Genomic DNA, 55369 nt, shown 5'->3' with positions numbered 1-55369 from the left:
CCAGGGTGTGCGACAGGTAGTAGCCGGTCCCCGCGCCAACCTCGAGGATCGCCGGGTGGTCTTCCTCAGGCGCGCTGAGGTCAAGCACGTGTTCTACGTGCTCCGTCATCGCTTCAACGAACGGGGCGAAGTGCCCCTGCGACAAAAATGACTCGCGGGAGAGGACCATCTCCAACGAGTCACCGACATGTTGCAGACCTTTTCCGCTCGCCAGCGTAACGTAGCCCTGCTTCGCCACATCGTACGAGTGGCCACTTTCGGAAACGAGGCGTGAAAACTCCTCTTCACCACAAAGAGGAGTAAGGTCTATAGGATCTGCCAGCACATCAATTATGTCTTTGAGCATGCTGGATATATTACCTTAAGTTTAGAGAATTCTTATCCTACGGCTTCAATCAGCAGATTTCCGAGCTCAGTTGCCTCTTCCTTGCTCATCTCGATGACCAGGCGGCCGCCCCCGTCGGACGGAATTCTCATGACAATCTTCCGGCTTTCTTCTGCGGCTTCCATTGGTCCATTACCGGTGCGCGGCTTCATTGCTGCCATCTGTCGCTTCTCCTTCAGTCAAAACGTTTGTATCCAATACTACGCTGTTTTCGGTTAGCTGACTGATAGTCGGAGCAAAGCCGTACTTTTCACCGAGTGCGGTAAGCAGGTCATCGACCTGGTCCATCCGGTAGCCACGGTGCACCACTTCAAGGTGCACGTCTCCAATGTTGCCCTCCTCAACTGCGAGCCGGTTCGCGGACTTGACGTCCTCGGTCTCCATCATGGGTGGCAGCTGTTCGCCGCGCCCAAACAGCTGGCTAAAGAGCAAGAAACCAAGCACGCAAAAAACGGCAATGGCGATAATCAGGATGATCCAAGAAAGCATGTCATCATACTAGCGTTCAGCGCTCAGAATTTCGCACCAGGGCGGCCGTTGCCTCGTCTTCTGTTCGGAACCTAGCTGTCCGGATACCAACGCCCTGTCGAGAATTGTCGACGCCACCACGTCCGCCATCGGCCCCAGCTCCTCAAGCGGGCGGTTGCGGTGTACGCGAGTTCCAAGATCCGCTTCCGCAATAGCATTGCGTCCATACCTGGCGAAGGTGTCGATGAGCAGCCCCGACTCAACGCCGTATCCCGCCACGAACGGCAGGCGCAGCGCTGTATCTCGCCGTATTGCATATTCGCCGGCCAGTGGCTGACCAATATCACTCAATGCTGGGAAAAACCGTCGTAGCAAAGGCTTTGCAGTCAGTTCCGTGACACGCCCGCCGCCAGAAGGCCGCCCGTCCAGGGATCTTTTGTAACGAGCTTTCACAAGGTGGATCTCCGGGGTCTTGAAGGGCTCGATGAGTGCATCAATCCACCACGGCTCGAGGGAGGTGACGTCGGCGTCGATAAACACGACGAACTCTCCGCGCGCGGCCTTCACACCGCGCCACAGTGCTTCGCCCTTGCCTTCCTGCGGTTCAATCGCGCTGACCTCGCGCCAGTTCACCACACGAGCCCCCGCCCTGGCGGCAAGCGTCGCGGTGTCGTCGTGTGAATCCGAGTCGATGACCAGTACTTCCCCATCGCGCCGAACTGCATCTGCAACGCAGCAGCGTCGCACAACGTGTCCGACGGTTGCGGCCTCGTTCAGCGCCGGGATGACCACACTGACGCGCACTACGCAAGCCCCCGCACGGTATTGATCGGTGGCATATGTCCCTGGATGGCGGCGGTCATTCGGATCACGTCGAGGGTTTCGGCGACTTCGTGGACGCGAAAGGCTGCGACACCGCGTGCGGCGGACCACGCTGTCGCTGCGAGCGTCCCTGCGACTCGCTCGCCAACTGCACGGTCGAGCGTCTCGCCGACGAAGTCTTTGTTGCTCAGCGCCATGAGCACTGGCCACCCTGTTGCGACGAGCTCGTCGACTCGGCGCAGCAACTCCAGTCCGTGGAAGGTGTTCTTGCCGAAGTCGTGCGTTGGGTCGATCATCACGAGATCTTCGGGCACGCCGCAAGCAACGGCGCGCTCGGCGAGCGCTGTGGTTTCCCGGATGACGTCGGCGACGACATCGTCGTAGTGGACGCGGTGTGGGCGTGTGCGAGGTACCGCACCGCCGGTGTGGGAGCAGACGTACCCAACGCGATGCGCCCCGGCGACCTCGACAAGCTCGGGATCGTAGCCAGCCCAGGTGTCGTTGATTAGGTCCGCACCCGCCTCGATTGCGGTCTGTGCGACGTCGGCGCGCCAGGTGTCCACGCTGATGCGTATTGACGGGTGCCGGAGGCGGATGCCCCGGATGACAGGGACGACGCGTTCGATCTCCTCTGCGGGGTCGACTTCGTCGCCGGGACCTGCTTTTACCCCGCCGACGTCGACAATCGACGCTCCCTGCGCGATCACCGTATCGGCTCGATCCAGCGCTTGCTCTATCGCGAACGTTGCTCCTTTGTCGTAAAACGAATCTGGCGTCCGGTTGATGATCGCCATAACCTCTGCGATGCGGCCAGGCATCTCTTAGACGTCCTCGTTGTGAGCATCTCGCAGGCGCGCGTCTGTCATCACCTTATGTGCGTGCACGATGTGCGCGATCGCGTCGTCGACGGAGTCGGTGACGTAGAACAGGGATTCATCGCCCGGCGAGATGAGGCCGCGGCCAAGCAGCTGCTCCTCAATCCACGCAACCAGGCCGGACCAGAACTCGGTACCCATGAGCACTATCGGGAAGTTGGTAACCTTTTGGGTTTGCACCATCACGAGCGTTTCGAACAGCTCGTCCATGGTCCCGTACCCGCCCGGCAGCGCGATGAACGCCTGCGAGTACTTCAAGAACATTGTCTTGCGCGCGAAGAAGTAGCGGAAGTTCAGGCCGAGGTCGACCCAATCGTTAAGCGTTTGTTCGAACGGCAACTCAATGCCGAGCCCCACCGAGATGCCGTCGGCATCGTGGGCACCGCGGTTCGGCCCCTCCATCAAGCCTGGACCGCCACCAGTGATGACCGCGTATCCCGCCTCGACGAGCGCCTTGCCTACCTCGCATGACAGCGCATACTCTTCCGTGCCTTCGTTGAGGCGTGCGGAGCCAAACACAGTGACCGCCTTCGGCAAGTCGCTCAGTGCGTCGAAGCCTGCGACAAACTCAGACTGGATTCGCATCACACGCCACGGGTCCGCGTGCTTCCAGTCGTGGTCGCTGTAGCCCAAGGACTCCAGGAGGCGACGGTCGTGCGTCGTCGGCTGTTCGGTGTCCTCGCTTCGCAGCATGATTGGGCCGCGCAGTTTTCGCTCCTTGTCCGGTCGCGGTGACTTGTGAGGTGCCATGGGTCCTTCCTTCCTCAAAACACGTTGAGTTCGACTCTGCCAAAAACTTATATGCTAGGCCAACCCCTCCCCCGCTTGTCGTCCGAGTCCGGCCCTTTGTGACTGTGCGTTTAAGATGACAAGCATGTTACAAGGAGCGCAGGCCACAGGTATTGCCAATATTTCGCTGGACGGTACGGTACTCGACACCTGGTACCCTTCCCCTTCACTTATCGACGACCCCTCCGGCCTCACTTCCGGATCCCGCAGAGTCAGCGCGCACGAACTTGGGGACGCATTCCTCAGCCTGGTGGGCATGGACTCGGACCGGCTCGTCGAGCACGTGCCGGTGCGCACCACAATCGCGGACCTGTCCCAACCCCCTGTGGATGCCCACGACGTATATCTTCGGCTCCACCTGCTCTCCCACCGCCTGGTGCGCCCCTTCGAAGTCAACATGGAAGACTGCCTCGAACACCTCGAGCCGGTGGTATGGACGAATAAGGGCCCATGCTTGGCGGATAACTTCGAATTCGTGCGAACTCGCCTGCGTAGCAGGGGCAACATCCACGTCTACGGCATCGAGCGGCTTCCCCGCATGGTCGACTACGTGGTGCCGACTGGGGTCTCAATCTCCGAAGCGGAGCGCGTCCGCCTCGGGGCCTACTTGGCTCCGGGAACGTCCGTGATCCGTGAGGGCTACGTCTCACACAACTCCGGAGCTCTTGGACCAGCAAAGATTGAGGGGCGACTCTCCTCCGCTGTCACGGTTGGTGAAGGTACCGAGGTTGCGTTGTCGGCGGTGCTGATGGCTGCGCGCGGCAGCGGACATAACCGGATCCCGCTACGAGTCGGACGCAATTGCACGCTTCACCCCGCATCGGGTGTAATCGGGGTGGATCTCGGGGACAACTGCGAGATCGGTGTCAATGTGATGCTGGAGCCGTCGACAATTATCTACGACACAAGAAATGAGACACACATCCCAGCAAGTGAGATTGCTGGTCAGAGTGATATCAGCATCCACCAAGAGCCGGCAAGCACCACGCCCGTACTGCGCGCGCGAAACAGCTAACGCTCTACTTTTACGGGCCGAATTCGCAGAGCACGGGGCGACACAACTGCGAATGATAGGCATGAAAGTACATGAGTGTTTAAGGTAATTGCCATGTCTTTGAAAGCTTCATCGGTTGTGGCCCCAACTCGGGCGTCGACATCGTTACAGCGCGGACTGAAGACCCGGCACCTGACCATGATGGGCCTCGGCTCAGCAATTGGCGCCGGGCTCTTCCTTGGCACTGGTGTGGGTATCGCCGCAGCAGGCCCCGCTGTCATCATTGCGTACATGATCGCTGGCGCAATCACCGTGTGCATCATGCAGATGCTCGCGGAGATGGTTGCCGCGCGCCCTTCTTCGGGCACGTTTTCTACCTACGCGGAGCAGGCCTTCGGTCCGTGGGCAGGCTTTGCCATCGGCTGGCTCTACTGGTTCATGATGATCATGATCATGGCCGTCGAGATCACCGGCGCTTCCGCCATCATCGCATCATGGCTCGCGGTGTCTCCGTGGATCCCGGCGCTGACAGCGATTGTTATCTTCACGGCGATTAACTTCGCCGCAGTGCGAAACCTCGGCGAATTCGAGTTCTGGTTTGCCCTGATTAAGGTCACCGTGATTTGTCTCTTCCTCGCCCTCGGCGTGGCGTTGTGGCTGGGGCTCCTGCCGGGAACGTCGTTCGTCGGCACAACGAACATTGCCGAGTTCGGGTTCATGCCGAACGGCTGGGGTGGCGTCGCCACGGCACTGCTCGCAGTTGCGTTCGCATTCGGCGGTATTGAGCTGGTCACCATCGCGGCGGCCGAATCCGAAGACCCCGAGGTTGCCGTGCACTCTGCGATCCGCTCCATCATCTGGAGAATCGGCATCTTCTACATCGGATCCGTGTTGCTCATCGTCTTGCTGCTGCCATACGAAGACATCGGTGGGGCGAACGACGCTTCCGAGTCCCCGTTTACCGCCGTGCTGCACTTGGCAAACATTCCGGGCGCGGTAGGCATTATGGAAGCCGTCATCGTCATCGCGCTGCTCTCCGCGTGCAACACACAGATCTACGGTTCTTCCAGGTTCCTCCACAACCTGGCCCTGCGCGGCGACGCCCCCGAGGCTTTCGCACGCACCGACCACCGCGGCGTACCGATGCGCGCCGTCGTGCTCTCCGTGTTCTTCGGCTTCGTAGCTGTCGCACTACAGTACTGGAATCCCCCTGGACTGCTCGCATTCCTGCTCAACGCGGTAGGTGGCTGCCTGATCGTGTTGTGGTTCGCCATCACATTCTCGTTCCTGCGCATCCACCCGCAGCTCGTGAAGCGCAACGAGATCACGCACGTTCGCATATGGGCTCCACGAGTCTTGCCGTGGGCAACAGTTGTACTGGCGGGAGCCATCGTGGTGCTAATGCTGACCAACCCTGACGGCCGCTTCCAAATGTTCGCGGTAGCAGTCGTCGTGGGCATCATTTCAATCGCTGGTGTCCTCTGGACCCGCACCGACACTTTCCAACAACGCGCTAAGGACGCCGCCGAGAGGAACATCCGATGACAACTCAACGCAACACTGAATCCGACGACACCACGCTGGGCACTGGCCTCAAATCGCGTCACCTGACCCTGATGGGTCTGGGCATGGCGGTAGGCGCCGGTCTCTTTCTCGGAGTGGGCGTCGGCATCCGGGCCGCAGGCCCCGCCATCTTGGTCGCATACGCGATCGCAGGCCTGATTGTTATCTCGGTTATGCGCATGCTCGGCGAGATGGCTGCAGCCCGCCCATCCTCCGGCTCGTTCGCGACGTACGGGCGCCAGGCGTTCGGCCACTGGGCCGGCTTCCTGTTGGGCTGGCTCTACTGGTTCCTCCTCATCATGGTTGGTGGCGCCGAGATCACCGGCGCAGCCGCAATTATGTCTGGCTGGTTTGGCGTCCCCCAATGGGTTCCAGCGCTGGTCACAGTGGTATTCTTCGCTGTCATCAACCTCGCGCAGGTGAAAGGCTTTGGCGAGTTTGAGTACTGGTTCGCCATGATTAAGGTCGCCGTCATCATCCTCTTTTTGGTCATCGGCGCCGCGCTCTTCCTCGGCATCCTCCCCGGCCACGACTTCGTCGGCCTGGACAACGTCCGGGAGTCGGGCTTCATGCCGAACGGCTTCGCCGGCGTCGCCGCTGGGCTGCTCGCCGTGGCGTTCGCCTTCGGCGGTATCGAGGTTGTCACCATCGCGGCGGCAGAGTCGGAGAACCCCGCGCAGGCCGTCAAGCGCGCGGTCAACTCCATTATCTGGCGCATCGCGCTCTTCTACATCGGAAGCATCATCGTCATCATCTTGCTGATCCCATATGCTCAAATCGACGGTGCCGACTCCGCAGCAGATTCACCATTTACCCAGGTGCTCAGCATGGCAAACATCCCAGGCGTGGTCGGGTTCATGGAGGCCGTCATCGTGCTGGCGTTGCTCTCCGCGTTCAATGCCCAGATTTACGGCACGTCTCGCCTCGCCTACCAACAGGCGCTCGAAGGCGACGCGCCGCGCTGGCTTCGCGCCACGAACAAGAACGCCGTCCCAATGAACTCCGTATTGGTGTCGATGTTCTTCGCCTTCGCCGCAGTCGGCTTGCAGTGGTGGAACCCACCAGGGCTGCTCGACTTCCTCATGAACGCCGTCGGTGGCTGCCTCATGGTCACGTGGGTAATGATCACGCTGAGCTACATCCGACTGCACCCGCAGATCAAGAACTCCGCAGTGCAGGTACGCGGAGCGACCTGGGTTCCGTGGGCAACGCTGATTGCCCTCGTGGGACTCACCATCCTCATGCTTTTCGACGCCTCCACCAGAGGCCAAATTATCGCGGTCCTCATCGTCTCCGCGGTATTGATCGGCGCATCTTTCCTGGTGCGCCCATCCAAGGAAAGCGTCTAACGGGCAAGCACAACTAGGAAGACGCGGACGTTTTCGGAGCTGTTTTCGGCTTCGAAAACGTCCAAATTTTATTAATGATGTAGTTCACCGGTGTCGCGATCAGCGTCGCCAGGCCCTGCGACCAGTAGGACTTCGTGCGAAGACCGGTGGAGTCGTCGAAAATGCTGTCCGGCAAACCAATTGGGGAGTTCGGGTTCATAAACAACGTCAAGAACACCAGCGAAACAACGAATGCCATCACGCCGGTGGTGAGGAACGGGAAAAACCCGCGGATCCACGAACGCCGCTGCGGGCCCCGGAAGGTCCACGACCTGTTGAGCTGGTAGTTCCATGTGTTCGCCACGAGAAACGCCACGGTAGCAAGCACGTGATACCAGCGGACGTTAAAGCGGGTGCCGAAAAGGTTGAAGAAGATGTCGCCCTCATGCAGATTGAAGCCGACTTCGATCGCTTTCTTGGTGAGGTAGAACACCAAAAGATTGACCAGGACGCCGGAGCCTCCCACAATGCCGAAGCGCAAAAACTCGCGCAGGCTTCGAAGCGCACGCATCCCACGATGCTCTGTTGGAGTGGTCACGTGTTACTCCGAGAGTCGCTGTGCGGCCTCAGCGATGGCCTCGTCGGAAGCCGTGAGACCAACTCGAACATGCTGCGAGCCGCCAGGGCCGTAAAAGTCCCCTGGCGCAACGAGGATTCCACGCTGCGCGAACCAGTCGAGCGTCTGGCGGGCATCTGCGCCTTCCCTGCGTGTCCACAGGTACAGCCCGGCCTCGGAATGCTCAACGCTGCACCCTGCCGCGAGCAGCGCGCGCAAGAGTGTCACCCGACGGTTGGCGTAGCGAAGCCGCTGGAGTGTTTCGTGCTGATCGTCGCGGAGTGCAGCCAGCGTTGCTGCTTGGATTGGTCCTGGCACCATCATTCCGGTGTGCTTGCGCAACAGCAGAAGTTCTTGCACCAGCTTCTCGTCACCAGCGATGAAACCGACTCTGTAGGAGGCCATATTCGATGTCTTTGACAGCGAATGCAAGACCAAGAGGTTGGTGTTGTCACCACCGCTGACCGCCGGGTCAAGCAAAGATACTGGCGCACGCTCTTCGTCCCACGCCAGACCCATATAGCACTCATCTGAAACGATGATCGCGCCGGTGTCCCGCGCGTAGTCAACCCATACGCGCATCTCCTCTGCGGAGAGGACGCGACCGGTTGGGTTGCTCGGGGTGTTTAAGAATACTAGGGACGCACCATCGACTGGAACGTCAGATCGCACGACCTTGCATCCCGCTATGATCGCGGCCACCTCGTAGGTTGGGTACGCGATCTCCGGGATCACCACTATGCCACCGCGCAGGTTGAGCAGGGTTGGAAGCCACGCGACAGCCTCCTTTGTGCCGATGACGGGAAGCACAGCGTCTGTGTGCAGGTCCTGAATGTTGTATCGGCGCTCCAGCGAGTCGGCAATCGCTTGGCGTAGTTCCGCCGACCCCTGCGTCGGCGGGTAGCCAGGCGCAGCGGCATGCTCAGCCAGGGCAAGCTGGATGGAAGGGTCGACTGAATCTACCGGTGTCCCGACCGAGAGGTCAATGAGTCCGCCGGGATGGCTGGCTGCCTTCTGCTTGACATCGAGGATGGTATCCCAAGGAAACTCCGGTAGCTGCTCCTCTAAGCCGGCGCGATGGTGCGTGCTCATGCAGGTTTAACCGTCCTGGTTCTGCGGTGGTAGCGCCTCCACGAATGGGTGGTCGAAATCCTGTGGCCCAAGCTTTGTCGCCCCGCCTGGCGATCCGAGCTCGTCGAAAAAGCCGACGTTTGCGTCGTAGTACTCGGCCCATTCCTCCGGGGTGTCATCCTCGTAAAAGATGGCCTCTACCGGGCAAGCTGGCTCACATGCACCGCAGTCGACGCACTCGTCTGGGTGAATGTAGAGCATGCGCTTGCCCTCATAGATGCAGTCGACTGGGCATTCTTCGACGCAGCTGCGGTCCATTACGTCCACGCATGGTTGAGCAATCACATAAGTCATGCGTTCCAGTATGTCACTTTCGACCGAAAAGGGGCCAAACGCCCCCACCCAAACCCGCAAAAAGGAGCAGCAGCGTCAGCGGGCTCGCGGGGAGCACGACCGCTCCCCGCGCCGGGAGAGCGATAAGCAGAACAAAGAAACCTACCACCCAAACAATGAGTGGAACGAGCTTGACCAGCAGATGATCTGACCACAGCGCCGCAGTCTTCGTGAGCACCGCATTAAAGAGCGCAGCGATGACTGCCGTAAACGGCACCGCGATTCCAACAATACGTGTGTCCAAGTTGACAGCTTCTAACAAAAGTGAAATGAGCGCGCCGACAGAAAGCCAGATGAGACCTGCTGCTTTCTCGCCGCGGGCAATGTCCGCCTTGAAACGGGTTTCAGTCATCGCTCAAGTCCGCTGAGCACATCCGACGTGTCGACGACCGCTTCGCCACCGCCCAGTTGGAAATGCTCCCACGGCTGAATCGGCTGCACAATCAAGTTGGACAGCGCGTAGTACATGACTGGCCCCTTGCCCAGCACCGCGTGCGGGTTCGTCGCGCTGGTCCGCCCGTCCGCAACCCAGATTTGTGTCGCATGCGTCGCCATCGCAGCGATCTTGGCGCTGTACGCCTCACCGTCCAGGCGCACCGAAACATCGACGCTGTCCACGCCGTCGAGCTCGCCAGGCTTTGGCAAGCGCCAGCCTTCAGGCGCGACCTCAGGCAAAAGTGCGTCGGTTTCCTCCCTCTTGCGCACTGCCCACAGGATGCGCGGGATATCAAACTCCTCAGCGGCCTCGTGCACGATCTCGTGCGCACGAATATGATCCGGGTGCCCGTACCCACCGTCGGGACCGTAGGTCAAAACGAGGTGTGGACGCTCCCGGCGCAGTACTTCCAGCAACGCGTCGACTGCGCGACGCCCGCTATTGACAAATGCACGTGGGTTCTTGCTGGCCTCCGACCCCGCCATCCCACTGTCACGGAAACATCCTGCTCCGCCGAGAAACTCGCCACGAACACCTATTGCCTGGAGCGCGCCGTGCAGCTCCGTAATGCGGAACCCGCCTAGCTGATCACCATGGTCATTCGTCAGCAGTTGATATGGCTCTCCAATGACCTCGCCTTCCTCTCCTAACGTGCAGGTCACCACTAATACGTCTGCGCCGCGTCGCGCGAGGTCAAACAGCGTTCCTGCCATGGTGATGGACTCGTCGTCGGGGTGCGCGTGCACGGCGAGCACCCGGTAGCCCTGTAGGTCACGGGAGTTGTGCATGATTAATCCGATCTCCTTCGTTTCGTTTCGGTTGCAGGCGCCACGAAGCGGCCGTCGATAAGCCTGCTTTCCAGTTATTCAAATCTGCATCCGGCCCGATTATGCCCTCCCCGAGGGCGATAATACGACGCTCGCGCGCAATCGGCATCCATAGTGCCTCTTGCTCGAGCACCTCATTGACCGCCTCGGTGGCCTGCTTAAGCCCGTACGAACCGGCCAAGATTTCTTTCGCAAGCCCCACCGACTGAGGTTCACAAAAACCGGCGAGGTTGCCTGCACGAGGGGCGCCAGCGACGCAGTCCAAGCGACTCGCAGCATCCGGCAAATTTTCCGGATCGTGTTGCCACGCCACCAAAACATCAACGGTATTTTCCTCGAGACCTGAGCGAATCAGCGAACCGAAATCCGTCGCGACAACTCGTGCCGACACTCCACGATCGTGCAGCATGTCCGCCATCGATCGAGCCGCTGCTACCGCTGCGGGATCTGCAAGATCGGCACCAATGCGAATCGCACCGTGAGCCGCAACGTGTTGATACACCGCGTGCGGCTCATGCGTGCTCACTTGACCGTGCTTTGCAACCGAAACATCAGCCGTGCGGTCCAACGCAATGCTTGCAAGCAGCGGAACGTCGATCAGCGAACGAAGCTCCGAACGAACCTCAGGCGACATCCCAGACGTCGCAGAAAGCACAGCGCCTAGCACCCGTGGCGTATCGAGCATCCGCGTCTGCACACCCGGTACCAGGCTGAGCACGCGCCCGGTCGTCTCGCTAGGAACCCGATCCACAAACACCAGCTGGCCGGTGCGCAGCTGATCTGCAATCTGGGTGGTCCCGCGTACCGCGTGCAGCGTCAAAATATCTATCTTGGCAGGATTGGCCGCCCAAAACCTATCATTGCGGTTCAGCGTAATCGTTCCACGACCACGGTCTACCCCGCGCACCATGTACCGGCCAGCAGAAACCGGAATCGTGTCGCGCAGCGCCACCCCGAAATCAGAGCCGTCGGCTGCAAACACATGCGCCGGCAGCAAGTGGTCGAAAAGGCCACGCCAATCCGCAACCGGCTCAGCGAAGTCAACGTCGACGACCTTGCCCGTCGCGCCACTGACACGCACGGCATCGATCGCGCGATACCCGGCCGGGTTTCGCACCCCTGGTGTGTCCCGCATCCCCCGCCACAGGTACACAAAGTCCGCACCGGTCACCGGCGTGCCATCAGACCATTGCGCGGTCTCGCGAATGATGTAGCGCACCGTCATTGCACGCGGCGATTCTGAGAGCACCGTCGCCCCATTGAGCAGTGCGGAATTTCTCACCCCATCATGAAATGCGCTGGGAAGCACCAGATTCGCCACACTCTTCACAACCGCAGATTCATCAGCGATAAGGTGCGGGTTCAGCCCGTTTCGGAGCGAATCCACACCAACCTCCACCTGGGAGCGCACGCGAGTCTTGCCCTCCGGTCGAGCGGAAGTAGTCGTGGAATCCTCTTGCTCGTACATCTCACGAGCAGCAACATCGTTCGGATCAACGAGAGGCGGCGGGCCAGGCGACGCGGCGCATGCAGAAAGCGCAACCACGCCAGAGCACGCAAACAGCGCCACGCCGACTCGCAGTGATCGCGAGCGACGTGGCGCTGAAAAGATGTGCGGATTCATCGCAGTAGATACTACCGCACCAGTGCGTAACTACTTATTGCGCTGCTTTGCACGTGAACGGGCACGGCCACGCTCTGTGGAGTCGAGGATGATCTTGCGCACGCGCATCGCCTCCGGAGCGACCTCAACGCACTCATCCTCGTCGCAGAACTCAATTGCCTCATCCAAGGACAGCGTACGGGCCTTCGCCAACGTGACGGTCGCGTCGGCGGTTGCGGAGCGCATGTTCGTCAGCTTCTTTTCCTTCGTGATGTTGATGTCCATATCCTCATCACGGTTGTTCGCACCAACGACCATGCCCTCGTAGGTCTCTGCACCAGGCTCCACGAAGAAATCGCCACGGTCCGCGAGTTGCGTCAGCGCGTACGCGGTGACCTGGCCAGAGCGGTCAGCGACCAGCGAACCGGTCGGACGGCCCTTGATCTCGCCCGCCCATGGGCGGTGCTCAATCGAGTAGGAGTTCGCAATGCCAGCGCCACGGGTCTCGGTCAGAAACGTCGTACGGAAGCCAATCAGGCCACGAGCCGGAACATCGAACTCCATGCGAACCCAATCGCCGGAGCCCGTGTTGCCCATCGCCGTCATCTGGCCCTTGCGGGCCGCCATCAGCTGGGTAACAGCGCCCTGGTGTTCGGAGGGGACGTCGATAACCATGTGGTCGTACGGCTCGTACACCTTGCCGTCGATCTCCTTGGTCACGACCTGCGGCTTACCAACGGTCAGCTCAAAGCCTTCACGACGCATCGTTTCAATCAGCACGGTCAGGGCCATCTCGCCGCGACCTTGCACTTCCCAGGTGTCCGGACGCTCGGTCGGCAACACCTTGATGGAGACGTTACCGATAAGCTCCTGGTCAAGGCGCGCCTTGACCATGCGGGCGGTCAGCTTATCGCCACCGTTGCGACCAGCCATCGGCGAGGTGTTCACGCCGATGGTCATCGAAATTGCAGGGTCATCGATCTTGATACGCTCCAGCGGCTCAATGTGGTCGACATCGCACAGCGTGTCACCAATCATGATTTCGTCGATGCCGGAAACAGCGGCAATATCGCCAGCAACTACGCCGTCCTTCGCCGGAACTCGGTCGAGCCCCTCGGTGACCAGCAGCTCGGCAATCTTCACGTTCTTCACGTGCTGCTCACCCTCGGCGTCATAGTGCACCCAAGCAACAGTGTCGCCCTTCTTGACGGTGCCCTTGTACACGCGAATCAGCGCGATACGGCCCAGGAACGAAGAGGAGTCAAGGTTCGTGACCTGCGCCTGCAGCGGTGCATCGATCTCAGCGGAAGGCTCCGGCAGCACGTCGTAGATGACGTTGAACAACGGGAGCAGATCATCATTGTCAGGCAGATTACCGTTGCCTGGGTTCTCGAGCGAAGCCCGGCCAGCGCGACCCGACGTGTACAGCACAGGGAGCTCGAGCAGGTTCTCCGCGGCCTCTGCTGCCTCCGGATCCTCCAGCCCCGCACCAAGCTCAAGCAGCAAGTCCTGGGCCTCTTCAACGACTTCGTCAATGCGGGCATCCGGGCGGTCGGTCTTATTTACGCAGATGATGACCGGCTTCTTCGCTTCCAACGCCTTGCCCAGCACGAAACGAGTCTGCGGCAGCGGGCCTTCGGAGGCGTCGATAAGCAAGACAACGCCGTCAACCATGGACAGGCCACGCTCGACCTCACCACCGAAGTCGGCGTGACCCGGCGTATCGATCACATTAATAACAAGGTCTGTACCGTTCTTGCCCTTCCCCTTGCGGCGGATAGCGGTATTCTTCGCCAAAATGGTGATGCCACGCTCGGACTCGAGCTCGCCGGAATCCATCACGCGGTCACCGTGTTCGCCGTGGTCAGAGAATACGCCGGACTGCTCCAGCATTGCGTTGACCAATGTAGTCTTGCCGTGGTCAACGTGAGCGACAATCGCTACGTTTCGAAATTCAGGATGCGACACTGAAACCGGTGCTCCTTCGCATAGGTGGAAATAACGGTTAAATGCTACTCGCAAAGCACAAAACATGCACCTTGTAGCCCGCTCCTCACTTGACCCTGTTACAAAAGTGACTATTGTGACTAGGGTTATGGCTTTTCGACGGCCACCCTACCTGTCATGCGAAGGAAAGTTAGGTCACCACGTGCGCCCCTCCCACTTCACGCGTCGCGCCGCGATCCGCCTTACTACGCTCTGCGCTGCGTGCGCCCTCGTTACTGCACCACTCGCGAGCGCTCAACAGCCCAGCATCCCGTCATCTCTCTCATCCGCGGTTGATGGACTCGGACGCCCCACGAACAACACCGTTGCTCGTGTCAACCAATTCGCAGATCAACCCTTCGTACCGCCACAGGTAGCTAACGCACTGCGCACCGCCGTAAACTTCTTCGCCGGTACAGGCGAACTTGGCGGCCCGCCACTGCCAAAAGACGCACCGGCGTTTACGCAGTTCTACTGGCCGACGGTCTCTAGTAACTGCATCGGTCCAGGCCTGCACTCCACGGCCTCCGCGCTCGTTGTACCTGGACCCGCACCCGCACCAGCCCCAGGCGCCAAAGCTGGGGAAGCCACATTCGTGTTTACCGCCCTCGGTACTCCACCAGCGGCAGAGCGTCAAGGCCTCATGAACGCGTACTGGATCAACCTCAACTCGGGCAAGACCGGTGTAACGCCGCTTGCGAATAATCAGATAAACCCAACAGGACCAACCACCCTGTCCGCAACCGCAAAAACAGGGCCCGGCAGAGTCCTCGCAGTGATCAATGGTGCCGCGCGCACCGAAAACAATGTCTGTCACTTCGCCCCAGCAGCAGCACAGTTCAACGTAAGGTAGCCAGCCTATGACCGTCGATCTTCATCCAGTGAAGCAGGAAACCTTCGACATCTCCGCGAAGGTCAACACCGATCCGAAGGGGTTCCTGCGCCAGGTGGATGTCTTCACGACGACCAACTTCGGCCTCTACATGGCCCGAGGCGCAAACCACCCACGGTTTGGATACTTGGAAAGCTGGCTGCTTCCATCGCTTGGTCTCCGCGCAAACATCTTCCACTTCCGCCAAGGCATCGATGTACAACAAGATTTCTACTTCGACGTCGCAGATATCACCGAAACAGATGGCGTCTGGCAGACGCGCGACCTCTACGTCGACCTAGTGTCCCTGACCGGACGTCCGATCGAAGTCCTTGACATCGACGAGCTTGCCGCGGCGACGTCCGCAGGGCTTATCACTGCAGAAGAAGCTGAACGCGCCATGGAAGTGACCCTCAACGCCGTCGAGGGAATTACCCGCCACGGCGACGACGCGATGCGGTGGCTCTCCAGCCTCGGCATCGACCTCACTTGGGCAGAGCGCGTCACGCTCACCCCGGCTGACTAACGCCGCTCAATAGTCACGTCGAAGTAAACGGCACCTCGCCTAGCTCTGTGCTCCTGCTCCTGGGCCGCCCACATATCCCAAAACGGCGCATACCCTGGGTCACGCTGCAACGCCCGCGAACGACGCAGCGACTCTGCCGCCTCTACCCACAGCGTGTTCACACAGCCACGCGCCCGCGCCGCCGCGATCGACGCCTCGGTCACTGCACCAACGCCCTCAATAATAAGGTCGCCTTCTGGGTCAAGGCTGACCCACTCCCCGCGGCGTTGACACTCCCAGTCCCAACGCCAGTATCCCGGCTCATTGAGCGAAAGTACATCCCGCTCCACAATTCTGGATCCTTCTTCAAGCCCGCTCCAGCCAGGATAAAACTCATCGCAATGCACCACTCGAACGCTGAGCGCAGCACCAATTTGTTCAGCCAATGTGGTTTTGCCGGCGCCGGAGGGGCCGTCGATAAGCAGTGTGTAAGCCATGAGCTACGAGACGCTCCACACTGGCCGGAAGTACCCAGTGGCAACTGAAAGCCCCAGCGCGACGCACGCGACAGCGATGCATACAACCATGACAACCCAATCGCGCCTGGTAAGCCGCGACTCTCGAGCCCACGTACGCTTTTGCGGGCCGCCGAATGCGCGAGCCTCCATCGCGGTAGCAAGCTTGCCTGCCCTGCGCAGAGACATCACCAGCAAGCCGAAGGCCAACGAAAACCAATACTTCACGCGTCCCGTATCAGCAATGCCACGGGCACGGCGCGCCATTCGCATCGCCTCAACATCCTCACGAAGCAGCGTCAACATACGAAACGCAGCGACTGATCCCAGAACGAAGCGCTCTGGCAGCTTCAACACCTGGGACAGCCCATCGCCAAGATCCGTTGGATCCACGTGCGCAGACAACACAATGACGGGCAGCGCAATGGCAAACACGCGAAGCACCATTGATAATGCGAGCGAAATGGACAGCTCCGTCACATGGATGAGACCCCACTCAAGGTAGGTTTCCCCACCTGACTGGCCGTATAGCGCCATCGGGATACCCGCGAGCGGGGCAACAACAAGAATTGGTAACGCGCGTTTGAAAAACGTCCTAAATGACAGCCCGCACAGCGGCACGACTGCCAGCGTAAACGCAATGGCGACAACTGCAGAAACCCAATCGATCGTCACCATAAGCGGTGTAGTCAGCAACGCCAATCCCAGAATCCGCGTTACCGGATTCACCCCATTGAGCACGTTCATTCCCGCACCCCGCCTTCCGCATTCATCTCGTTGCGCAGCTCCTCCATATGGTCGCCCAACGAACTGACGAAGGCCTCATCGTGAGTAATTGAGATGATGGTTTTCCCCTCGTCGGCCAACTCACGGATCAACGAAACTACCTCTACAAAGGTTTTGTCATCCTGCCCAAAGGTCGGCTCATCAAGAATGAGGAGCTCAGGGGCATTCACTAGCGCAGTCGCTACCGAAAGCCTGCGCTTCTCTCCTCCTGAAAGTGTAAAGGGATTTGCTGCTACTACGTGTTCAAGCTTCAGTCGTTGCAACAGCTCATCGACGCGGTGTGCCGACGCACCCGACAACGCAACTTCATCGCGCACATTCGCGGTCACGAACTGATGCTCCGGTTCCTGGAACACATAGCCAATCCGTTGGGCCAAGTCCTTCGACTTCCAGCGGTGCGACGGTGTAGTCAGCCCGCTTCGAATCCGCGGCGAGTACTCCAAAGTGCCACTGAGTGGCGCGACGAGCCCAGCGAGCGCTTGCACTAGCGTCGTCTTTCCAACACCGTTCTTGCCTGTAATCACGGTAGAAAAGCCCTCTGGTACCGCGATGTTGCGGGGTGAACCGAATGCAACCCGGAGATTCTCAGTACGCAGCGCGCTTACCGCGCTGGCAGGGACCTTCAACGCTGGCGGCAACTGCGGTGGCATTGGGAGCTGATCCGGGCCGCTGCGCTGTAGCCCATCCGCGGTGAGGTGGTAGAACGTGTCCACGAAGCCTACCCAGTGTGCAGGTCGGTGCTCCACCACAATCAAGGTCGCCCCTGTGCGGCGACACACGGCATCGACTGCCCGCACAACATCGTCGCGCCCTTCCGGGTCAAGGTTTGCCGTCGGCTCATCCAGCAGAATGATGTCAGCGCCCATGGCCAATACTCCCGCCAATGTGAGTCGCTGCTTCTGCCCACCAGAAAGGTGCGCGGTGTTGTGGTCCAACGGCACATCCAGGCCCACTGCATCCAGCGCAGCGCGCACACGGGGCCAGATTTCCTCTGGCGGAATCCCCATATTCTCGGCACCAAACGCAACGTCGTCGCCAACGCGAGTCAAAATCGTTTGTGCCTCTGGGTCCTGCATCACCATGCCAACCGTGCCGTTGACACTCACGGAGCCAAGAACTTGGCCTTCCTCACCATCTGCCGCCAACCCAGCTAAAACGGCAAGCAGCGTTGACTTGCCAGCGCCAGAGTCTCCCGTGAGCAGCACGCGCTCCCCACGAGAGACGGTCAAGTCCACCCCGGTAAACGCAGGCTTCGGGCGAGTCGCGTGTTTATAGCCCAGGCCCTGTGCCTGGATGACCTGGTCCCCCGTAGCCACCGAGGCTACACCTCCTGTTGGAACCGCTCGCGTCCTGCACCGAAGCGGTCAAGCGCACCAGTCTTAGCCAGAGCATCAACCAAGAGTTTTGCAACAATACCAGCAAGCAACGCGCCCGATACCAGCATGCAGCTGAGGTAAATCACGTTGAACGCCAGGCCCATCGCGAAGTTGGCAGACAGGAACAGCTCAAGCACGAACGCGCCCACTGCGCTGCCCATACCGGCAAGCACCGCCACAGTCGTCGAAAACTTCTTGTAGGCGAAGATCAGGAACACGATCTCTGCACCGAGACCCTGTGCCAATCCTGAATACAGCGTCTCGATCCCCCACTGGCTTCCGATGACCGCGGACACAGACGCCGCCAGCACTTCCACGAACACCGCAGCGCCAGGCTTGCGAATTACCAACCCACCAAGCGTGCCACCGAGGAACCAGATACCGGTGAACAGGCCACCAAGACCCGGGGTGAGCGCATCAAAGGCCTTAAATCCTGCGTACCCGACGCTGTTCCACATCCAAAAAATGAGCCCGCATGCCACCCCCAAAACGGCTGCAGTAACAATATCAATGACACGCCACGAATGGCTTCCACGCGTATTCATACGCTTACATTCCTTCCTAAACGCCGGCATTACCCGGATCAGGTTCAACGGTTCGCTTGTGCATCTCAGCCTTCGCTTTTCTCTCCAACGAAGACACCCGTGTATGAAGTTGTGACAATACTGTACATTCCCTAAACGCTACGCCACAATCGCAGTATTCATCGCTGCGATTGTGGCGTAGCGCACGTAACAAATCAGCAGGTGGGACCTACTCTCCTACTCCCAATTCAATGTTGAGGCCAGGCACCGAATTAATCAGGTTCTGTGTGTACGGATCCTGAGGGTTATCGAAGATGTCATCGGCCCGGCCCTGCTCCACTGCCTTACCCTGCCGCATCACCACAATGTCATCAGCAGTCTGGCGAACCACCGCTAGGTCGTGAGTGATGAACAGATATGAAAGGCGCATCTCCTCCTGCAGCTGAGTCAGCAACTGGAGAATCTGGTTTTGAACGAGCACGTCCAACGCCGAAACAGCCTCGTCGAGGACAATCACTTCCGGACCCAATGCCATCGCGCGTGCAATTGCGATGCGCTGGCGCTGGCCACCGGATAGCTCATTCGGGTATCGACGCATCGCCGATCGCGGCATCTGCACCAAATCAAGCAACTCGGCGACTCGCGCCTCGCGCTCCTTTCGGTTACCGACCTTGTGCAGCGTCAACGGTTCCTCAATGCAGCGGTAAATGGAATACATCGGGTCCAGCGAACCATATGGATTCTGGAACACCACCTGCATTTTGCGGCGCATTTCAAACAACTCGCGCCCTTTAAGCTTCGCGATATCTTGTCCTTCAAACAAGACACGGCCACTCGTTGGCTCCAAGAGGCGAAGCGCCATGTTCGCCACCGTGGACTTACCGGAGCCGGACTCACCGACGAGCGCAAGCGTTGTGCCGCGGCGAACATCGAACGTGACGTCGTCTACAGCACGAAGCACCTTCTGCTTGCCCTTCTGCCCACGGACGTCGAACTCTTTCACCAAGTTCTGCACGCTCAGCACCACTTCTTCGGAGTCGTGGTGTCCCGAGGCGAGCTCCTCGCTGGACTCAATGCCCTGAGCTTTCGCGCTCTGGATACGAGCGGATGCCAAGGAAGGTGCGGCAGTAACGAGGCGCTTCGTGTACGGGTGCTGCGGGTTGCGCAGAATCTGCAGGCTCGGGCCTTTTTCAACGATGCGTCCGCGGTGCATGACTAGCAGGTGATCTGCGCGCTCGGCGGCCAGTCCCAAGTCGTGCGTGATGAACAGCAGCGCTGTGCCGAGTTCCTCCGTCAGCGTCTCCAGGTGGTCGAGAATCTTCTTCTGCACCGTCACATCCAACGCGGATGTTGGCTCGTCGGCAATCAACAACTCTGGGCGTGCCGCGAGACCGATAGCGATGAGCGCACGCTGTCGCATACCACCCGAGAACTCGTGCGGGTACTGTTTGGCGCGGCGTTCGGCCTCTGGAAGTCCCGCTTCCTCGAGCAGTTGGACGACGCGTGCGTGACGTTCAGAGCCCTCCACAACATGGTTTGCGCGAAGGGACTCCTCTACCTGTGTGCCAATCCTCCATACTGGATTGAGGTTGCTCATCGGGTCCTGTGGCACCAGACCAATCTTGTTACCCCGGACCTTCTGCCACCCCTTCTCATCAAGCTCGGTGAGCTCTTCACCGTTGAGCTTGATGGAACCATTGGTGACCTTGCCTGTTCCGGGCAACAATCCCAGGATGGACATCGCTGCAGTGGACTTTCCCGACCCGGACTCGCCCACGATAGCGATCGACTGGCCTGGATACACCGTCAGGTCGAAGTCACGCACCGCTTCGACAACACCGGTAGTTGACTCGAATGTAACTTTCAGGTCCGCTATCTCGAGTAGCGGTTGATCTTGTAACTCGCTCATCGTTTCCTCGATTTAGGGTCAAGGGCGTCGCGTACGGCGTCACCCATCATGATGAAGCTCAGCACTGTCAGTGCCAAAGCAATTGCAGGGTAGAACAGCACCATGGGCTGGGTCCTCAGGGATGCCTGTGCGGCAGAAATATCGCCGCCCCACGACACGACTGTCGTCGGCAAACCGATGCCGAGGAACGACAGCGTTGCCTCTGCGACGATGAACGTACCCAGCGCGACGGTAGCGTACACAATGATCGGTGCTGCCGCGTTGGGCAGGATGTGCGAGAAGATAATCCGCACGTCACTCGCTCCGAGCGCGCGTGCCGCGGTGACGAACTCGTCGTTCTTCACACCCATCACCGCGCCTCGCGCGATTCTCGCGATCTGTGTCCAACCGAACATAGAGAGCGCGAACACCACCATCCAGATGGAGCGCTGGTTCTGGAACATGGACATCACCACGATCGCTGCCAGCACGAGTGGTACAGCGAAGAAGATATCCGTCAGGCGAGACAGCAAGGTGTCCCAGATACCGCCGTAGAAACCGGCGATCGCGCCGATCAGCGAACCTAGGACCGTCACGACGATCGTAGTAAGCACACCGACTGTGACCGATGCACGCGCACCATAAATTGTGCGAGCGTAAATGTCGCAGCCTTGACGGTCAAAGCCAAACGGGTGACCGGACTCCGGCGCGCCAAGTGAGCGAGACAACATGCACTCACGCGGGTCCACGCTAGTAAACAGGCCCGGCACCAGGGCAAGCAGAATGGCGAACAAAATCAGGAGTGCGGATACCCAAAACAGAGGACGGCGTCGCAACGCGCGCCAGGCCTCTCCCCACTGACTTGTGGGAGCGGACTCGTCCTGTACTGCGTCAACAGCACCGAGTCCGGTTTCGTCCGTTTCCGCGATGAAATACTCCTGCCCAGCGCGGGCAGCTGCTGTGAGATCTTGAGAGTTATGCATAGCGGATCCTTGGGTCAAGTACTGCGTAGAGCAGGTCAACTATCAGGTTGGCAACGATGTAGATGATCACCAGCACGGTGGTAAAGGACACGACTGTCGCGGGCTCACCTTTAATGATGGCCTGGTAGATCGTGCCACCGACACCGTTGATGCCGAAGATGCCTTCTGTCACAATCGCACCGCCCATGAGCGCGCCGAGGTCAGCGCCCAAGAACGTCACCACTGGAATGAGGGAGTTTCGCAGCACGTGGCGGGACATCACTGTGCCCTTAGACAGACCCTTAGCACGTGCGGTGCGCACATAGTCCGCGCGGAGGTTATCGCTGATGGATTGTCTGGTCAATCGAATCACGTACGCGCACGATAAGGCACCCAACACGACGGCAGGCATCAACAAGGCAATGAAAGACTCATTCCTGCCCACTGTTACGGGGAGCAAGCCCCACCGCACGCCCACGAGGTACTGCAGCACGAAGCCGATGACAAAGGACGGCACTGCGATTACGAACAGGGACACAACCAGCACGGTCGAATCAAAAATTCCACCGCGGCGGATTCCTGCGAAGAATCCGAAGAGAATGCCGAAGAACGCCTCAAACGCGAGTGCCATCAGGCCGAGCTTGATGGTTACCGGAAACGCATTTGCCATCACAGAGGCGACGGGCTGGCCAGAGAAAGTCTTTCCGAAGTCGCCAACCATAATGCCCTTCAGATAGAGCAGGTACTGGACGATGAAAGGTTTATCGAGGTTGTATTCGGCTTCAATGCGCGCTCTCGCGGCCTCGGTCAAGCCACGATCGCCGCCGAGGGCCTGGACAGGATCACCGGGCATGAGGAACACCAGCGCATAGAGCAGCAGCGTGGCCCCAAAGAACACGGGAATCATCTGAAGGAGCCGTCGCCCGATATATCGCAACATGGTTGCAGGCTCTCCTTAATTCTTCGTTTTGAACATGAGCTTATGGACGCACCCAAACCCAACACCCCGCATGCTTGTACGCAGGCGGGGTGGGATGGGTCAGAGCGTAGGGGTTTTGTTACTTCTTGGTGATTTGCGTGTACACCGGAACGGACTTCCAGTTGAACGCGACGTTCTCAACGTTCTCCGAGGAGCCACCGTTGACGTTCGCGTACCACAGTGGAACTGCCGGCAAGTCCTTCAGGAGCTGCTCCTGCACCTTGTTGTAGATAGGTGTAGCGGCTTCGACGTCGCCTGCAGCAGCGGCTTCCTTCAGCAGGTTGTCCACCTCAGGGTTAGCGTAGTCACCGTCGTTGGAACCACCATTGGAGGCGTACAGCGGGCTCAGGAAGTTACCCAGCGATGGGTAGTCTGCCTGCCAGCCGGTACGGAATGCGCCCTTGATGGTCCTATTCGTGACGTCATCACGCAGGGACTTGAAGTCTGGGTATGCGTTGCCAACTGCATCGATGCCAAGGGTGTTGCGGATGGAGTTTGCAACTGCATCGACCCATGCCTGGTGGCCGCCATCAGCGTTGTAGGACAAGGAGAACTCGCCGGTGAATGGTTTGATCTTGTCTGCTTCAGCCCACAGGCGCTTTGCTTCCTCTGGGTTGTACTCGAGTACCTCTGCCCCGTTGAGCGAGTCAGAGTGGCCAGGGATGACTGGCGAGGTGAAGTCGGTCGCCGGGGTGCGGGTGCCCTGGAAGATCGTCTTCGTGATCTCGTCGCGGTCGATCGCCATCGAGATGGCTTGACGACGCAGCTGTCCTTCCTCACCGTTGAAGTGCTCCAGGTTCTCCGGAATGGTGAAGGACTGGAAGATAGCCGACGGCTGGTTTACTGCGCGGTCACCCAACTCCGTTTCGTAGCTTGCGAATGCGGAATCTGGAATAGCGTCGAGGACGTCCAGGTTGCCCGCGAGCAGGTCAGCGTATGCAGCATCCTGCTGTGCGTAGAAGACGAAAGTCACGCCGTCGTTCTGCGGCTTCTTGTCGCCGGCGTACTCCTCATTCGGAACGATGGTTGCGTCCTGGTTGTGGTTCCACTCCGCCAGCTTGTACGGGCCGTTGGAAATTGGGTTCTCACCGTAGGCGTCGATGTCTTCGAACGCCGAAGGGTGCATTGGGAAGAACGCGGAGTAGCCGAGGCGGGTTGGGAAGTCTGCCTCAGGCTGGCTCAGCTCGATGGTAAAGGTCTTGTCGTCGATGACGTTGAGGCCCTCAAGGGTTGGCACGCCCTCTGGGTCGTAGCCCTTGATGGATTCAAAGAAGCTCTCGCCGAGCAGCGAATTCGCAACGATGTAGTTCCATGCGTCAACAAAGTCGTTCGCCGTAACTGGAGTTCCGTCCTGCCACTTCACGCCGTCCTTCAGCGTGACTTTGTAGAGGGTGTCGCCCTCAAGGTCGATGGACTCTGCAAGGTCGTTATGGGTCTTACCCTCAGTGTCGTAGTAGATGAGGCCAGAGAAGATCTCGTCGATGATGCGTCCGCCACCGACCTCATTCGTGTTGCCCGGGATCAGCGGGTTCTGCGGCTCGGTGCCGTATGCCAGTACATAGTTGTCGCCACCGGTCGACTCACCCTGACCGCTTGCGGCCTCGTCGTTGCCGGATCCACCACACGCAGCCAATCCGAGTGTGAGGGTTCCTACCGCCAAGATCGCTGCAGCTTTTACTGTACGCACAGCGCCTCCTTCAGATTGTTGTTAGCTAGCTTCAATTACCTCCACTCAAGTGGACTACATCACACTTGATGAGATGCATTCTATTCCACCACATAAGACTGCGACATTGGTAAATAATTCAGGTTTCTGACATGGTTCTACACTTTTGGGGGTGCTTACTGACAGCCTTTTCACAGCCCCTTCGCCCTTGAGCGCACAAAGGTATCTAGAGAGCGCCGTGTAGACTTTCGGTCGCCCACCGCAACGATTCCTAGGAAGGGAAATACACATGGCCGGAGGTCTCCTCGCCCTCTTTGACGACGTCGCCCTCATTGCCAGAACCGCAGCTTCTTCTGCGGACGATGTGGCTTCCCTCACGGCGAAAACGTCCGCCAAAGCTGCAGGCGTCGTCATCGACGACGCCGCCGTCACGCCCCAATACGTTTCCGGCGTCACCCCGGCGCGCGAACTTCCAATGATCTGGAAGATCACGAAAGGTTCACTACGGAACAAGCTGCTCATCATTTTGCCGATCGCGTTGGCACTCAACGCGTTTGCGCCGTGGGCACTGGTGCCAATTTTGATGATTGGTGGCACATATTTATGTTTCGAGGGCGCCGAGAAGATCGTGCACAAATTGACCAGTGATGTTGAGGCTGACGAAGAGGCGGCCGTACACCGTACTGCTCAGGACGAAGACGCACTGGTGAAAAGCGCAATTCGAACAGACCTCATTTTAAGTGCGGAGATCATGATCATCTCCCTTGACGAGGTGGCGGATCAATCTATTTGGATGGAAGCTGCGGTGCTCATCGCAGTGGGCATTTTTATCACCCTTGCGGTCTACGGTGCAGTGGCACTCCTGGTCAAGATCGATGACATTGGCCGTGCAATGATTCAGCGCGATCGTGCAGCGAGACTGGGCCACGCGATGGTGAAGTCAATGCCCGTTGTGCTTTCGGCGATCGGTGTGATCGGCACCGTGGCGATGTTGTGGGTCGGAGGCCACCTCATCCTTCGGGGCCTCGACGAGGTCTTTGGACTGCATGTGATCCATGAGGTAATCGAACGCGCTGTGAACGCCGTGCATAACGGTGTCCTTGGTTGGTTCGTGGAGACTGGGATTTCTCTGACCGCGGGCCTGGTAGTTGGCCTGATCGTGGTCGGTGTGGTGTCCGCGATTCGGCGCGTCCGGTAAGGGGAAGATTCCATGGCAGCGCGCTCGACCCGTACGTTGGTTCGCCCCATCGGCCTTATCTTCGTTGGGTCCTTGGGTAATCAGGTCTCCGCGTTGCTAGCTGCTTCCCTGTTCGTCGTCGCTAGTACCGTCAGCATCTCAACACTGCGCTTCTTGCTGGGCGCCGTTATTCTTCTCGTACTTTTTCGGCCGAACCCCCGTGAGATGTCGAAAGAGCAGTGGAAGCAGGCATTCATCTTCGGCGCGTCGATCGCGCTGATGAATCAGTTTTTGTACGCAGCTATCGCGCGTATCCCCCTGGGTGCTGCAATCACTATCGATTTCTTGGGCCCGTGCTGCGTGACATTTTTTGGTATTCGGCAATGGTGGATTCGGCTGTGGGCGCTGGTTGCTCTCGCCGGGGTTGTATTGATTGCTGGGCCTTCGTCGGGGCTCAATCCCCTGGGAGTGGTGTTCGCGTTGTGCGGCGCCGCGTTCTGCGCGCTCTACACAATCTTCGCGGAAAAGGTGGGCAAGTCCTCGGGTGGAATGGGAGAGCTTGCAATCGCAATCACGATCGCAGCTCTGCTTACGTTGCCTTTTTCAATTCATGATGCAGTCAAGCTCGATGCGCATAGCTGGATGCTCCTGACGTTGGCGGGCTTCGTTGGCGTCGTCATCCCCTATATGGCGGACACGCTGGCTGCACGGTTTACATCGGCGCAGATTGTCGGCACGTTGTTCGCGATGGAGCCGGTGCTGGGCACGGTTCTCGGCGTGGTGTTTCGCGGTGACGTGCTCACTCCCCATCTGGTGTTAGGTATCTTGTGTGTCACGGTCGCGGGTGTTGTAATCGCATGGTTTGGCGCTGCTCCCCCACCGCCTGTTGAACAGGCCCCGCGGCGCTGGCCGCAGCAATGAGGTTGTGACTTTTTGGATGCAGATAGGAGTATGACGCTGTGGAACTCTCTCTCCCCGTGTACCCGCTTGCGCCATCGACGTGGGGCGCCGGCGAGGAGGTGACTGTCGTTGACGTCGTGCAGTCGCCTTTGTTTGCTGAATTCGGCGGCACGCGCCACACGTCATACGTGCCTGTAGTGCTCGAGCCAAACGCGGTCGAGGAAAACTGGCGGGTACGAAGGCTCGGCGCCGGTGTTCTTGGAGAGGTTGCTCAATTCGACCGCGCCCGTTACGTCGACATGGAGCGAATCCATCAGTCTCAGCTGCTACCGATGACGTTGGCTGCGGTGAAGTTCGATGCTGAGCACGGCAAGTTCGCCGTCGATGTGATTTTGCCACCGCCTCAGCTCGCTGTCCCCCGCAACAATGCGGGTCCTGATTGCCTTGTGCTGCCAAGCGGTGACATGGCGATCATCGATACGGAACGAGGCGAGTTCAGCGCGGAGCAACTCGCAAGCCTGGCGCCGGGCCAGTGGTTTGTTGGACTACAAACCGCGGGTGACGCCGACGTCGTAGTGACGTTGGGTGAGCGCGTGCTCGGCTGCGTCTCGGCAGCTGACCGTGACGATGTTCGTGCCATGCTTCTCGACGCCCCTTCGCCCGACAACGGATGTATAGTCGCCCGCGCATTTTTCTTGGATGGCATGGCGGCCCTCGACATTGCTGATTATTCAGACGCAGCAGACCCGATGTGGCTGCACGTGCCTGACCTCACGCACTCTGGCCCGGACGGTGGGAAACAATTCGAGACGGTTCAGTTCCCCGACGGCTCGTGGGCTGTCACCGTTGATCGTTCCCGTGCCGCAGTTCCTACCCGGCCGCGAACGAACACTCAGGGTGCTGAGCCTGCACCGCTGGTGGACATCGACGTCGTGGAGGACGAAGAGGCGTCGATACTTGCTGAGACAGCTACTGCTGAGCCCCCTAGCAGCGACGACGGCGATTACCTGACCGAGGTTCAAAAAGCACGGCGGCGCCGCAGCCAAGACGCAGGCCGGCACCGCAAGCCCTAAAGCGCGCTATGCTGTGGAGTGAAACCGAACCTATTTGCGAGGAGGAATCATGTCCAAGATTTTGCGCACTGACCACGGGCCGAACCCAGTTACGTTCGACATTGAGCAGGCAACGCTTGATAACGATGCATTTCGTGACACTCTGTGGACCGGAAAGCACCTTCAGCTGACGGTCATGAGCATCCCAGCAGGTGGCGAGATTGGCGCAGAGATTCACGACGATCACGACCAGTTCATTCGCGTCGAATCCGGCGAGCTGCGCGCGATGATCGGCCCATCCGAAGATAATCTGACTGTTGACAAGGTCATCGGCGACGATGACGCAGCGTTCGTTCCTGCTGGCCAGTGGCACAACTTCGTGAACGAGTCCGACGCCCCGGCGAAGGTGTACTCAATCTACGCCGCTCCAGAGCATAAGCCTGGCACTGTCCACGAGACGAAGGCCGACGCGGACGCAGACGAGCACGAACACTAGAACAGCCGAACGAGGCTGCTACGTCAGCACTCGAACACCCGCCTCTATCTGGCGGGTGATTCCGCGTGCGTCTAGAAGCTCGAGCAGCGGGATGGCAACGCGGCGGGTTGTCTCGAGCGCCTGGCGCGCGTCCGTCGTGCGGAACGGCTGAGGTAAGTCCCGCAGCCTCGCGGTTGCAAGCGTGATCGCATCTGCGGCAACGACTACGCCGTCGCCGAGCCGTAGAATCCTTCCGGCCCGCTCCGCTGCCGCAAGCTCTTTCGCCCCCAGGCCGAGCTGTTCGAGATCGCGCGCCTCGGGCGCCTTAAATGGATGGGCACGAAGCTGCGCCTCGAGTTTCTGGACCCCTGGCTCCGCCTCCCCAAGATCGACCTCGGCGGTGTTGCAGACGTACCCGTCGCGAGTGTTGAGTTTCGCAGCGGCGACAGCAAGCGGCAACAGCTTCGCGTCTGGCAGATGCAGAGCTTCAACGGCCGCGCCAGTAGCTAACCCAGCCGACAGCGGATGCGCCGCAAGGTGTGCTTGCAATGCCTGCAGCAACGTGTCTTTCCACTCCATTACCTGCTGCGCGCGGATCCAGTACCCAGCGAACGCCACGGTACCTTGCGGGGGCTTATCGCCGACCTCAAATCCAAGGCTTGCCAACAGTTCTGGCCGCACTGCCACCCGTCTGGCGATCTCCACGTTGATATCCGGCAGCGTCTCAAGCTGCGCCGAGCGCTTCCGCCCGTCGCCGCGCCGGGGAAGGGCGGGCGGGTCGACGTCGATAGCCTCTACCCCGCCGAGAATTTGCTGCGCACCGGAGCCTCGCAGCACCAACCGGTCCCCGATGCTCAGCACCAGGTCGTACTCGAGGATGAGCCTGGCGTGCTTTGCACCGAACGGTCGCACTTTCGCGCTGACTCCTGCAGTACCGACGTGCACCACAACCTCCTGCGGCACGTCGTTCAGTGCAGCCCCGTGGGTATGGCGCACATCCACCACAGAGGTCGTGTGCCACTTCTCTGGCGTGCACAGCGCCGCGCCACGCGAAACTTCGTCGACGCTCACTCCGCGAAGGTTGAGCGCGACGCGCATCGTCGGCTTGGCTTCTTCAACTGCGGTGTCCTCCGACTGGATACCACGCACGGTGACTTCGCGTTGACCTGCAGCGGTCTGTAGCGTCAGCGTCTGCCCAGGTTGAATTGTTCCATTGGTGAGCGTCCCCGTAACAACGGTGCCGGCGCCTTTGATGTGAAACGCCCTGTCGACCCACATCCGGATTCGCCCGGCAGGGTCCGCCGTCGGCTGTTGCCGCAGCATCGTCACAAGCGCGCTCCTGAGTTCTTCACCCCCCTCGCCCGTCTTGGCAGAAACTTCGACGACAGGCCAACGCTCCATACTGGTACCAGCGACATTCCGTCGAGTTTCTTCAGCCACAGCTTGTCGACGCCCAGCATCCGCCTTATCCACCCGTGTCATCGCGATAACACCGTGCTGGACGCCGAACGCGTCGATAGCGTCCCGGTGATCCAATGTTTGCTGCATCCAGCCCTCGTCCGCAGCGACGACAAACAAGACATCCGTGACTGGCCCAACACCCGCGAGCATGTTCGCGATGAAGCGCTCGTGCCCGGGGACGTCCACGAACGCGATGTCTTCGCCATCGACGTTGGTCCACACGAACCCGAGGTCGATCGTGAGCCCCCGGTCTTTCTCTTCCTCCCAGCGGTCCGGTTCCATTCCGGTAAGCGCTTTGACCAGGGTGGACTTTCCATGGTCGACGTGGCCAGCTGTCGCAACTACAAACACGTAACACTCAGTCCTTTCCTTGGGCCGCTCGAATCGCGGCTGCGATCTCGTGGTCGCGCTCGGGTGGCACGCAGCGCAGGTCAATCAACAACTCATTCTCGTGGACACGTCCGAGCACAACCGGGGTACCTGCCCGTAGCGGGGCTGCCAACGACTGATCAAGCGCAACAGCCCAACCGGGCAGTGGGAAGCCCGGCGCGCCGCCTCCTCCAACGCGGCCGTCGTGCGGAACCACACTGCCTCCAACCTCCGCTGCAATCGCTACTGCGCGGGCTTTGAGCTGGTCGGAGTTTGCGTGTAGGTAGTCGTGGACTGGTGTGCTGGCGATGTTCAGGCTTGCCTCCAGCGCAGCGAGGCGCAGCTTGTCGATGCGCACTGCGCGCGCCAGCGGGTGCCGCTTCAGCTTCGCAATGGCGTTCTTCGTTCCGACCATAACGCCTGCCTGCGGCCCACCAAGTAGTTTGTCGCCGGAAAACAGCACCACGTCCGCGCCATCGCGCAAAGCTGTGGTGGCATCTGGCTCGTCCGGCAGCAGCGGATCAGGGTGAAGCAGGCCCGAGCCGATGTCAGCGATCAGGGCGCAGCCGCGGGGCCGGACAAGCTCGCGAAGCTGCGCGATAGTGGTCTCCGCGGTAAACCCGTGCACCCTGTAGTTCGAGGGATGCACCTTCAGCACCGCTCCCGCGTTGTCGAGCGCCCGCTCATAGTCAAAGGGATGCGTACGGTTTGTCGCGCCGACTTCAACCAAAGACACTCGTGCGCTCTCAATGAGCTCAGGCAGGCGGAACCCCGCCCCAATCTCGATGAGTTCGCCGCGAGAGATAACGACGTCACGCCCCTCGGCGAACGTAGCCACGGCAAGGAGTAACGCCGCTGCGCCATTATTTACTACCAGCGCGTCCTCCGCCGCTGGACATGCAGCCAGGATTGCATCCGTGGCCGCCCTGCCTCTATCGCGGGATCGAACGCCTGCTGCGAGGTCCATCTCTACATCCACATATTGCGCGGCATCCACCATCGCGTCTATTGCCTGCGGGGCAAGCGGTGCTCTGCCGATGTTGGTGTGCACAACCACGCCAGTTGCGTTGAGGACTGGCGTCAGGGACCCGGGGTGGCGTCGACAAGCGTGGAGAAACTCCGGGGTGACCTCTTCAGGGGTGATCTCGCCGTCGCGGGCGCGCTGCTGCAACTTCCCTGCGAGCGCCTTAAGCGCGTGTGGCGCCAACGCGGTGTGCTCCTGCGCTGCAAGCGTAAGCAGTGCGTCTGTGCGAGGGATTCGACGGCGAGGATCATTCATGTGCTTCCCCTTACAACAACACAACGTTTTGGCGGAGACGGACAGGAATCGAACCTGCCAGGCCGAGATGCTCGACCTCACCAGTTTTGAAGACTGGGGTGGCCACCAGGACACGTACGCCTCCGAAAAGCAACGCTACCATGTAGGTATGGCTGCTGATAATTCTAAGATTCGTTTGACCCAGTACGCATCCGGTGGCGGGTGTGCGTGCAAGATTCCACCCGGTGAGCTCGAAGAAGCCGTCCAGGGACTGGTTGGTTTCGCTGACCCGAACGTGATCGTTGGCCTCGACGACGGCGACGACGCCTCCGCGATTCACGTCCGCGACGACCTCGCCGTCATCTCCACAGCCGACTTCTTCACCCCGGTCTGCGATGACGCCTACACCTGGGGCAAGATCGCGGCCGTCAACGCGCTCTCTGACGTCTACGCGATGGGCGGCACCCCAATCACCGCCATCAACCTGCTCGCCTGGCCACGGGATGTCCTCCCCTCAGAGCTCATCCGCGACGTACTGCACGGTGGCATGGACGCCGCCACCGCAGCCGGCATCAGCGTGACCGGCGGGCACTCGATCACCGCACCCGAGCCGATCTACGGCATGGCTGCCACCGGCATCGTGGACCCGGCCAAGCTCATGCGCAACGACGCCGCAGAGGCCGGCCTGCCCATCACCTTGACCAAGCCGATCGGCTCTGGCCTACTGAACAACCGCCACAAGGCAACCGGCGATGTCTTCCCGCAGGCCATCGAAGTAATGACCACGCTGAACAAGGAAGCCTCCGAAAAGGCAGTCGCCGCCGGTGTGAAAGCCGCTACCGACGTCACTGGTTTCGGCCTCCTCGGCCACTTGTTCAAGATGGCACGCGCCTCCGGAATCGACGCCGTCATCGACCACACGCAGGTCCCATTTATCGACGGCGCCCGTGAAACGCTCGAGGCCGGCTACATCCCTGGCGGCTCGAAGCGCAACCTTGACTGGGTACGCCCCAACATCGACTCTGATCTGGACGGCGACGAGCTGCTGCTCCTTGCGGACGCCCAGACTTCCGGGGGGCTGCTCGTCATCGGCGAGATCCCCGGCTACCCAGTCATCGGCGAAACTGTCGCAGGCACCGGTCGCGTTCAGGTGAAGTAGCCGAAATACCAAACTAGAAATACAACACTGCCCCTCCAACACGGTGTGTGAGAGGGGCAGTGTTGTGTGTTAGCTCCAGTCGCAGCTAGGCGGTAGTGATGCCGTCATCAACCTTGCCCGCTTCACGGCGCTTGCGCAGGCGCTCCCGCTGCGGTTCAACGACGTACTTCGGGTCCTCGGTGGACTGCTTACCGGCCTCGAGCACCGCGAAACGAGTCAGGCAGGAACCCGCCATCAACGCGACACCCGAAATACCTGCGAGTACTCGACTCTTTTTACTGAACAGCGCGCCAACGCCACCAACCGCGAGGCAAACCTCGGAAGCCTTGAAAAGCTTGCCTGCCTTGCCCGTGGAAAACGCTTCCTTAGAGACGTCGTCCAGTTGGCTCGTCATGTAGGACGTCGCTGCTACATCGGCGGCTGCGCCCACGACACCGAGTGCTCGCGGCACAGCAGCATTCTCCGTCGAAGTGGTGAGCAAGCCCATGCCACCCGTCGCTGCGGTCGCAGATGATACGAACACGAACGGTAGGTTCTTGCCCGCCTCCTGCCATGCAGGCACCGACGTGTTGCCGATCAGCACCGCGGTGTACGCCGCGAGCGGCGAGGCAAGCACACCGCCAGCAATACCAGCCGGGGTCGCTGCGAACTCAATAAACGAGCGCAGCGGGCTTGGCAGCGGCAGCTTCTTGCCAGTCAGCTCGTCGAGCTCCGGAAGCATAGCAAGCCCCTGCAGCGCGGAGAACGAACCCAGCAACCAAGAGCCAACGCTCATCGGGGACGACAGCTTGAACACGCGGAACATGTTCAGCAAGCGCTCCGGGCGACCAAGGTCGAGCACCAGGCAACCGGAGCCCACCGCGGCGGCAGCCATCGAACTAATCCGCATGTTGCGACGCAGCTCCTTGTTGCCTGTCGCGTCAGCTCCCACGGCCAACAAGGAGGAGCCTCCGGCGAGGCCGCCGAGGAAGAAGTAGACACCAATCGGCCACTCCCACGGCGGGAACTTCACAATCGGCTTACCGTAGTAGGAGTCAAAGTGCTCAAAGCTTGCCTCCGGCACCATTAGCTCCTCGCCACGACGCTTCTTCGGGCCACGTGGGCGCTCGCCTTCCGCTTGATCACGTCGCCGCGGACGACGCGGCTCCTGCGGTGGACGGTAGCTATCAAACTCAGCCATTTACTTCCTACCTCCGATCAGGACCGCGGCTGCAATAGTGCCAACCATTCCGGCTGCGGCAATGACGCCGCGCTTCGCCAGCTCCGGCAAGTTCGCCGTTGGAACCACTGGGTCTGGCGGAAGCCCGTAGACCTCTGGCGCATCCAGCAGCAGGAAGATTGAGCCTGTACCGCCTACACCGTCGTTCTGGTTTGCGCCATACAGGCGAGCTTCCGTCATGCCCTGCGCGTGCAGTTCCTTCACGCGCGCCTTCGCAAGCGCGAGCATTTCGTCGTACGTGCCGTACTTGATCGACGTCGTCGGGCAGGTTTTGGCACATGCTGGCTGCTCGCCGACCTGAAGGCGGTCGAAGCACATGGTGCACTTCTGGGCCACCCCGATGTTCTTAATCGGCGCGCTCTCACCAGGTGTGAAGTCCTCGCCCTTGCCGGAACGCTCGTTGCGCTTGCGAACGCCACCATCGCTACGACGCTCAATGACGCCGAACGGGCAGCCAGCAACGCAGGTACCGCAGCCATTGCAGACGTCATCCTGTACGACGACGGTGCCGTGCTCGGTGCGGAACAACGCACCCGTCGGGCACACGTCCAAGCAACCAGCGTTCGTGCAGTGCTTGCACACGTCGGAGGACATCAGCCAGCGGAAATCCGGTGTATCCGGCAATACCGCGCGGGTGGAAGCCTCTTCGGCAGGCTTGACGCTCGGCATTCCAAGCCCGACGAGCTTTGCACCCTCTTCACGAGCCTGCAGAATCCGGTCCTCGCCTTGCTCAATGAACGCCACGTGGCGCCACGTGTCCGCGTTCAGCGAACCGGTGTTGTCGTAGGAGTTACCAGACAACTTGTAGCCGTCCTGCGGGTTTCGGTTCCATTCTTTACATGCAACCTCACACGCCTTGCAGCCAATACAAATCGACGTATCCGTGAAGAAAGCCTTACGAGCTTCCTTCTCGTACCCGATGTTGGCTGGGGATTCGGTGATCTGATTCTTCGTTTTCATCGTCAAAACCTATCCTTCCCCGTTCGCCATATTCTTCTTCGTCGAGTCGTACTTCGCCGCCTCTGTGTCACCGAGCTGCTCACCAACGATGACGTCTTTCGACTCGTCGGTCAGCTTGGTACCGGTGTCCTCCGTCAGGCGCGCACGGCGCTGGTACTCACGCACCAGCTTCATGCGGTCCTCGCCGCGCGGGCGTCGGCCCGGCCGGATATCAACCGCGGAAACCTTCGACGCCTGGATGTTGACGTTCGGGTCCAGCATGATGCCCAAAAGGTCGTTCGGTCCATCGCCTTCGACCTCGGCGTAGGAACCTGCGCCGAAGTGATACGGCATACCGATCTGTTGGAACTCATGACCGTCGATGACCAGGGTCTTCATGCGCTCCGTGACCAGCACTCGCGCCTCGATGGCGTTGCGCGGCGAGATGATCGTCGCCCAGTCACCATTCTTGAGCCCGACCGCTTCGGCCAGCTTATGCGAGACCTCACAGAACAGCTCCGGCTGCAACTCCGCCAAGAACGGCAAGCTTCTCGTCATCGAACCAGAGGTGTACGCCTCCGTCAGACGGTAAGTGTTCAGCATGTACGGGTACACGCCAACACCCGGCTCGCCAAAGTTCGGCGCCGAGAGGTTGTCCTCCCCACGCATCACAATTCGCGACGGCGACTGCTGCTGCTTGTACAGCGGGTTCGCAAACGGAGACTCCTGTGGTTCGTAGTGCGTCGGCATCGGGCCGTCAACCATTCCGGTTGGCGCGAACAGCCAGGCCTTGCCGTCCGCCTGCATGATGAACGCATCATCGCCTGCAAGCGCTGCAGGACCGACCGCGTCGCGCTCTGGCTTAAACCCAGGTGCGCGGTTGACCGGGAAGTCCACAACATCGTCGGACTCCCACAGCTCCTTGTCCTCGTTCCACCAGACCAGCTTCTTGCGCTCCGACCATGGCTTGCCGTCCGGATCCGCAGAAGCACGGTTGTAGAGCACGCGACGGTTCATTGGCCATGCCCAGCCCCACTCCAACGCCATCGCGTTCTGCTCCTGGCCTGGGCGCTTGTTCGCCGAACGGTTGACGTCGTCAGCGTACACACCACAGTAAATCCAGCAACCAGAGGAGGTTGAGCCGTCAGCCTTGAGATCCGCAAACTTGTCTACAAGCTGTCCCTTGCGAGGACCGTCGAGATAGTAGCCGTTGATCTCCTTCAGCACCGACTCCGGCAGAATCTCACCGTGCTCATCGCACTCGTAGTCCCAGGTGATCTTCTGCAACGGCACGTCGCGCGAGTCGGTCGAGTCCTTGACTCGCTCCTTCAAGCGAAGTCCCAAGTCGTAGAAGAACTCGAGGTCACTCTCGGCATCGCCCGGCGCATCCTTGGCCTTGTAGCGCCACTGCAGCACGCGCGAGGTCTGGGTAAACGTACCTGCCTTCTCAACGTGGTTCGCAGCTGGGAAGAGGAACACCTCAGTGTCGATCTCCTCCGGCGAAATCTCACCGGACTGCACCTCTGGAGAGTCCTTCCAGAACGTTGCCGTTTCGATTTCAGAGAAATCACGTACGACGAGCCACTTCAGCTTGGTCAGCGCCATGCGCTGAATGCGACCGTTCGACTGCGCAACCGCAGGGTTCTGGCCGAAGACGAAGTAGCCGTCGACAAGCCCCTGGTTCATCAGCTGCAGCGTGTGGTACGTCGAGTGCGCACCAGTCAACCTTGGCATGAGGTCCATGCCCCAGTTGTTCTCCTCGGTTGCGGCGTCACCCCAGTAGGCCTTCATCAACGACACAGCGAAGGTGTCGCCGGTCTGCCAGAAGCCCTTCTGATCACGCTTCGACACTGCTGCCAAGTACTCGTCCCACGTCTGGTGCGTGGACTGCGGCATCGGCAGGTAGCCAGGCAGGATGTGGAACAGCGTCGGCACGTCCGTGGAGCCCTGAATCGATGCGTGGCCACGCAGCGCCATGATGCCCGAACCCGGACGGCCGATGTTGCCCATCAGCGTCTGCAGGATCGCACACGTACGGATGAACTGTGCGCCCAACGTGTGCTGAGTCCAGCCAAGCGCGTACGCGAAGCAGGTAGTGCGATCGCGGCCAGAGTTCTCCGCAATCGAGTTCGCGAGGAAGTAGAAGTCCTCCTCGGAAATACCACACGACTCAGCAACAACCTGCGGGGTGTAGCGGGAGTAGTGGCGCTTCAAAATCTGGAAGACTGTTCGCGGATCCTGAAGGGTTTCATCCTTCTCAACGTCCCACGAAGTCTGCGCATCCCATTTCTTGCGCGCCTGCCACGACTCGTTGGAGTAGCCGCCCGTTTCAGGGTCGTATCCAGAGAACAGACCTTCGAGGTCCTCGGTGTCCTGGAACTCCTCACTGATCAACGTCGAAGCGTTGGTGAATGCCTTGACGTACTCCTCGAAGTACAGGTTGTTTTCCAGCACGTAGTTGATGACAGCACCCAACAGAATAATGTCGGTACCACCACGAATCGGGATGTGCTTATGCGCCATCGCCGACGTACGCGTGAATCGAGGGTCAACGTGGATGATTCGTGCACCACGCGCCTTCGCCTCCATGACCCACTGGAACCCAACTGGGTGCGCTTCGGCCATGTTAGACCCTTGGATGACAATGCAGTCCGCATTCGCCATGTCCTGCAGTGGCTGGGTCGCTCCACCGCGTCCAAACGAGGATCCCAAACTGGGAACCGTGGAAGAGTGTCATATACGAGCTTGGTTTTCTACCTGCACCGCGCCCGCTGCAGTCCACAGCTTCTTGATCAGGTAGTTTTCCTCGTTATCCATCGCGGCGCCGCCCAGGCCTGCGATGCCCATGGTTCGACGCACAGGGCGCCCCTTGTCGTCGAAGTCCTGCCAGCCGTTTTCACGGGCTTCGAGGAACCTGTCGACGACCATTTCCATGGCGGTTTCGCGGTCAAGCTTGACCCATTCCTTGGAGCGCGGTGCTCGGTACAGAATGTCGGTCACGCGGTTTTCCGCGTTGACGAGCTGCTCGGAAGCTGCACCCTTCGGGCACAGGCGTCCGCGTGAGTGCGGAGAATCCGGGTCGCCTTCAATTTGAATGACCTTATTGTCTTTTACATATACGCGCTGGCCACAGCCAACAGCGCAGTACGGACACACGCTCTTGACAACGCGGTCCGCTTCTACAATGCGGCCTTCCATTTCTTGGCTGCGCGCAGATTCGGTGTTTTCGCCTCGGGCGAAGGCGTCACCACCGCGTATCTGGCGCACAACCGGCCAATTTAAGGGACTAAAACGAGACATACCGGCAAGGATAGCCCATTTTGCGAAGGTTCCCCATCGACATACCCCCAGGTCATTGATTAGGATACCCTTACTTTTGATGCATTTTTGCCTCGCAGGCGTAAAATAGCGCCGTAACATCAGTTTTCAACTACACCTTCAAAGGAGCTTGACTATGGACAAGAAATTGCAAGATGCAATGAACGAGCAGGTCACTGCGGAATACCAGGCGGCACTGCTGTACCGCCAGCTCGCCTACACCATGGAGGCACAGTCTTTCCCGGGCTTCGCATCCTGGTTTGCTGAGCAGGCGCAGGAAGAGTGCGACCACGCAGAGAAGTTCGCAACGCACCTGATCGACCGGGGTCACGACGTCACCTTGCACACCGTCGCACTCGACGCTCCATCGATCGATTCCCCGCTCGCAGCGTTCAAGGCAGCGCTGGAGCACGAGCGCAAGGTCTCTGCGATGATTCGCAACATCGCTGGCATCGCCGATGAGGTCAAGGACTTTGACTCGCGCTCACTTATCACCTGGTTCCTCGACGAGCAGATCAGCGAAGAGGCAACGGTTTCCGAGATTGTTGACCAGCTGACACTTGTCGGCAATGATGGTTCTGGACTGCTGCGCCTGGACTCGGGTCTTGGTCAGCGCAACGATTCTTCGAACTAACCCAATATTCGCCCAATAATTATCGACGTCCACTTCCCCACAGCCTGCTGCGGTGAAAGGGGACGTCGAATATTTTGCCTCACGACGTTTCATCCCAGGAGCCCCATGCCTTTGCCGCCTTTGACCCGAATTATCGCCTGTGCCACTACTCTTGCTCTTGCTGCGACGGGGATTTCGGTTCCCTGCGCGCAGGCGCAAACCAACTCGATTTTGCCCGCGTGGCCTACTGTTCGTCCTAATGGACCCGAAGACCTTCCATCGAAGCCAAAGCAAAAACCGATGAAGATGCCAGATGGCACCGTCGTCCAAATCATGGGTGATGTGCTCGGCCCGTGGGCCGCGCACGTCGGTATCGGGGCTGGCGATCTAGGTACGATGACCCCGCTCAACGGTGATGAGTTCGCGATGATCTTCGGTGATTCGTTCCGCGGTAAGAAGTTCGGCGAGGGTGATTGGATCAGCCCTGTTGGCGTAGTTGCGCGAATGAACAACGGGCAGATTGAAATCCTTCGCCCGCTCAAGGGGCACCGTGACGCATACGGCCTGATCAACTACTACCGGAAAGAAGGCGACAACCTGACCCTCATCCCGTCCGATGTGATCAACATCAACGGAACGCTGTACATGCAGGGCATGTGGAACCGTGGCATCGGCAATGTGCTCGAGACACAGACATGGAAGTCCACAGACGAGGGGAAAACCTGGAAGAGCATCGGGCGCACCCCTAACTACTACCTCAATGGCCTTGGCCAGCTCATCTCTTGGGAAAAAGGGCCAGACGGCTACATCTACGCAGTGATGTCCGGCTTCCAGCGCGAGCACCCGGTGTACCTGGCTCGCTTTACCGAGGAGCAGATTGGCAGTCAAGAGAGTTGGGAGCTATATAATCCCAACACCGACGAGTGGGGCAACGAAGCTGGCGCGATCCTGCACGGTAACAAGATCAAGGCCGGCGAGATGAACCTGCGATACATCGACAACCACTGGGTGTTCGTGATGTTCAACGAGGCCACGCTCGCCGTCGAGGTCCGCATTTCGGATACGCTGCCACAAAGCTGGAACGACGTGCCTGTCGCGACAATCGCCAAGAATGGCTACTGGGACTTTCAGCAGACGCCGATGAATTTCTCCCAACCTTACGGTGGGTACATCGTACCGGGTTCCACGATCGCGAACCTCGACGTCGTCATTTCGCAGTGGAACACGAACACCAACGAACGCTACATGTCGACGCAGTTCAACGTCAAGGGCCTGGACACGTTCTTCGGTATTGACCCTGAAGCGATGCGCCCGCACGACCAAAACGATGTCGACGTCAACGTCACACCAAACCCACCGCAGACCGATGACATGGACGCCGAAGATAACCTGATGTCCTCGGAGGGCAGTTCCAAGACGAAGGCGGCGCTCATCACGGTTGGTGTGCTCGCCGGGCTGGGCTTAATCGCTGCGGTGACGTGGCCTACCATCCGCGAGTACCTACCACCGCAGTTACAGCAGCTTGTGGGTTAGCGCAGTTCTTCCTTGACGTAATCCTCGACGTTTTCCATGAATGTTTTCGGCGGTGCAAAGAAGTTACACCCGGTGAGTGCCGTGGAAAAGTCGAGGATTCTGTCATAGTTGCCAACTGGCTCTCCGATGAACATGCGGCGCAGCATCCGCTCGGTGATGGCGACGTCCTTCGCGTAGCTCATAAAGAATGTGCCCTGCTGGCCGGCTGCGTCACCGAAGGTGAGGTTGTTGCGGACGATCTCCAACGATTCGCCGTCTTCATCTTCGATCGAGTTCACAGCAACGTGACTGTTGGCCGGTTTCGCGTCGTCGTCGAACTCGATGTCTTCGTGCTTCGTTCGGCCGATGACACGCTCCTGCTCCTCGACGGGTAAATCGTCCCAGGCTTTCAGATCGTGGACGTACTTTTGCAGCACGATGTGGCTGCCACCCGCCCACTTTCCTTCGCGGATAATCGCCGTTGCGATGCCGTCTTGGCCACGCGGGGACTCGGTGCCGTCGACAAACCCGAGTGGGTCGCGGAAGTCCTGGTACTGGAAGGCGTGCGTCTCATCGAAGTCTTCGATGGCGTCGCCGAGCTGTTTCGTGATGCGGCGCGCAAGTTCGAAGGCGACGTCGTATTCGTCGGCACGAATGTGGAAGAACAGGTCGCCCGGTGTCGACGGCGCGTGGTGCTTCTCTCCTTGCAGTTCAACGAACTCGTGGAGGCCCTCAGGCTTTTCCACGGTGAAGAGGCGATCCCACATCTTGGCACCGATGCCGAGCACTGCGCTCAAGTGAGCCTCTGGCCAGCGGAAGCCGACGCCGTTGACGAGCCCCGCGAGGCCACCGATGATGTCCACCACCTCCCCCTCATGACCCGGCGCGATGGTCAACGTCAAAAAGATCGCGTCTTTCGATTGCGGCAGGATGACGTTCTGGGAAACTCTTGTCGAATGTAGATCGTCCATAGGTGCCATCATAAGACCCAGGTGCCCTTTCGCCACCCGTGACCACCCGGTAAAGTCAGTGCGATGGACACTCCTCGCAGCACGGCTCCCTGGGCGGCGTTGTGGTCGATGATGGTTGGCTTTTTCGTCATCCTTGTTGACTCAACAATCGTCGCCGTTGCGATCCCTGCGATTGCCAGCGCGTTTGATGCGACGTATAACCAGATCATTTGGGTTAACAGCTCCTACCTCCTTGCGTACGCGGTGCCACTGTTAGTGACGGGTCGGCTCGGCGACAGGGTTGGACCACGGACCGTGTACCTGTTCGGCTTGAGCCTGTTCACGGTTGCCTCACTTGCGTGCGGTTTGGCCACCTCGATAGAGGCCCTGATTCTTGCCCGCGCTGTGCAGGGTTTTGGGGGTGCGCTCGTGACGCCGCAAACTATGTCGGTGATGCTGCGTACGTTCCCGCCGAAACAGCGCGGTGGTGCCATGGGAGTCTGGGGCGCGACGGCTGGAGTAGCTACAATTGTCGGGCCGCTGCTCGGCGGCCTCCTTGTCGACGCCTGGGGCTGGGCGTGGATCTTCATCATCAACGTCCCAGTAGGCATTGTTGGTATCGCCTTGGCTTGGGTTTTCGTGCCAAAGCTTGAGCAGAATGCAAGGACGTTCGACTGGGTCGGTGTCGCGTTGTCCGCGTTGGGAATGTTTTGTCTCGTCTTCGGGATTCAAGAAGGACAAACGTACTCGTGGAGCCAGCCCATCGTGGGTCTGATGCTCACCGGCGCCGCATTCCTGGTGCTTTTCGTATGGTGGCAAACTCGAACCACTCGAGACCCGTTGGTGCCGTTGGAACTATTTTCGGACCGGAACTACTCCCTCGCCTGCGTGGCGATTTCCACGGTTGGCTTCGCAGTGTCCACCTACGTCATTCCGTGGATGATCTACGTGCAAAATGTGCAGCACTACACCCCAACCCAGGCGGCGATGCTCCTGCTGCCAGCAGGCTTCATTTCCGGCTGCTTCTCCCCTTGGGTTGGCAAGCTCACCAACACCCATCAACCAAAGCCGTTCGCAATCGCGGGCCTTACCCTCGTCGCGGTTGCGATTGGTGGCGCATCCTTCATCACTGACCCCGATATCTCCCCAATGTGGCTGCTCGTGGTCTCAGTGATCAACGGGTTTGGCAACTCCATGGTGTGGGGGCCATTATCCATGATCGCGACGCGGAACCTCGACCCGCGACTGGCCGGGGCGGGCTCCAGCGTCTATAACACCGTGCGCCAACTCGGTGCGGTCATTGGTTCGGCAGGTATCGCGGCAATGATGTCACAACAGCTCACGCGCCAACTCGGGCCAGCAGCTGCCGACTTTTCCGGCGGTGGGAGCACCCAAGCGCTCCCCGACCTCCTTCACGAGCCATTCGCACAGGCGATGTCCGCGTCTATGCTGCTACCGTTGGGCGTCGTCATCGTTGGCGTACTTGTTTCCACCAGGTTCGTACGCACCCAGTCTTGGAACGATTAATCTTCCAAGGAAATCATGTACACAGGCGGCTCAATCTTGAAGTAGCCGAGGTGCTCCCAGAAGGCACGTCCTGCGTCGTTGCCTTCTGCCACCATCAGGTGCACTGCTGGGGCTTTACGTTCGCGCAGCCATTCCACGCAGCCGTCGGAAAGCAAGCGCCCCACGCCGCCTCCCCGGGCGCTAGGTCGCACTCCTGTCATGTGAATCCACCCGCGGTGGCCGTCGAAACCTACGATGGTCGCGCCGTCAACGACGCCCTCTGGAGACTCAGCGACAAGCACTGTGCTACCGGGGCTTTCCATCGCGAGATCGAAATCGGTTGGCGGGTCATTCCATTCCTGGGTAATACCAGATTCATCCCAAACATCGACGACCGCCTGGCGGTCGTCAGGGCGGGCTTCACGCAATGTGTACATAACAGGTAAGAATAAACGCTGAAAGGTAGAGCATGAAATGCGACGCAAACCCCGCACCCAAAAGAAATCCATCACGGGAGCATTCCCCGTAGACACCGGTACGGCAACCATCATCGCCGACGACCTTCGCGACGGCGGCTACACCCTCGAGCTCAACCGCGTACCAAGCTCCTACGTTGTGCTTGGCGCGCCGGAGGTGCTGACGTTCGACTACATGCAGTGGATCACGGGATTCATCAGCCCCGGCGACACCGTGCCCTCGGATTTCCGCGCGGTCCACCTCGGCGGGGCTGCGTGCACGCTGCCTGCATATTTCGCACACCGCTACCCCCAAAGCCACCAGACGGCGGTGGAAATCGATCGGAAACTCGCGCAGCTCGTACGCTGGGCATTTCATGAGAACCTCGAACCTGTCACAATCCGCTGCGCCGAAGCACGCGCGTTCACGCATGCCTGCCAGCGACGCAGCCTTGACCTCATCGTTCGCGACGTCTTCAGTGGTCCCTCCACCCCTCGCCCGCTGACCACCGTCGAGTTCTTCCGCGCTTGCGCTGCCGCCCTTCGTCCGGGTGGCATCTACATTGCGAACATCGGCGACAGGCAGCAACTTCCAAACACTCGCGCGGAGATAGCCGGGCTCCTCGAAGTGTTCTCTTACGCGGTGGCCGTCGCGCCGCCAGCAATGCTCGACGGCCACGAGTACGGCAATGTCATCGTCGCAGCGAGCAACACCCCCTTAGTTTTCGACGCCACCACCGCCCCTTCCCTTGCCGTCAAGGATGGCACGACGCTGCTCGACGGCGCTTCCACTCGCCGCCTTGCCCGGCGCGACTAACGTTTGCAACCGCAACGGACAGAATGAGCGTTTTTGGGGCTCGCAGTAGAGGACTAAGGTAACAATTTTGTCACGTCTGGGAGAAAGGGCTGATCTTTGAACCATTTTCGCGCAATGTTTACGATGGCACCCGCACGACGGAACCACATCCCCGCATTTCGTACAGCCGCCGGAGTAGCCATCCCACTACTGTTTTTGCTGTGTATCGGCCGTTTCGACCTCGCCATCTACGCCAACTTCGGCGCGTTCACAGGCGTCTACGGGCGCCATGAAACCCGATCAGAGAGGGCACGCCATCAGCTCCTTGCAGGTACCGCCATCGTGATCGCGATCGCCATCGGCGCGACAATGTCCTGGACACACACCAATCAGTGGCTCATCATGCTCATCTCTGCCATCGCATCCTCGGTGTGGGCGACCATCGCGCTGTGGTCAGGTACACGCCCAACCGGGTCCGTGTTCGTACTCTTCGCAATCGCCGCGGTGGGGTCCCTGGCCCACCCGGCACACCCACTGATCGCGACGGCAGTCGCTGCGGCAACCGCCGGACTTTGCTTTGGGCTCGGGAGAATATCGCACCTCATCGGGGAAGGTCCTAATGCACGCGAACCGCGAGGGGTGGAAGTGGGCGTCGATAAGCAGGCGCTGAAGCGAGAGGCAGCGCGATTCTTCCTCGCTCCCCTGCTCGCTGGAACGATCGGCATCATCTCAGTCGCTCTCATTGACCCGCTGTCGCACTTCTACTGGGCGATGGTCGCTGCGGTAGTACCGCTGGTCAACAACCGCTACCGAGTGCAGTACTTCCGGGCGCTGCAGCGCATGCTCGGTACCCTTTCCGGCATTCTCGTCGCCGGGTTCCTCCTGTCGCATCACATGCAGGAATGGCAGTTCGTGATATGGATCATCATCCTGCAGTTCTTGACAGAAACCTATGTCACCCGCAACTACACACTGGCAGCAAGCTTCATCACCCCGACCGCCCTATTGATGATCCAAGCCGTCGAACCTGCCCCCGTCGCGCCAATGCTCCTTGCGCGCAGTGCGGAAACCATCCTTGGCGCAGCGTCAGCGCTCGTAATTATCGCCATCGGGTACACGAAAACGAATCCGCACCTGGTGCGCCAACGCTTCAAGGTTGCCGCACCGAAAGCCTAAGCACTAAACCTCAAACCGGTACTCGGAGCCATACCGCGGCTGGTACAGCGCCGCATACTCCACATCAACAGCCCTGAAGTGTGGCGATGTCACTTCCGCGAGCGCCTGGATGTAGTCTCCTACGATTGCTTTCGGCAGGCGTAGACCCATCGTCAGATGCGGTATCCACCGAGCACCACGGCCATCGGGATTGAGTTCGCTGAGTTCCCGTGCTGCCCGCTCGAGCTCGTCCGAGCCTTGCAGCAGCCACGCCACCGTCTGCTTCGACTTCGTCCCGAACAGCACCGTGCCTACCCGGTCCAGGCGAGCAGGCAAGAGCTGCGGCAGGAGCTCACCCGCCCGGGCGATCACCTTTCGTGACATCTCAGGAGCAAACGTGACCGACACGTGTGGACGCTGCTGCTGTACGGGATAGCCGCGCTGCGCCAGTGCCTCATAAATCTTGCGAATCTCCTGCTCTTGCGATTCTGGCAGGCGCAGCAAAATATTCTCCGGGGACATGGCTCACTCGTTACAGGTTCCTCTATATGGGGCCAGCAGTTGCTGTGCCGTCGGGCGCAGCTCGTCAGCGGACTCGTTGATGTCTCTCAGGTCCACGATAACGTCAGGGTTGCCGAACGCCTTGCGGACGCGATCGAGGGCTTCGGGAATGCTTAACCCGTCGGCAGCAGAGCCCAGGATCACGTCTTGCAGGGCGTTTCCTCGGCCCCAATCTTTGTAGTCATCAAACCCATATCCAGTGCCGGTGAGCACTTTGTCGTTGTTGAATTTCAACGCGATGACACCGTGTTCGACCCGCCACATCCACGCTGTTCCCGGACAGGGCTCGCTGGTTTTCGCGTTATAACATGGCGTCGGAATCATTTCGAGGCCCATGTACCGGTAGCGATCATCACTGCCATTGCTTGCCATGTTGTTCGAACGCCTCCGTCCTCAAGTGCTTGCCTGTCACGTATCAACGTACCAAACTGCCAGAAGGTTAGCTCATTTGTTCGAATCGTGCCGATCTGTGTCGGCGGGGGTTGATAGGGTGAGAGCAACTCACGAAAGGAGGGGTCATGACCAGCACAATCACCCGATGCGTCAACGATATTTCGGCAGCGCTGCGCACGTTAAGTGAGCTTTTCGCCGACCCCTCCGCCCTCACATTCAGTGATATCCGGCACGAAATGGAACGCCTCGAGGAGCAATTCAAAAAGAAGGCAACTATCGACGCCGCGTTCGCCTTCATCGCCGAGCGCGAAGAAGCTGGCCGAATTGTCGGCGCTAACTACTCCAACGCGTACCTCCAGCAGTGCCTCGACCTGTCAAAGGGCGAAGCCTACAACCGCCTTGAACGCGGCCGACTCCTCTTCGGCCAGCCGCCAGCACCTAGCACTCCCCCGGCCAGCGAGGAAAGCACCGAAGAGCTTTCGCTCGCCCCCATGAAGTGGAGCAACAGCAGGCAACTGCCAGAAGAACGTCTTACCAGGTTAGTGCAGAGAAGCAAAACATCATCCGGCGCGAACTCGACAAGTTGCTCAAAGCTGGCGTGGACGAACGCACCCGCATCTACTCCGCAGCCATGACCGAGGGCTTACGTCGCAACCCCGAAGACCTCCGGCAGTTCGTTCGCCGCGCAGTCAGCGACGTCAACCGGAAACACGCCCCACATACCAACCCTAATGCCGGGTATGAAAATCGTGGCATGTCCATTGGTCGTCGCAAATCGGATGGCACTGTAGACATCTACATCAACGCTACGGCTGGAGATGCCGCCCTGATCAAAGCGCACACAGACAAGGGCCTCGCGCCAAACTCCAACCTTCCAGCAGCGATGCACGACGAAGTGGACTCCCGCACCCGGCAGCAACGTCGGTTCGACCAGTTCTTCGCCATTTTCAAACAACACGAGCAATCGCACCAGAAGGCGAACGGTGGCGCTGCCTCGGTGGTCATTGCGCTTACTCTCGACGACCTCGCCGACGGCGATGCTTCCATGCTTTACGGCACCAACACCGGCATCGAAGTCGACTGTTTCGATCTTGTACGCCTCGGCATGGACGGAACTACAGACTTCCTCCTCCAAGTGGACGGCGTCACCTCGGTGCCACTGTGGATGGGGAGAACAACCCGGCTCGCATCGGTCGAACAGCGAATCGCAATGTTCGCCATCCAAGGGGTATGCTCCTGGCTCGACTGCACCACCCCTATGTCAGAATGCGAGGCACATCATATCCTCGCCTGGATAAAGGGAGGCCACACCGATATCGAAAACCTTACTGGTCCCTGCCGCGAGCACCACAGATGCAACAACGACAACAGAGATAGCGCCTTTAACAAGGGCTACATGGATTTCGATTCGAAAACAGGCAAGGCTGGGTACCGAAAGCACCCGTCCGATCCAATGAAATTCAATCAATCGGTGCCTGCGAAACACTCGGCGGTCAGCAGAATCTACGAGGCAAAAGGCAGGTGCAACTGCGTACGGACCGGAGAGCGTGACCCAGCCTTGTGCCCGCCAGGCCTCTCACCTCCCGTTACGGCTCCACTATCTCAAAGCGTCTAGGGTCGGAGGCATGAAGATCTTTACCGTCGGCCATTCAAACCTCGAGTTTGACCAATTCGTGGGCATGCTCGAGGCTTCCGGCATGCGTGCTGTCGTGGACGTACGCAAGCTTCCAGGCTCCAGAAAGTACCCCTGGTTCAACGACGATCAACTTGCCGAACACTTACCCGAGCACGGCATCGAATACTCCCGAAACGAAGGGCTCACCGGGCGGCGCAACGTGTCCAAAACAGTCCCCTTCGAGGTGAACGGCAACTGGCGCAACCGAAGCTTCCACAACTACGCGGACCACGCACTTGGCGACGAATTCGCACAGTCACTCCAAGCGCTCAGGGAACAAGCCAGGACATGCCCAACAGTAATCATGTGCTCAGAGGCAGTCTGGTGGCGTTGCCACCGACGCATCATCGCCGACCACCTCCTGGCCCACGGCGACAACGTGCAGCACATCATGGGAATGACGCAGCACGGCCCCACCCTAAGTGCAGCGAAGCTCAACGACGGAGCTGTCGTCGGCGAGGATACGAAAGTGCGCTACCCGGAGAAAGAAACCAAGTAGCAAGGCTCAACTACCCGCCACTGCCCCTGTTCCCATTTCCGCAGTACACGCCAATTTTTAGCTATAGTGGCGCTAACTTCTCAAAATGCTTCTTAAACTGCATTGATCGAACAGGTCGCAAGATCTTCGCTTCAATGTCAGTTCAGTGCATTTTAAATAGTTCACTACTTACTGTATAGTTCAGCATATGTTGACTATTGCTTCACGCCTCGATGTCATGAACCGGCTCGGCCGGGCCATGGCGGATCCGACGCGCTCCAGAATCCTGATGACCCTACTCGACGGCCCGAGCTACCCGGCTGTGCTTTCGCGCGACCTGGACCTGACCCGCTCGAACGTCTCGAACCACCTGACCTGCTTGCGTGACTGCGGCATCGTCGTCGCCGAGCCGGAGGGCCGCAAGACACGCTACGAAATCGCCGATCCGCACCTCGCGACAGCGCTCAACGCGCTGGTCAACGCGACGTTGGCTGTCGACGAGAATGCCCCGTGCATCGACCCTGAGTGCTCGGTGCCCGGCTGCGACGAGAAAGGAACGGACGCATGAGTTCAGCGTGTGGATGCGAACACGAACCAACCACGGAAATCGAAGATCTCGATCGGCCATGGTGGAAGGACCCCGAGTTGCTACTGCCGATCTTCTCCGGCGTAGCCCTCTGCATAGGTCTGGCGCTGGGCTGGTCCGGGCTAGAGGCACCCGCGACAGTACTGTTCTGGGTCGGCCTACTGTTGGGGGCGTATACGTTCGCGCCCGGCGCTACCCGGAACCTTGTCACGAAGCGCAAGCTCGGCATTGGCTTGCTGATGACAATCAGCGCGGTCGGCGCGGTAATCCTCGGTTACGTCGGAGAGGCCGCGGCGCTAGCGTTCCTGTACTCGATCGCCGAGGCGCTGGAGGACAAGGCGATGGACCGGGCCCAGAGTGGACTGCGAGCACTGTTGAAATTGGTACCACAGACCGCGACGGTGCAGCGCGACGGTACGGCGGTCGAAGTCGCAGCGAAGGACCTCGTGGTTGGCGAGCTGATGCTCGTTCGCCCCGGGGAGCGGATCGCCACGGACGGCATCATTCGTTCCGGACGCTCCAGCCTTGACACCTCAGCGATCACCGGAGAATCCATTCCAGAGGAGGTCGCACCGGGCGACGAGGTGCCCGCGGGAGCGATCAACTCCGCCGGTGTGCTGGAGGTCGAGACGACCGCAGCTGGAACTGACAACTCGCTGACCACACTCGTGGACCTGGTCGAGCAGGCACAGGCGGAAAAGGGCGACCGCGCCCGGATCGCCGACCGGATTGCCCGACCCCTAGTGCCCGGGGTGATGATCCTGGCGGTGCTGGTCGGCGTGATTGGCTCGCTGCTGGGCGACCCCGAGACGTGGATCACCCGTGCGTTGGTGGTTCTGGTCGCAGCGTCGCCGTGCGCGTTGGCAATCTCCGTGCCGCTGACGGTCGTGGCCGCGATCGGCGCGGCCAGCCAGTTCGGCGTGGTCATCAAGTCCGGCGCGGCGTTCGAGCGGCTCGGCGGCATCCGTCACCTGGCGGTGGACAAGACCGGAACCCTTACCCGCAACCAGCCCGAGGTTACCGGGGTGGTCCCGGCGGACGGATTCGATCGGGCCCAGGTGCTTTCCTTCGCAGCGGCAGTTGAGCAGCAATCGACGCACCCCCTCGCCGCGGCGATCGCGGCAGCGGCGCCCGAAGCACCCGCCGCCTCGGACATCAGCGAGGAAGCCGGTCATGGCATCGGCGGCACCGTCGAAGGTCGACGGGTGCTGGTGGGCAGCCCCCGGTGGATCGACGCCGGGCCACTGAAGGCAGACGTTGAGCGCATGGAGTCCGAAGGTCAGACCTGCGTCCTGGTCACCGTCGATGACACCCTCGCCGGAGCGATCGGGGTCCGCGACGAGCTGCGTCCCGAGGTTCCCGAAGCTGTGCAGACCCTGCACGCTAACGACGTGAAGGTGAGCATGCTCACCGGCGACAACACTCGCACCGCCCGGGCGCTGGCTGAGATCGCCGGGATCGACGATGTGCGCGCCGAGCTACGCCCAGAGGACAAGGCAAGCATCGTCGCCGAACTCTCCTCCAAGACACCGACGGCCATGATCGGCGACGGCATCAACGATGCTCCGGCACTGGCGGGCGCAACGGTGGGTATAGCGATGGGAGCGACCGGCTCTGACGCCGCGATCGAGTCCGCTGACGTCGCCTTCACCGGCCACGACCTCCGGCTGATCCCTCAGGCACTGCAACACGCCCGCCGAGGCAGCAGGATCATCAACCAGAACATCGTGCTGTCTCTGGCTATCATCATCGTGTTGATGCCGCTGGCGATCAGCGGCGTGCTGGGCTTGGCCGCCGTCGTATTGGTTCACGAGGTCGCCGAAGTCATCGTGATCTTGAACGGCCTGCGGGCTGCACAAGCGAAGCGCTGAGCCACACTTTCGTCCAGCGCGCTGGCTCCCCAACGCGGATCTTAGAAGGATCGTTCTGCTCAGGGACCAAGCGTCATCTCAAAACTTTTGATGCCGAGCTTTATCGACACGGCCCGCAACAACCTGGGCAGTGTGTTTGGCAAAAGGCCCCACACCCATCAGCGTTGCCGAGCCGTCGCCGGTCCAGTTGCCATAACCGACTAGATGCAGATTCTTCACCGCGGCTTCGCGGCCGCGCATGAGGTGGCGGAATGGACCGAGGGTTGGGCGAAAACCAGTGCACCAGATCAGGTGGTCGTGGTCCAGCTCGTTCAAGCTATCGAAGATGGGGGTAGCGGTGAGCTGACCGGAGTTGCGGAGCTCACGTAGATGAGGCAATGCGACAATGTCCCCGAGGTTCGGGTCGGCATCGCCACCGAGAATCCGGCGGCGGCTGCGGAGAAAGAGATCGCGACCATCGACATCATCAGGCATCCAGCGCGGTTGCTCACGTGTGAACCATGTGACCTCCGACGTCCCGATGAGGTCCGCGGCGATCTGAGCACCCGAGTTCGCCCCACCGACCACCGCAACTTTCGCATCGCGGAATGGTTCGGGACCAGGGTAGGTCGACGAATGCCACTGGCGTCCGTGAAAAGTGCCGGGATAGTAGGGCACGAAGGGCGCGGACCACGTGCCTGTGGCAGCGACAACGTGTTCCGCCGTGAATTGACCGGCGGTCGAATCTAGGGTGAACGTCCCTCCCTCGTGGGACACGCTTCGAACGTGCACTGGGCGCCTCACCGGGAGGTCGTACCGTTTTTCGTAGCTTTCCAGATAGTCGATGACATGACTTGCAGGCGGGTACCCCGGGTAGTGCGGCATGGGCCAGCCGGGCAGATTGGAGAATTCCGCGGCGGAGAAAAGCGTCAATGACGGCCACGTATGCAACCACGCTCCACCAGGTTCCTCCTGGTTGTCTAGGACCAAGAAGTCCACTTCGTAGCGTCGCAGGTAGTACGACGTGGCTAGGCCGGACTGGCCACCACCGACGACGATCGCCGTATGATGCTCAGCCAATCGATCATCCCTCCAGAATCTCCCGGAAGCGCCACTCAGTGTCGTTTCTCATCGGGCACATGCCCGCCCAGGTGTGTCTCCGCGATCTCACCAACGGGAGAGCTTGTCAATGGTAATCAACGATCTCCACCTTAATGCCCCGCGTTACACGTTGAACTTGAACTCGACCGAGTTTCAGTCGAAAGCTACCTGCCTTTTCGCACCATCAAGCGTAGTAAAATCCTCACCACGGTGCGCACGTATAAGTGGGAGCTGCGCGCCGCGGAGAACTGCGTGACCGAACGTGTGTCGGTGAACGTTGAAGGCGACGGATGGGCGAAGCCTCGAGCTGTTTAGGTCCGAGCAAGGCGTGGGCCGGTGGAAACCAATGAAGACGCCCAGCCTGAAGATCTGCTCTCCCCCGGTATCGTCCAGTCAGCCGACCTGAAAGCCGCGCTCGATTGCGATCTCGGTCTGTGTCCTCTCACCAACACAATGCCTATTCGTCGCTTGACGCTGCTTGAGACTCAGGTTCCGAAAACGCAGCTGATCATGGCTTGGATTGATATACCGTCCCTCCAGGTGATCGCATCAGACCAGTACTATAGCTCCGTCGATGCTGAAACTGTCCGATACGAAAGCGAAACACGGGGAGTCGACGTCGAGTTGGAGGTCGACGGTGACTGAGTGGTCGTACATCACCCTGATCTCGCACGTCGGGTCTGATCCGGAAACAACTCTAACTACGCTGGGCGGTATGAACGATCTGACCATCGCGCCCGGACCGGGGATCCCCGGTGGCCTCGTCGTCGCCGCGGCGGACCTGTCGGAGCGGTTCGCGAAGGCATCGGGCCCGGGCGGCCAGGGCGTCAACACCACCGACAGTAAGGTGCAGCTGTCCATCGACATCGCGGAATGCGCATCGCTTTCCGACACCCAACGCCGCCGCGCTCTCCACAACCTCGAACACCGCCTGGACGGCACGGTGCTCACCGTGAGCGCATCGACGCAGCGGTCGCAGGTCCGCAACCGTGCCGAGGCGCGGGAACGCATGGCCATCTTGTTGCGCGAGGCTCTCGCCCCACCGCCTCCCCCGCGGCGGAAAACGAAGCCGACGCGCGGCTCGGTGCGGCGCCGTCTCGAAGCGAAAAAGCGGCGCTCGGAGCTCAAGTCCACGCGACGGCGACCCCAAATTCCCTAGTTCGAACCATCCGCGTGCATATCCTCACGCTGACGGACCTGGTTCGGGTAACTGCTACGCCGAGACAGCGTGAACCGGCTGAATCCTCTCGATCTCGGCGAGGATTTTGTCTTCTGCCACATCCAGGTCGTACTGGGTCTGTAACCCGAGCCAGAACTGGGGGCTCATTCCGAAGAACTTAGCCAAGCGAAGAGCAGTGTCCGCGGTTACAGCACGCTTACCGTGAACAATTTCGTTGATCCGGCGGGGCGGAACGCCGATGGAGACTGCGAGCTTGTGCTGGGTGATCCCCATTTCCTTGAGAAAGTCCTCCATGAGGATCTCACCGGGGTGAATCGGAGGGAGCTTGTCAGTGGTAGTCAACGATCTCAACCTCCTCTGGCCCCGCGGCAGACCACCGAAAACAGATCCGCCACTGGTCGTTGATTCGAATGCTGAACTGACCCCGCCGATCACCTTTCAACGCCTCAAGCCGGTTCCCCGGGGGAATCCGTAACTCATCAAGAGTCTGCGCGTACCCAAGCTGGCGAAGCTTGCGCAGCGCTACTGAGTGAATGCGGGAATCGATCGAGTGAACCCGCTCTCGATTCCACAAACGCTCAGTGTCTTTGTCAGCGAACGACTGGATCACGCTTCACCCTATCCCCCATAACGCGAAGCGTCAATAACGCTACACGTTAAATTTGAACTCGACGGAGTGTCGTCGATAAATAACTATTCGATGCGCAAAGTACAACGAAATACCGCTAGAAACAGACAACATATGGGGGTGCACAGAAACACATATAAGTTCTGCGGAAAACCTATAGGGTGCGTCGCTAAAAACCGCTGTGCGCGAAAAACATAAAGGGTTTACGGACCCGGTCCCAGACCCCTCAATACTCTGAGCCGGAAGAATGGAAAGTGGAAGGTTGATGTATCCCCACTATTTATTTTTTCCGTTTTTCGGAGTACATCGGGAGCTACAACTGCGGACCAGCTCTGTGTGAACTAGATGAGAAGGCGCAGCAGCGAATCATCGACGCTGGACAGTTGGTGCTGCGGGCACGCGAGCGGCACCCCCAGCGGTCACTCGCGGAGCACTACAACCCGTTATCGATGGACCCAATTCTGCTCAAGGCCCACAACAACTTGGACCGGGAAGTCGATAAGGCTTTCGATGTGGCACGCAAACTCACCAACGAGCGCCAGCGCCAGGAGCTACTGTTCGCCAGCTACGGGGAGTTGGCGAGGGGCTATGTCTCCTCGCTTTCATCAAAATCGAAACCACCAGCAGGGTCGTTCCCCGTGCGGGTGATTTTGATCGGTCCCGCTGCTGGGTGTAGAACCCTGTCGCTGGCAACGCCGGGAACTATGACTGTGCCCGACGAGAACACGTCACTGCCATAACGCGGCTCACGGTAGACGAACATGGGTCGTTCACTACTACTGGTGGATTTCGGTTTTGGTGGTGGGGGGATTACCGCCGCCGGCCTCGATTTTTTCGTTGAGGAGGGCGTTGACTACTTCCCGATTGTGAAATGGGCCGATGGCGCGGTGAAGAGGAACCAGTCACCTGGAAGAGATCGATCCAGTCGCTGGTGTGCAATCTGGGAGGTAGGGTTGCGGGGTCGATTCCTCGCGAGCGCAACCATGATTGTGTCTCTGAACGTGATGAAAACAACCCTGCCCTTCGGAGAATTTCCCCTATCCCGCGTCCCCGGGCGGTGAAAACGGTGTGCACCATCGCCTGAAAGGCTTTGCGTTGCTCTATCGGGATCTTCGGGTCACCCACCCGGCGGATCACTAAGATCCCCCCGTCAACGTTTGGCTGTGGCCGGAAAGCAAACCTTGGTACTCGGGAACCAAGGTGAAACGTGAACCATGGGGACCACTGAGCTGTCATCATCGTGCTTGCACCTACCCCGGCCCGGCGGCGAGCGACTTCCCACTGCATGAGGAGTACAGCGTCAGTCCATGCCGGCGCATGCAACAGCTTTCGAAGAATGGCAGTGGTGAGGTGAAAGGGAATGTTTCCCACAATGACGCAGGGAGTGGCGGGTAACGGGAAGTTGAGGAAATCATCATGGACCACTTCGACCGACGCCGAGGCGGTCTTTTTTGTGAGTTTGGCAGCTAGTTTTGCGTCTACCTCAACTGCCGTTATTGCCCTCCCCAAGTGGGCCATCGGGTGAGTGAGGGCACCGCTTCCTGGCCCGATCTCAATGATGGGGCCGGAGGTTTGTTTTACAAGATCGACGATGGAGTTGATGATCTTGTGGTCTGTGAGAAAATTTTGGCCATGCTCGTGACGGCCGTGTCCGTATGCAGACATCAGGTGTGCTCCTTGGATTTGAAACGGAGCCGGGCATGGCAAATGGCCGCCCGGCTAAAGGACCGGAGCGGTTTCTAACCTGCGGGAGGGAGAAAACCGCCTTAGCGGCTGGTGAGCGGCCGCATGAAAACGGAACCTGAAATCAACATGGGCCTATCGTATCCAATTAATTTCGCAGGGTCCAATACGGTGAGAAAGAAGACAACCGCACCGCAACAGTGCAAGACCTCTCTGGATTGGAATTTAATTGAACATGGGTTTGGGGTACGACGCGCCCTACTCGGAGTGGCACGGACACTACGGCTGCGCGCCCACACACAACAGTAAAGAGCTCGGCAATGCACAGACACGTAACGAGAGCGCCACAAATGTATGTACGTTTAAGTTACAGCATCGACACTGACGCTCCACATGGAGGGACGGCCGCAGCCCCGCAGCAAGCACACGGCAGGGTGTCTGCTTCGGGCGACGTGAAATTACGCAGAAAAATACGAAACACATCACCGCAGGTCACGGTAGGTATTTGCGGGTCATTTCGTAATCTCGTAAACGAAAAGAACAAAACTACGAAACACAAAAACACACGTTGAGCAGCGTAAATGGTTTTCGTTTCGTAATTTTTCCACTTTTTGAAGAAAATCTAAATAAGAAGAGACACCTTGATTGCGATTGTGTCCCGTGTCACATAGCTGCAACCCCTGCAGCGTGCC

At 59.7% G+C, this 55369-nt stretch carries 58 protein-coding genes, 1 tRNA gene and 1 riboswitch (1 of these 60 cut by a window edge); of the genes, 23 read left to right on the top strand and 36 right to left on the bottom strand.

The genetic code is table 11. From position 1 onward, the window contains the following. The 6 genes in view from HMPREF3170_RS10035 to HMPREF3170_RS10010 are tightly spaced (at most 32 nt apart) and all read right to left on the bottom strand, a layout consistent with a single transcriptional unit that may run on beyond the window. Positions 1-346 carry the beginning of a methyltransferase domain-containing protein gene (locus tag HMPREF3170_RS10035; protein ID WP_070362680.1) on the bottom strand. It extends 518 nt beyond the left edge of the window, so only the first 346 of its 864 coding nucleotides appear in the window; its start codon is at positions 344-346; its stop codon lies beyond the left edge, outside the window. A gap of 32 nt (positions 347-378) precedes the next feature. Then, positions 379-546 (bottom strand): DUF3117 domain-containing protein, encoded by a 168-nt coding sequence (locus HMPREF3170_RS10030; RefSeq protein ID WP_070362681.1) that lies wholly within the window; start codon positions 544-546, stop codon positions 379-381. Continuing rightward, the gene (locus HMPREF3170_RS10025) at positions 518-874 is read right to left on the bottom strand and encodes a hypothetical protein (protein WP_070362682.1); all 357 of its coding nucleotides are present in this window, start codon (positions 872-874) and stop codon (positions 518-520) included. Before HMPREF3170_RS10025 ends, HMPREF3170_RS10030 begins: the two co-directional genes overlap by 29 nt. A gap of 9 nt (positions 875-883) precedes the next feature. Further along, positions 884-1657, bottom strand: a complete 774-nt coding sequence (locus HMPREF3170_RS10020; protein WP_070479444.1) for a glucosyl-3-phosphoglycerate synthase — start codon at positions 1655-1657, stop codon at positions 884-886. Continuing rightward, on the bottom strand, positions 1657-2493 hold the full coding sequence (folP, locus tag HMPREF3170_RS10015; RefSeq protein WP_070362684.1) for a dihydropteroate synthase: 837 nt from the start codon (positions 2491-2493) through the stop codon (positions 1657-1659). Before folP ends, HMPREF3170_RS10020 begins: the two co-directional genes overlap by 1 nt. Before the next feature lie 3 nt (positions 2494-2496). Beyond that, entirely contained in the window at positions 2497-3300 is an 804-nt protein-coding gene (locus HMPREF3170_RS10010; protein ID WP_070362685.1) for an LOG family protein, read from the bottom strand. Between the two features lie 115 nt (positions 3301-3415). Between HMPREF3170_RS10010 and HMPREF3170_RS10005 the strand changes: the two genes are divergently transcribed. The 3 genes from HMPREF3170_RS10005 (at position 3416) to HMPREF3170_RS09995 (ending at position 7245) form a co-directional block, all read left to right on the top strand. Then, a complete protein-coding gene (locus HMPREF3170_RS10005) occupies positions 3416-4354 on the top strand; it encodes a 2,3,4,5-tetrahydropyridine-2,6-dicarboxylate N-succinyltransferase (protein WP_070479443.1) in 939 nt (312 codons plus the stop codon). A gap of 93 nt (positions 4355-4447) precedes the next feature. Then, positions 4448-5878, top strand: a complete 1431-nt coding sequence (locus HMPREF3170_RS10000) for an amino acid permease (protein ID WP_083290978.1) — start codon at positions 4448-4450, stop codon at positions 5876-5878. Next, positions 5875-7245: an amino acid permease gene (locus HMPREF3170_RS09995; protein ID WP_070479441.1), complete on the top strand. Its 1371-nt coding sequence runs from the start codon at positions 5875-5877 to the stop codon at positions 7243-7245. The genes HMPREF3170_RS10000 and HMPREF3170_RS09995 overlap by 4 nt, the downstream gene beginning before the upstream one ends. A gap of 13 nt (positions 7246-7258) precedes the next feature. Here HMPREF3170_RS09995 and HMPREF3170_RS09990 read toward each other — a convergent pair whose 3' ends face one another. Genes HMPREF3170_RS09990 through typA form a run of 7 tightly spaced genes read right to left on the bottom strand, consistent with a single transcriptional unit; the run spans position 7259 to position 14138 of the window. Next, positions 7259-7795, bottom strand: a complete 537-nt coding sequence (locus tag HMPREF3170_RS09990; RefSeq protein WP_070362689.1) for a GtrA family protein — start codon at positions 7793-7795, stop codon at positions 7259-7261. A gap of 30 nt (positions 7796-7825) precedes the next feature. Beyond that, the gene (dapC, locus tag HMPREF3170_RS09985) at positions 7826-8932 is read right to left on the bottom strand and encodes a succinyldiaminopimelate transaminase (protein WP_070479440.1); all 1107 of its coding nucleotides are present in this window, start codon (positions 8930-8932) and stop codon (positions 7826-7828) included. Between the two features lie 6 nt (positions 8933-8938). Continuing rightward, positions 8939-9265, bottom strand: a complete 327-nt coding sequence (gene fdxA, locus HMPREF3170_RS09980; RefSeq protein ID WP_070362691.1) for a ferredoxin — start codon at positions 9263-9265, stop codon at positions 8939-8941. A 13-nt stretch (positions 9266-9278) separates the two neighbouring features. Continuing rightward, positions 9279-9656, bottom strand: a complete 378-nt coding sequence (locus tag HMPREF3170_RS09975; RefSeq protein ID WP_070479438.1) for a hypothetical protein — start codon at positions 9654-9656, stop codon at positions 9279-9281. After that, on the bottom strand, positions 9653-10528 hold the full coding sequence (gene mshB, locus HMPREF3170_RS09970) for an N-acetyl-1-D-myo-inositol-2-amino-2-deoxy-alpha-D-glucopyranoside deacetylase (protein WP_070479433.1): 876 nt from the start codon (positions 10526-10528) through the stop codon (positions 9653-9655). The genes HMPREF3170_RS09975 and mshB overlap by 4 nt, the downstream gene beginning before the upstream one ends. Further along, a complete protein-coding gene (locus tag HMPREF3170_RS09965; RefSeq protein WP_070479431.1) occupies positions 10512-12191 on the bottom strand; it encodes an ABC transporter family substrate-binding protein in 1680 nt (559 codons plus the stop codon). The genes mshB and HMPREF3170_RS09965 overlap by 17 nt, the downstream gene beginning before the upstream one ends. A 30-nt stretch (positions 12192-12221) precedes the next feature. After that, the gene (typA, locus tag HMPREF3170_RS09960) at positions 12222-14138 is read right to left on the bottom strand and encodes a translational GTPase TypA (protein ID WP_070362695.1); all 1917 of its coding nucleotides are present in this window, start codon (positions 14136-14138) and stop codon (positions 12222-12224) included. Positions 14139-14319: 181 nt separating this feature from the next. On the opposite strand from typA, the gene HMPREF3170_RS09955 reads away from it, so the two are divergent. Then, the gene (locus HMPREF3170_RS09955; RefSeq protein ID WP_070479429.1) at positions 14320-15009 is read left to right on the top strand and encodes an Rv1157c family protein; all 690 of its coding nucleotides are present in this window, start codon (positions 14320-14322) and stop codon (positions 15007-15009) included. A 7-nt stretch (positions 15010-15016) separates the two neighbouring features. Beyond that, complete coding sequence (locus HMPREF3170_RS09950) at positions 15017-15553, top strand: ribonuclease FAU-1 family protein (protein ID WP_070362697.1); 537 nt, start codon at positions 15017-15019, stop codon at positions 15551-15553. On the opposite strand, the gene HMPREF3170_RS09945 is transcribed toward HMPREF3170_RS09950, so the two are convergent. The 8 genes from HMPREF3170_RS09945 to HMPREF3170_RS09910 all read right to left on the bottom strand — a co-directional run bounded on the left by HMPREF3170_RS09945 (position 15550) and on the right by HMPREF3170_RS09910 (position 24249). Continuing rightward, positions 15550-16029, bottom strand: a complete 480-nt coding sequence (locus tag HMPREF3170_RS09945; RefSeq protein ID WP_070362698.1) for a nucleoside/nucleotide kinase family protein — start codon at positions 16027-16029, stop codon at positions 15550-15552. The genes HMPREF3170_RS09950 and HMPREF3170_RS09945 overlap by 4 nt on opposite strands. A 3-nt stretch (positions 16030-16032) precedes the next feature. Continuing rightward, a complete protein-coding gene (locus HMPREF3170_RS09940) occupies positions 16033-16794 on the bottom strand; it encodes an energy-coupling factor transporter transmembrane component T family protein (RefSeq protein ID WP_070362699.1) in 762 nt (253 codons plus the stop codon). Beyond that, positions 16791-18149, bottom strand: coding sequence for an ABC transporter ATP-binding protein (locus HMPREF3170_RS09935; RefSeq protein ID WP_070362700.1), 1359 nt, complete (start codon positions 18147-18149; stop codon positions 16791-16793). The genes HMPREF3170_RS09940 and HMPREF3170_RS09935 overlap by 4 nt, the downstream gene beginning before the upstream one ends. A gap of 5 nt (positions 18150-18154) precedes the next feature. Then, entirely contained in the window at positions 18155-18754 is a 600-nt protein-coding gene (locus tag HMPREF3170_RS09930) for an ECF transporter S component (protein WP_070362701.1), read from the bottom strand. Beyond that, positions 18750-18865, bottom strand: a riboswitch (TPP riboswitch). It overlaps the preceding gene by 5 nt. Positions 18866-18962: 97 nt before the next feature. Beyond that, complete coding sequence (locus HMPREF3170_RS09925) at positions 18963-20642, bottom strand: dipeptide ABC transporter ATP-binding protein (RefSeq protein WP_070479428.1); 1680 nt, start codon at positions 20640-20642, stop codon at positions 18963-18965. Then, positions 20639-21604: an ABC transporter permease gene (locus tag HMPREF3170_RS09920; RefSeq protein WP_083290976.1), complete on the bottom strand. Its 966-nt coding sequence runs from the start codon at positions 21602-21604 to the stop codon at positions 20639-20641. Before HMPREF3170_RS09920 ends, HMPREF3170_RS09925 begins: the two co-directional genes overlap by 4 nt. Continuing rightward, positions 21597-22523 carry an ABC transporter permease gene (locus HMPREF3170_RS09915; RefSeq protein ID WP_070362704.1) on the bottom strand — a complete coding sequence of 309 codons (927 nt, stop codon included), beginning with the start codon at positions 22521-22523 and terminating at the stop codon, positions 21597-21599. The genes HMPREF3170_RS09920 and HMPREF3170_RS09915 overlap by 8 nt, the downstream gene beginning before the upstream one ends. Before the next feature lie 118 nt (positions 22524-22641). Further along, positions 22642-24249, bottom strand: a complete 1608-nt coding sequence (locus HMPREF3170_RS09910; protein WP_070479424.1) for a peptide ABC transporter substrate-binding protein — start codon at positions 24247-24249, stop codon at positions 22642-22644. Positions 24250-24517: 268 nt separating this feature from the next. Between HMPREF3170_RS09910 and HMPREF3170_RS09905 the strand changes: the two genes are divergently transcribed. Genes HMPREF3170_RS09905 through HMPREF3170_RS09890 form a run of 4 tightly spaced genes read left to right on the top strand, consistent with a single transcriptional unit; the run spans position 24518 to position 27853 of the window. Next, entirely contained in the window at positions 24518-25426 is a 909-nt protein-coding gene (locus HMPREF3170_RS09905) for a DUF808 domain-containing protein (protein ID WP_070479422.1), read from the top strand. Between the two features lie 12 nt (positions 25427-25438). Then, entirely contained in the window at positions 25439-26326 is an 888-nt protein-coding gene (locus tag HMPREF3170_RS09900; protein ID WP_070479420.1) for an EamA family transporter, read from the top strand. Between the two features lie 38 nt (positions 26327-26364). Further along, positions 26365-27378, top strand: coding sequence for a hypothetical protein (locus HMPREF3170_RS09895; RefSeq protein WP_141742278.1), 1014 nt, complete (start codon positions 26365-26367; stop codon positions 27376-27378). Positions 27379-27427: 49 nt separating this feature from the next. Continuing rightward, positions 27428-27853, top strand: coding sequence for a cupin domain-containing protein (locus HMPREF3170_RS09890; protein WP_070479414.1), 426 nt, complete (start codon positions 27428-27430; stop codon positions 27851-27853). 18 nt (positions 27854-27871) lie between these two features. Here the strand turns inward: HMPREF3170_RS09890 and selB are convergent, their stop codons facing one another. The 3 genes from selB to HMPREF3170_RS09875 form a co-directional block, all read right to left on the bottom strand. Next, positions 27872-29644, bottom strand: coding sequence for a selenocysteine-specific translation elongation factor (selB, locus tag HMPREF3170_RS09885; RefSeq protein WP_070479413.1), 1773 nt, complete (start codon positions 29642-29644; stop codon positions 27872-27874). 7 nt (positions 29645-29651) lie between these two features. After that, complete coding sequence (selA, locus tag HMPREF3170_RS09880) at positions 29652-30941, bottom strand: L-seryl-tRNA(Sec) selenium transferase (RefSeq protein ID WP_070479411.1); 1290 nt, start codon at positions 30939-30941, stop codon at positions 29652-29654. Between the two features lie 29 nt (positions 30942-30970). Continuing rightward, positions 30971-31065, bottom strand: a tRNA-Sec gene (locus tag HMPREF3170_RS09875). A 24-nt stretch (positions 31066-31089) separates the two neighbouring features. Here HMPREF3170_RS09875 and selD point away from each other — a divergent pair. Further along, positions 31090-32079, top strand: coding sequence for a selenide, water dikinase SelD (gene selD, locus HMPREF3170_RS09870; protein ID WP_070479540.1), 990 nt, complete (start codon positions 31090-31092; stop codon positions 32077-32079). Positions 32080-32164: 85 nt separating this feature from the next. Here selD and nrfD read toward each other — a convergent pair whose 3' ends face one another. Genes nrfD through fdnG form a run of 3 tightly spaced genes read right to left on the bottom strand, consistent with a single transcriptional unit; the run spans position 32165 to position 37537 of the window. Continuing rightward, positions 32165-33259, bottom strand: coding sequence for an NrfD/PsrC family molybdoenzyme membrane anchor subunit (gene nrfD, locus HMPREF3170_RS09865; protein ID WP_070362713.1), 1095 nt, complete (start codon positions 33257-33259; stop codon positions 32165-32167). Continuing rightward, positions 33260-34258 carry a 4Fe-4S dicluster domain-containing protein gene (locus HMPREF3170_RS09860; RefSeq protein ID WP_070362714.1) on the bottom strand — a complete coding sequence of 333 codons (999 nt, stop codon included), beginning with the start codon at positions 34256-34258 and terminating at the stop codon, positions 33260-33262. Between the two features lie 9 nt (positions 34259-34267). Next, positions 34268-37537 (bottom strand): formate dehydrogenase-N subunit alpha, encoded by a 3270-nt coding sequence (fdnG, locus tag HMPREF3170_RS09855; protein WP_246814966.1) that lies wholly within the window; start codon positions 37535-37537, stop codon positions 34268-34270. Positions 37538-37691: 154 nt separating this feature from the next. Here fdnG and HMPREF3170_RS09845 point away from each other — a divergent pair, with 154 nt between their 5' ends. Continuing rightward, complete coding sequence (locus tag HMPREF3170_RS09845) at positions 37692-38189, top strand: ferritin (protein WP_070362717.1); 498 nt, start codon at positions 37692-37694, stop codon at positions 38187-38189. Positions 38190-38468: 279 nt separating this feature from the next. Next, a complete protein-coding gene (locus HMPREF3170_RS09840) occupies positions 38469-39701 on the top strand; it encodes a DUF4185 domain-containing protein (RefSeq protein ID WP_070479408.1) in 1233 nt (410 codons plus the stop codon). On the opposite strand, the gene HMPREF3170_RS09835 is transcribed toward HMPREF3170_RS09840, so the two are convergent. Continuing rightward, positions 39698-40651: a Dyp-type peroxidase gene (locus tag HMPREF3170_RS09835; protein ID WP_070479406.1), complete on the bottom strand. Its 954-nt coding sequence runs from the start codon at positions 40649-40651 to the stop codon at positions 39698-39700. The genes HMPREF3170_RS09840 and HMPREF3170_RS09835 overlap by 4 nt on opposite strands. A gap of 63 nt (positions 40652-40714) precedes the next feature. Here HMPREF3170_RS09835 and HMPREF3170_RS09830 point away from each other — a divergent pair, with 63 nt between their 5' ends. After that, a complete protein-coding gene (locus tag HMPREF3170_RS09830) occupies positions 40715-42157 on the top strand; it encodes a DHA2 family efflux MFS transporter permease subunit (RefSeq protein ID WP_070479404.1) in 1443 nt (480 codons plus the stop codon). Here HMPREF3170_RS09830 and HMPREF3170_RS09825 read toward each other — a convergent pair. Beyond that, the gene (locus tag HMPREF3170_RS09825) at positions 42154-42573 is read right to left on the bottom strand and encodes a GNAT family N-acetyltransferase (protein WP_070479400.1); all 420 of its coding nucleotides are present in this window, start codon (positions 42571-42573) and stop codon (positions 42154-42156) included. The two genes, HMPREF3170_RS09830 and HMPREF3170_RS09825, sit on opposite strands and share 4 nt — an antisense overlap. 37 nt (positions 42574-42610) lie before the next feature. Between HMPREF3170_RS09825 and HMPREF3170_RS09820 the strand changes: the two genes are divergently transcribed. Together HMPREF3170_RS09820 and HMPREF3170_RS09815 are read left to right on the top strand one after the other, a co-directional pair. Further along, the gene (locus HMPREF3170_RS09820) at positions 42611-43408 is read left to right on the top strand and encodes a spermidine synthase (RefSeq protein WP_070479398.1); all 798 of its coding nucleotides are present in this window, start codon (positions 42611-42613) and stop codon (positions 43406-43408) included. A gap of 123 nt (positions 43409-43531) precedes the next feature. Continuing rightward, entirely contained in the window at positions 43532-44563 is a 1032-nt protein-coding gene (locus HMPREF3170_RS09815) for an FUSC family protein (protein WP_168161644.1), read from the top strand. Between the two features lie 3 nt (positions 44564-44566). Here HMPREF3170_RS09815 and HMPREF3170_RS09810 read toward each other — a convergent pair whose 3' ends face one another. Both HMPREF3170_RS09810 and HMPREF3170_RS09805 read right to left on the bottom strand, forming a co-directional pair. Beyond that, positions 44567-45064 (bottom strand): 2'-5' RNA ligase family protein, encoded by a 498-nt coding sequence (locus tag HMPREF3170_RS09810; RefSeq protein ID WP_070479395.1) that lies wholly within the window; start codon positions 45062-45064, stop codon positions 44567-44569. A gap of 3 nt (positions 45065-45067) precedes the next feature. Further along, positions 45068-45475: a hypothetical protein gene (locus tag HMPREF3170_RS09805; RefSeq protein WP_141742277.1), complete on the bottom strand. Its 408-nt coding sequence runs from the start codon at positions 45473-45475 to the stop codon at positions 45068-45070. Positions 45476-45621: 146 nt separating this feature from the next. Here HMPREF3170_RS09805 and HMPREF3170_RS11985 point away from each other — a divergent pair, with 146 nt between their 5' ends. The 5 genes from HMPREF3170_RS11985 to HMPREF3170_RS09780 all read left to right on the top strand — a co-directional run bounded on the left by HMPREF3170_RS11985 (position 45622) and on the right by HMPREF3170_RS09780 (position 50106). Further along, positions 45622-46131: a hypothetical protein gene (locus HMPREF3170_RS11985; protein WP_070479391.1), complete on the top strand. Its 510-nt coding sequence runs from the start codon at positions 45622-45624 to the stop codon at positions 46129-46131. Further along, positions 46095-47111 (top strand): HNH endonuclease signature motif containing protein, encoded by a 1017-nt coding sequence (locus HMPREF3170_RS09795; protein ID WP_246814965.1) that lies wholly within the window; start codon positions 46095-46097, stop codon positions 47109-47111. The genes HMPREF3170_RS11985 and HMPREF3170_RS09795 overlap by 37 nt, the downstream gene beginning before the upstream one ends. Before the next feature lie 10 nt (positions 47112-47121). Then, complete coding sequence (locus HMPREF3170_RS09790) at positions 47122-47670, top strand: DUF488 domain-containing protein (RefSeq protein ID WP_070479386.1); 549 nt, start codon at positions 47122-47124, stop codon at positions 47668-47670. Between the two features lie 187 nt (positions 47671-47857). After that, entirely contained in the window at positions 47858-48217 is a 360-nt protein-coding gene (locus HMPREF3170_RS09785; protein WP_070362728.1) for a Cd(II)/Pb(II)-sensing metalloregulatory transcriptional regulator CmtR, read from the top strand. Further along, the gene (locus tag HMPREF3170_RS09780; RefSeq protein WP_070479384.1) at positions 48214-50106 is read left to right on the top strand and encodes a heavy metal translocating P-type ATPase; all 1893 of its coding nucleotides are present in this window, start codon (positions 48214-48216) and stop codon (positions 50104-50106) included. The genes HMPREF3170_RS09785 and HMPREF3170_RS09780 overlap by 4 nt, the downstream gene beginning before the upstream one ends. Positions 50107-50184: 78 nt before the next feature. On the opposite strand, the gene HMPREF3170_RS09775 is transcribed toward HMPREF3170_RS09780, so the two are convergent. Beyond that, the gene (locus HMPREF3170_RS09775) at positions 50185-51165 is read right to left on the bottom strand and encodes an NAD(P)-binding domain-containing protein (RefSeq protein WP_070479383.1); all 981 of its coding nucleotides are present in this window, start codon (positions 51163-51165) and stop codon (positions 50185-50187) included. A 357-nt stretch (positions 51166-51522) separates the two neighbouring features. Between HMPREF3170_RS09775 and HMPREF3170_RS09770 the strand changes: the two genes are divergently transcribed. Beyond that, positions 51523-51831, top strand: coding sequence for a putative glycolipid-binding domain-containing protein (locus HMPREF3170_RS09770; RefSeq protein WP_246814964.1), 309 nt, complete (start codon positions 51523-51525; stop codon positions 51829-51831). Between the two features lie 70 nt (positions 51832-51901). Beyond that, positions 51902-52345 carry an alternative ribosome rescue aminoacyl-tRNA hydrolase ArfB gene (gene arfB / locus HMPREF3170_RS09765; RefSeq protein WP_070362731.1) on the top strand — a complete coding sequence of 148 codons (444 nt, stop codon included), beginning with the start codon at positions 51902-51904 and terminating at the stop codon, positions 52343-52345. Positions 52346-52399: 54 nt separating this feature from the next. On the opposite strand, the gene HMPREF3170_RS09760 is transcribed toward arfB, so the two are convergent. Then, positions 52400-52660, bottom strand: coding sequence for a HigA family addiction module antitoxin (locus HMPREF3170_RS09760; RefSeq protein WP_070363545.1), 261 nt, complete (start codon positions 52658-52660; stop codon positions 52400-52402). A 34-nt stretch (positions 52661-52694) separates the two neighbouring features. Further along, positions 52695-52976: a type II toxin-antitoxin system RelE/ParE family toxin gene (locus tag HMPREF3170_RS09755; RefSeq protein ID WP_070479380.1), complete on the bottom strand. Its 282-nt coding sequence runs from the start codon at positions 52974-52976 to the stop codon at positions 52695-52697. A gap of 404 nt (positions 52977-53380) precedes the next feature. On the opposite strand from HMPREF3170_RS09755, the gene HMPREF3170_RS11980 reads away from it, so the two are divergent. Continuing rightward, on the top strand, positions 53381-53734 hold the full coding sequence (locus HMPREF3170_RS11980; RefSeq protein WP_016423158.1) for a type IIL restriction-modification enzyme MmeI: 354 nt from the start codon (positions 53381-53383) through the stop codon (positions 53732-53734). 70 nt (positions 53735-53804) lie between these two features. Here the strand turns inward: HMPREF3170_RS11980 and erm are convergent, their stop codons facing one another. After that, on the bottom strand, positions 53805-54659 hold the full coding sequence (erm, locus tag HMPREF3170_RS09745) for a 23S ribosomal RNA methyltransferase Erm (RefSeq protein WP_070479378.1): 855 nt from the start codon (positions 54657-54659) through the stop codon (positions 53805-53807). A gap of 530 nt (positions 54660-55189) precedes the next feature. Beyond that, a partial coding sequence (locus HMPREF3170_RS11860; RefSeq protein WP_210385514.1) for a hypothetical protein occupies positions 55190-55369 on the bottom strand: 180 nt, incomplete at its 5' end.

The sequence above is a fragment of the Corynebacterium sp. HMSC08D02 genome (genome assembly GCF_001807505.1).
Taxonomy (GTDB): Bacteria; Actinomycetota; Actinomycetes; order Mycobacteriales; family Mycobacteriaceae; genus Corynebacterium; species Corynebacterium pseudogenitalium.
Note: the sequence above shows the minus strand (reverse complement) of the source record. Positions and strands in the feature narration are given on the sequence as shown.

What these genes read in the sequence shown, in the direction of transcription:
- nrfD (WP_070362713.1), bottom strand. Translation starts at nt 33,259, where the DNA reads ATGGCTGAGTTTGATAGCTACCGTCCACCGCAGGAGCCGCGTCGTCCG.
- HMPREF3170_RS10025 (WP_070362682.1), bottom strand. Translation starts at nt 874, where the DNA reads ATGCTTTCTTGGATCATCCTGATTATCGCCATTGCCGTTTTTTGCGTG.
- HMPREF3170_RS09915 (WP_070362704.1), bottom strand. Translation starts at nt 22,523, where the DNA reads ATGTTGCGATATATCGGGCGACGGCTCCTTCAGATGATTCCCGTGTTC.
- HMPREF3170_RS09940 (WP_070362699.1), bottom strand. Translation starts at nt 16,794, where the DNA reads ATGAACGTGCTCAATGGGGTGAATCCGGTAACGCGGATTCTGGGATTG.
- HMPREF3170_RS09845 (WP_070362717.1), top strand. Translation starts at nt 37,692, where the DNA reads ATGGACAAGAAATTGCAAGATGCAATGAACGAGCAGGTCACTGCGGAA.
- HMPREF3170_RS09905 (WP_070479422.1), top strand. Translation starts at nt 24,518, where the DNA reads ATGGCCGGAGGTCTCCTCGCCCTCTTTGACGACGTCGCCCTCATTGCC.
- HMPREF3170_RS09810 (WP_070479395.1), bottom strand. Translation starts at nt 45,064, where the DNA reads ATGTCCCCGGAGAATATTTTGCTGCGCCTGCCAGAATCGCAAGAGCAG.
- HMPREF3170_RS09950 (WP_070362697.1), top strand. Translation starts at nt 15,017, where the DNA reads ATGACCGTCGATCTTCATCCAGTGAAGCAGGAAACCTTCGACATCTCC.
- HMPREF3170_RS09760 (WP_070363545.1), bottom strand. Translation starts at nt 52,660, where the DNA reads ATGGAGGACTTTCTCAAGGAAATGGGGATCACCCAGCACAAGCTCGCA.
- HMPREF3170_RS09860 (WP_070362714.1), bottom strand. Translation starts at nt 34,258, where the DNA reads ATGAAAACGAAGAATCAGATCACCGAATCCCCAGCCAACATCGGGTAC.
- HMPREF3170_RS09975 (WP_070479438.1), bottom strand. Translation starts at nt 9,656, where the DNA reads ATGACTGAAACCCGTTTCAAGGCGGACATTGCCCGCGGCGAGAAAGCA.
- HMPREF3170_RS10030 (WP_070362681.1), bottom strand. Translation starts at nt 546, where the DNA reads ATGGCAGCAATGAAGCCGCGCACCGGTAATGGACCAATGGAAGCCGCA.
- HMPREF3170_RS10000 (WP_083290978.1), top strand. Translation starts at nt 4,448, where the DNA reads ATGTCTTTGAAAGCTTCATCGGTTGTGGCCCCAACTCGGGCGTCGACA.
- HMPREF3170_RS09965 (WP_070479431.1), bottom strand. Translation starts at nt 12,191, where the DNA reads ATGAATCCGCACATCTTTTCAGCGCCACGTCGCTCGCGATCACTGCGA.
- HMPREF3170_RS09820 (WP_070479398.1), top strand. Translation starts at nt 42,611, where the DNA reads ATGCGACGCAAACCCCGCACCCAAAAGAAATCCATCACGGGAGCATTC.
- folP (WP_070362684.1), bottom strand. Translation starts at nt 2,493, where the DNA reads ATGCCTGGCCGCATCGCAGAGGTTATGGCGATCATCAACCGGACGCCA.
- HMPREF3170_RS09815 (WP_168161644.1), top strand. Translation starts at nt 43,532, where the DNA reads ATGGCACCCGCACGACGGAACCACATCCCCGCATTTCGTACAGCCGCC.
- selD (WP_070479540.1), top strand. Translation starts at nt 31,090, where the DNA reads ATGGCTGCTGATAATTCTAAGATTCGTTTGACCCAGTACGCATCCGGT.
- HMPREF3170_RS09920 (WP_083290976.1), bottom strand. Translation starts at nt 21,604, where the DNA reads ATGCATAACTCTCAAGATCTCACAGCAGCTGCCCGCGCTGGGCAGGAG.
- HMPREF3170_RS11985 (WP_070479391.1), top strand. Translation starts at nt 45,622, where the DNA reads ATGACCAGCACAATCACCCGATGCGTCAACGATATTTCGGCAGCGCTG.
- HMPREF3170_RS09780 (WP_070479384.1), top strand. Translation starts at nt 48,214, where the DNA reads ATGAGTTCAGCGTGTGGATGCGAACACGAACCAACCACGGAAATCGAA.
- selA (WP_070479411.1), bottom strand. Translation starts at nt 30,941, where the DNA reads ATGAATGATCCTCGCCGTCGAATCCCTCGCACAGACGCACTGCTTACG.
- erm (WP_070479378.1), bottom strand. Translation starts at nt 54,659, where the DNA reads ATGTCTGCATACGGACACGGCCGTCACGAGCATGGCCAAAATTTTCTC.
- fdxA (WP_070362691.1), bottom strand. Translation starts at nt 9,265, where the DNA reads ATGACTTATGTGATTGCTCAACCATGCGTGGACGTAATGGACCGCAGC.
- HMPREF3170_RS09900 (WP_070479420.1), top strand. Translation starts at nt 25,439, where the DNA reads ATGGCAGCGCGCTCGACCCGTACGTTGGTTCGCCCCATCGGCCTTATC.
- HMPREF3170_RS10005 (WP_070479443.1), top strand. Translation starts at nt 3,416, where the DNA reads ATGACAAGCATGTTACAAGGAGCGCAGGCCACAGGTATTGCCAATATT.
- dapC (WP_070479440.1), bottom strand. Translation starts at nt 8,932, where the DNA reads ATGAGCACGCACCATCGCGCCGGCTTAGAGGAGCAGCTACCGGAGTTT.
- HMPREF3170_RS09945 (WP_070362698.1), bottom strand. Translation starts at nt 16,029, where the DNA reads ATGGCTTACACACTGCTTATCGACGGCCCCTCCGGCGCCGGCAAAACC.
- HMPREF3170_RS09830 (WP_070479404.1), top strand. Translation starts at nt 40,715, where the DNA reads ATGGACACTCCTCGCAGCACGGCTCCCTGGGCGGCGTTGTGGTCGATG.
- HMPREF3170_RS09805 (WP_141742277.1), bottom strand. Translation starts at nt 45,475, where the DNA reads ATGGCAAGCAATGGCAGTGATGATCGCTACCGGTACATGGGCCTCGAA.
- HMPREF3170_RS09990 (WP_070362689.1), bottom strand. Translation starts at nt 7,795, where the DNA reads ATGCGTGCGCTTCGAAGCCTGCGCGAGTTTTTGCGCTTCGGCATTGTG.
- HMPREF3170_RS09890 (WP_070479414.1), top strand. Translation starts at nt 27,428, where the DNA reads ATGTCCAAGATTTTGCGCACTGACCACGGGCCGAACCCAGTTACGTTC.
- mshB (WP_070479433.1), bottom strand. Translation starts at nt 10,528, where the DNA reads ATGCACAACTCCCGTGACCTACAGGGCTACCGGGTGCTCGCCGTGCAC.
- HMPREF3170_RS10010 (WP_070362685.1), bottom strand. Translation starts at nt 3,300, where the DNA reads ATGGCACCTCACAAGTCACCGCGACCGGACAAGGAGCGAAAACTGCGC.
- HMPREF3170_RS09925 (WP_070479428.1), bottom strand. Translation starts at nt 20,642, where the DNA reads ATGAGCGAGTTACAAGATCAACCGCTACTCGAGATAGCGGACCTGAAA.
- HMPREF3170_RS09835 (WP_070479406.1), bottom strand. Translation starts at nt 40,651, where the DNA reads ATGGACGATCTACATTCGACAAGAGTTTCCCAGAACGTCATCCTGCCG.
- arfB (WP_070362731.1), top strand. Translation starts at nt 51,902, where the DNA reads ATGAACGATCTGACCATCGCGCCCGGACCGGGGATCCCCGGTGGCCTC.
- HMPREF3170_RS09785 (WP_070362728.1), top strand. Translation starts at nt 47,858, where the DNA reads ATGTTGACTATTGCTTCACGCCTCGATGTCATGAACCGGCTCGGCCGG.
- HMPREF3170_RS09840 (WP_070479408.1), top strand. Translation starts at nt 38,469, where the DNA reads ATGAAGATGCCAGATGGCACCGTCGTCCAAATCATGGGTGATGTGCTC.
- HMPREF3170_RS09995 (WP_070479441.1), top strand. Translation starts at nt 5,875, where the DNA reads ATGACAACTCAACGCAACACTGAATCCGACGACACCACGCTGGGCACT.
- HMPREF3170_RS09930 (WP_070362701.1), bottom strand. Translation starts at nt 18,754, where the DNA reads ATGAATACGCGTGGAAGCCATTCGTGGCGTGTCATTGATATTGTTACT.
- HMPREF3170_RS09790 (WP_070479386.1), top strand. Translation starts at nt 47,122, where the DNA reads ATGAAGATCTTTACCGTCGGCCATTCAAACCTCGAGTTTGACCAATTC.
- HMPREF3170_RS09825 (WP_070479400.1), bottom strand. Translation starts at nt 42,573, where the DNA reads ATGTACACATTGCGTGAAGCCCGCCCTGACGACCGCCAGGCGGTCGTC.